Annotated in this window: 52 protein-coding genes (2 of these 52 only partly in view); 36 read left to right on the top strand and 16 right to left on the bottom strand. The window is 60.8% G+C overall.

The features are described from left to right. The 8 genes from aspA to BLU37_RS07715 form a co-directional block, all read left to right on the top strand. On the top strand, positions 1–990 hold the 3' portion of the coding sequence (gene aspA, locus BLU37_RS07750) for an aspartate ammonia-lyase (protein ID WP_010447756.1). It extends 435 nt beyond the left edge of the window; only the last 990 of its 1,425 coding nucleotides appear in the window; its start codon lies beyond the left edge, outside the window; its stop codon occupies positions 988–990. Positions 991–1,418: 428 nt separating this feature from the next. Next, positions 1,419–2,864, top strand: coding sequence for an alanine/glycine:cation symporter family protein (locus BLU37_RS07745; RefSeq protein WP_090203752.1), 1,446 nt, complete (start codon positions 1,419–1,421; stop codon positions 2,862–2,864). Between the two features lie 486 nt (positions 2,865–3,350). After that, complete coding sequence (locus BLU37_RS07740; protein WP_090203749.1) at positions 3,351–3,803, top strand: SgcJ/EcaC family oxidoreductase; 453 nt, start codon at positions 3,351–3,353, stop codon at positions 3,801–3,803. A gap of 490 nt (positions 3,804–4,293) precedes the next feature. Then, positions 4,294–4,695 (top strand): DUF6124 family protein, encoded by a 402-nt coding sequence (locus BLU37_RS07735; RefSeq protein WP_090203746.1) that lies wholly within the window; start codon positions 4,294–4,296, stop codon positions 4,693–4,695. A gap of 282 nt (positions 4,696–4,977) precedes the next feature. Continuing rightward, positions 4,978–5,697 carry a hypothetical protein gene (locus tag BLU37_RS07730; RefSeq protein ID WP_090203743.1) on the top strand — a complete coding sequence of 240 codons (720 nt, stop codon included), beginning with the start codon at positions 4,978–4,980 and terminating at the stop codon, positions 5,695–5,697. A gap of 82 nt (positions 5,698–5,779) precedes the next feature. Continuing rightward, the gene (locus BLU37_RS07725; protein ID WP_090203740.1) at positions 5,780–6,772 is read left to right on the top strand and encodes an AraC family transcriptional regulator; all 993 of its coding nucleotides are present in this window, start codon (positions 5,780–5,782) and stop codon (positions 6,770–6,772) included. Positions 6,773–6,933: 161 nt separating this feature from the next. Then, positions 6,934–7,965: a histone deacetylase family protein gene (locus BLU37_RS07720; RefSeq protein ID WP_090203737.1), complete on the top strand. Its 1,032-nt coding sequence runs from the start codon at positions 6,934–6,936 to the stop codon at positions 7,963–7,965. A 12-nt stretch (positions 7,966–7,977) separates the two neighbouring features. After that, positions 7,978–9,078, top strand: coding sequence for a polyamine ABC transporter substrate-binding protein (locus BLU37_RS07715; RefSeq protein ID WP_090203735.1), 1,101 nt, complete (start codon positions 7,978–7,980; stop codon positions 9,076–9,078). A 35-nt stretch (positions 9,079–9,113) separates the two neighbouring features. Here the strand turns inward: BLU37_RS07715 and BLU37_RS07710 are convergent, their stop codons facing one another. Continuing rightward, on the bottom strand, positions 9,114–12,578 hold the full coding sequence (locus BLU37_RS07710; RefSeq protein ID WP_232000477.1) for a dermonecrotic toxin domain-containing protein: 3,465 nt from the start codon (positions 12,576–12,578) through the stop codon (positions 9,114–9,116). 165 nt (positions 12,579–12,743) lie between these two features. Beyond that, positions 12,744–14,294: a MocR-like pyridoxine biosynthesis transcription factor PdxR gene (pdxR, locus tag BLU37_RS07705; protein ID WP_090203728.1), complete on the bottom strand. Its 1,551-nt coding sequence runs from the start codon at positions 14,292–14,294 to the stop codon at positions 12,744–12,746. 90 nt (positions 14,295–14,384) lie between these two features. Between pdxR and BLU37_RS07700 the strand changes: the two genes are divergently transcribed. The 6 genes from BLU37_RS07700 to BLU37_RS07675 all read left to right on the top strand — a co-directional run bounded on the left by BLU37_RS07700 (position 14,385) and on the right by BLU37_RS07675 (position 18,446). Further along, the gene (locus BLU37_RS07700) at positions 14,385–15,008 is read left to right on the top strand and encodes an FMN-binding negative transcriptional regulator (RefSeq protein WP_090203724.1); all 624 of its coding nucleotides are present in this window, start codon (positions 14,385–14,387) and stop codon (positions 15,006–15,008) included. 9 nt (positions 15,009–15,017) lie between these two features. Next, positions 15,018–15,464, top strand: a complete 447-nt coding sequence (locus BLU37_RS07695; protein WP_010447713.1) for a GNAT family N-acetyltransferase — start codon at positions 15,018–15,020, stop codon at positions 15,462–15,464. A gap of 17 nt (positions 15,465–15,481) precedes the next feature. After that, the gene (locus tag BLU37_RS07690) at positions 15,482–16,153 is read left to right on the top strand and encodes a GNAT family N-acetyltransferase (protein WP_090203721.1); all 672 of its coding nucleotides are present in this window, start codon (positions 15,482–15,484) and stop codon (positions 16,151–16,153) included. A 203-nt stretch (positions 16,154–16,356) separates the two neighbouring features. Further along, positions 16,357–17,598, top strand: a complete 1,242-nt coding sequence (locus tag BLU37_RS07685) for an autotransporter outer membrane beta-barrel domain-containing protein (protein ID WP_090203718.1) — start codon at positions 16,357–16,359, stop codon at positions 17,596–17,598. Between the two features lie 152 nt (positions 17,599–17,750). Beyond that, positions 17,751–18,050 carry a hypothetical protein gene (locus tag BLU37_RS07680; RefSeq protein WP_090203715.1) on the top strand — a complete coding sequence of 100 codons (300 nt, stop codon included), beginning with the start codon at positions 17,751–17,753 and terminating at the stop codon, positions 18,048–18,050. A gap of 90 nt (positions 18,051–18,140) precedes the next feature. Beyond that, positions 18,141–18,446 (top strand): hypothetical protein, encoded by a 306-nt coding sequence (locus BLU37_RS07675; protein WP_090203710.1) that lies wholly within the window; start codon positions 18,141–18,143, stop codon positions 18,444–18,446. Positions 18,447–18,549: 103 nt separating this feature from the next. Here the strand turns inward: BLU37_RS07675 and oadA are convergent, their stop codons facing one another. Further along, on the bottom strand, positions 18,550–20,358 hold the full coding sequence (gene oadA / locus BLU37_RS07670) for a sodium-extruding oxaloacetate decarboxylase subunit alpha (RefSeq protein ID WP_090203707.1): 1,809 nt from the start codon (positions 20,356–20,358) through the stop codon (positions 18,550–18,552). 11 nt (positions 20,359–20,369) lie between these two features. Beyond that, entirely contained in the window at positions 20,370–21,785 is a 1,416-nt protein-coding gene (locus tag BLU37_RS07665) for an acetyl-CoA carboxylase biotin carboxylase subunit (protein ID WP_090203703.1), read from the bottom strand. 335 nt (positions 21,786–22,120) lie between these two features. Between BLU37_RS07665 and BLU37_RS07660 the strand changes: the two genes are divergently transcribed. Continuing rightward, the gene (locus BLU37_RS07660) at positions 22,121–23,083 is read left to right on the top strand and encodes a LysR family transcriptional regulator (RefSeq protein ID WP_090203700.1); all 963 of its coding nucleotides are present in this window, start codon (positions 22,121–22,123) and stop codon (positions 23,081–23,083) included. Here the strand turns inward: BLU37_RS07660 and BLU37_RS29420 are convergent. The 3 genes from BLU37_RS29420 to BLU37_RS07640 all read right to left on the bottom strand — a co-directional run bounded on the left by BLU37_RS29420 (position 23,025) and on the right by BLU37_RS07640 (position 27,245). Beyond that, positions 23,025–23,216 carry a PA3496 family putative envelope integrity protein gene (locus BLU37_RS29420; protein ID WP_080579401.1) on the bottom strand — a complete coding sequence of 64 codons (192 nt, stop codon included), beginning with the start codon at positions 23,214–23,216 and terminating at the stop codon, positions 23,025–23,027. The genes BLU37_RS07660 and BLU37_RS29420 overlap by 59 nt on opposite strands. Positions 23,217–23,302: 86 nt before the next feature. Next, positions 23,303–24,169, bottom strand: a complete 867-nt coding sequence (gene hexR, locus BLU37_RS07645; protein ID WP_010447698.1) for a transcriptional regulator HexR — start codon at positions 24,167–24,169, stop codon at positions 23,303–23,305. 202 nt (positions 24,170–24,371) lie between these two features. Beyond that, positions 24,372–27,245, bottom strand: a complete 2,874-nt coding sequence (locus tag BLU37_RS07640) for a putative bifunctional diguanylate cyclase/phosphodiesterase (RefSeq protein WP_090210912.1) — start codon at positions 27,243–27,245, stop codon at positions 24,372–24,374. Between the two features lie 262 nt (positions 27,246–27,507). On the opposite strand from BLU37_RS07640, the gene uvrD reads away from it, so the two are divergent. The 9 genes from uvrD (at position 27,508) to BLU37_RS07595 (ending at position 37,573) form a co-directional block, all read left to right on the top strand. Continuing rightward, entirely contained in the window at positions 27,508–29,691 is a 2,184-nt protein-coding gene (gene uvrD / locus BLU37_RS07635) for a DNA helicase II (RefSeq protein ID WP_090203697.1), read from the top strand. A gap of 157 nt (positions 29,692–29,848) precedes the next feature. After that, the gene (locus BLU37_RS07630) at positions 29,849–30,289 is read left to right on the top strand and encodes an EamA family transporter (RefSeq protein ID WP_090203696.1); all 441 of its coding nucleotides are present in this window, start codon (positions 29,849–29,851) and stop codon (positions 30,287–30,289) included. Positions 30,290–30,658: 369 nt separating this feature from the next. Continuing rightward, complete coding sequence (locus BLU37_RS07625; protein ID WP_090203693.1) at positions 30,659–31,534, top strand: Tim44 domain-containing protein; 876 nt, start codon at positions 30,659–30,661, stop codon at positions 31,532–31,534. Positions 31,535–31,666: 132 nt separating this feature from the next. Continuing rightward, the gene (locus BLU37_RS07620; protein WP_010447686.1) at positions 31,667–32,074 is read left to right on the top strand and encodes an SMI1/KNR4 family protein; all 408 of its coding nucleotides are present in this window, start codon (positions 31,667–31,669) and stop codon (positions 32,072–32,074) included. Between the two features lie 690 nt (positions 32,075–32,764). Continuing rightward, entirely contained in the window at positions 32,765–33,736 is a 972-nt protein-coding gene (locus BLU37_RS07615; protein ID WP_090203690.1) for a reverse transcriptase domain-containing protein, read from the top strand. Between the two features lie 2 nt (positions 33,737–33,738). Further along, entirely contained in the window at positions 33,739–35,106 is a 1,368-nt protein-coding gene (locus BLU37_RS07610; protein WP_157696368.1) for an AAA family ATPase, read from the top strand. 249 nt (positions 35,107–35,355) lie between these two features. Then, the gene (gene tnpB / locus BLU37_RS07605) at positions 35,356–35,715 is read left to right on the top strand and encodes an IS66 family insertion sequence element accessory protein TnpB (protein ID WP_004883347.1); all 360 of its coding nucleotides are present in this window, start codon (positions 35,356–35,358) and stop codon (positions 35,713–35,715) included. A gap of 18 nt (positions 35,716–35,733) precedes the next feature. Continuing rightward, a complete protein-coding gene (gene tnpC / locus BLU37_RS07600) occupies positions 35,734–37,245 on the top strand; it encodes an IS66 family transposase (protein WP_090202057.1) in 1,512 nt (503 codons plus the stop codon). A gap of 46 nt (positions 37,246–37,291) precedes the next feature. Then, positions 37,292–37,573 (top strand): hypothetical protein, encoded by a 282-nt coding sequence (locus BLU37_RS07595; RefSeq protein WP_090203685.1) that lies wholly within the window; start codon positions 37,292–37,294, stop codon positions 37,571–37,573. Between the two features lie 302 nt (positions 37,574–37,875). On the opposite strand, the gene BLU37_RS07590 is transcribed toward BLU37_RS07595, so the two are convergent. Continuing rightward, positions 37,876–39,639, bottom strand: coding sequence for a cation:proton antiporter (locus tag BLU37_RS07590; RefSeq protein WP_010447678.1), 1,764 nt, complete (start codon positions 39,637–39,639; stop codon positions 37,876–37,878). A 275-nt stretch (positions 39,640–39,914) separates the two neighbouring features. Between BLU37_RS07590 and BLU37_RS07585 the strand changes: the two genes are divergently transcribed. Continuing rightward, positions 39,915–40,400: an acyl-CoA thioesterase gene (locus tag BLU37_RS07585; protein ID WP_010447676.1), complete on the top strand. Its 486-nt coding sequence runs from the start codon at positions 39,915–39,917 to the stop codon at positions 40,398–40,400. Between the two features lie 2 nt (positions 40,401–40,402). On the opposite strand, the gene pdxY is transcribed toward BLU37_RS07585, so the two are convergent. Next, a complete protein-coding gene (pdxY, locus tag BLU37_RS07580; protein WP_010447674.1) occupies positions 40,403–41,275 on the bottom strand; it encodes a pyridoxal kinase PdxY in 873 nt (290 codons plus the stop codon). Positions 41,276–41,389: 114 nt separating this feature from the next. On the opposite strand from pdxY, the gene BLU37_RS07575 reads away from it, so the two are divergent. After that, a complete protein-coding gene (locus BLU37_RS07575; RefSeq protein ID WP_010447672.1) occupies positions 41,390–41,794 on the top strand; it encodes a DUF3301 domain-containing protein in 405 nt (134 codons plus the stop codon). Here BLU37_RS07575 and BLU37_RS07570 read toward each other — a convergent pair. Further along, positions 41,791–42,765: a CobW family GTP-binding protein gene (locus BLU37_RS07570; RefSeq protein ID WP_090203682.1), complete on the bottom strand. Its 975-nt coding sequence runs from the start codon at positions 42,763–42,765 to the stop codon at positions 41,791–41,793. The genes BLU37_RS07575 and BLU37_RS07570 overlap by 4 nt on opposite strands. Positions 42,766–42,800: 35 nt before the next feature. Here BLU37_RS07570 and BLU37_RS07565 point away from each other — a divergent pair, with 35 nt between their 5' ends. Next, entirely contained in the window at positions 42,801–43,157 is a 357-nt protein-coding gene (locus tag BLU37_RS07565) for a hypothetical protein (protein ID WP_026007669.1), read from the top strand. A gap of 18 nt (positions 43,158–43,175) precedes the next feature. Here the strand turns inward: BLU37_RS07565 and BLU37_RS07560 are convergent, their stop codons facing one another. From BLU37_RS07560 to dksA, 3 genes are read right to left on the bottom strand one after another with little or no spacing between them, the layout of a single operon-like run. Then, the gene (locus BLU37_RS07560; RefSeq protein ID WP_090203680.1) at positions 43,176–43,826 is read right to left on the bottom strand and encodes a DUF1826 domain-containing protein; all 651 of its coding nucleotides are present in this window, start codon (positions 43,824–43,826) and stop codon (positions 43,176–43,178) included. After that, on the bottom strand, positions 43,826–45,037 hold the full coding sequence (gene zigA / locus BLU37_RS07555; RefSeq protein ID WP_090203677.1) for a zinc metallochaperone GTPase ZigA: 1,212 nt from the start codon (positions 45,035–45,037) through the stop codon (positions 43,826–43,828). The genes BLU37_RS07560 and zigA overlap by 1 nt, the downstream gene beginning before the upstream one ends. A 27-nt stretch (positions 45,038–45,064) precedes the next feature. After that, positions 45,065–45,469 carry an RNA polymerase-binding protein DksA gene (dksA, locus tag BLU37_RS07550; RefSeq protein ID WP_010447661.1) on the bottom strand — a complete coding sequence of 135 codons (405 nt, stop codon included), beginning with the start codon at positions 45,467–45,469 and terminating at the stop codon, positions 45,065–45,067. Positions 45,470–45,591: 122 nt separating this feature from the next. Between dksA and BLU37_RS07545 the strand changes: the two genes are divergently transcribed. Beyond that, positions 45,592–45,969: a hypothetical protein gene (locus BLU37_RS07545; RefSeq protein ID WP_010447659.1), complete on the top strand. Its 378-nt coding sequence runs from the start codon at positions 45,592–45,594 to the stop codon at positions 45,967–45,969. Positions 45,970–46,064: 95 nt separating this feature from the next. Here the strand turns inward: BLU37_RS07545 and BLU37_RS07540 are convergent, their stop codons facing one another. After that, positions 46,065–47,294 carry an N-acetylmuramoyl-L-alanine amidase gene (locus BLU37_RS07540; RefSeq protein WP_090210911.1) on the bottom strand — a complete coding sequence of 410 codons (1,230 nt, stop codon included), beginning with the start codon at positions 47,292–47,294 and terminating at the stop codon, positions 46,065–46,067. Positions 47,295–47,423: 129 nt separating this feature from the next. Between BLU37_RS07540 and folE2 the strand changes: the two genes are divergently transcribed. Genes folE2 through thrS form a run of 7 tightly spaced genes read left to right on the top strand, consistent with a single transcriptional unit; the run spans position 47,424 to position 54,608 of the window. After that, on the top strand, positions 47,424–48,320 hold the full coding sequence (gene folE2 / locus BLU37_RS07535) for a GTP cyclohydrolase FolE2 (protein ID WP_090203675.1): 897 nt from the start codon (positions 47,424–47,426) through the stop codon (positions 48,318–48,320). Beyond that, positions 48,317–48,985, top strand: a complete 669-nt coding sequence (locus BLU37_RS07530; RefSeq protein ID WP_010447654.1) for a metal ABC transporter ATP-binding protein — start codon at positions 48,317–48,319, stop codon at positions 48,983–48,985. Before folE2 ends, BLU37_RS07530 begins: the two co-directional genes overlap by 4 nt. Beyond that, entirely contained in the window at positions 48,985–49,851 is an 867-nt protein-coding gene (locus BLU37_RS07525) for a metal ABC transporter permease (RefSeq protein ID WP_019362296.1), read from the top strand. The genes BLU37_RS07530 and BLU37_RS07525 overlap by 1 nt, the downstream gene beginning before the upstream one ends. Before the next feature lie 11 nt (positions 49,852–49,862). Then, the gene (locus tag BLU37_RS07520) at positions 49,863–50,750 is read left to right on the top strand and encodes a metal ABC transporter substrate-binding protein (protein WP_010447651.1); all 888 of its coding nucleotides are present in this window, start codon (positions 49,863–49,865) and stop codon (positions 50,748–50,750) included. Between the two features lie 34 nt (positions 50,751–50,784). Beyond that, positions 50,785–51,345 (top strand): gamma carbonic anhydrase family protein, encoded by a 561-nt coding sequence (locus BLU37_RS07515; RefSeq protein WP_090203672.1) that lies wholly within the window; start codon positions 50,785–50,787, stop codon positions 51,343–51,345. A gap of 2 nt (positions 51,346–51,347) precedes the next feature. After that, the gene (locus BLU37_RS07510) at positions 51,348–52,685 is read left to right on the top strand and encodes a dihydroorotase (protein ID WP_090203667.1); all 1,338 of its coding nucleotides are present in this window, start codon (positions 51,348–51,350) and stop codon (positions 52,683–52,685) included. 30 nt (positions 52,686–52,715) lie between these two features. Next, positions 52,716–54,608 carry a threonine--tRNA ligase gene (thrS, locus tag BLU37_RS07505; protein WP_090203664.1) on the top strand — a complete coding sequence of 631 codons (1,893 nt, stop codon included), beginning with the start codon at positions 52,716–52,718 and terminating at the stop codon, positions 54,606–54,608. Between the two features lie 137 nt (positions 54,609–54,745). On the opposite strand, the gene BLU37_RS07500 is transcribed toward thrS, so the two are convergent. Further along, on the bottom strand, positions 54,746–55,261 hold the full coding sequence (locus BLU37_RS07500; RefSeq protein ID WP_010447644.1) for a DUF3617 domain-containing protein: 516 nt from the start codon (positions 55,259–55,261) through the stop codon (positions 54,746–54,748). 129 nt (positions 55,262–55,390) lie between these two features. Between BLU37_RS07500 and cls the strand changes: the two genes are divergently transcribed. Further along, complete coding sequence (gene cls, locus BLU37_RS07495; RefSeq protein WP_090203661.1) at positions 55,391–56,830, top strand: cardiolipin synthase; 1,440 nt, start codon at positions 55,391–55,393, stop codon at positions 56,828–56,830. 2 nt (positions 56,831–56,832) lie between these two features. On the opposite strand, the gene cfaB is transcribed toward cls, so the two are convergent. Beyond that, positions 56,833–57,338, bottom strand: partial view of a C17 cyclopropane fatty acid synthase CfaB gene (cfaB, locus tag BLU37_RS07490; RefSeq protein ID WP_010447640.1) — the 3' portion only. It continues 679 nt past the right edge of the window; the window shows 506 of its 1,185 coding nt (coding positions 680–1,185); the start codon falls outside the window, past its right edge — the gene reads right to left on this strand; it ends in the stop codon at positions 56,833–56,835.

Below are 57,338 nucleotides of genomic sequence, written 5' to 3'. Positions count from 1 at the left end.
AACGACGCCTACCCAACGGCCATCCGCCTGGGTCTGCTGTTGGGTCACGACGCCCTGCTCGCCAGCCTCGACAGCCTCATCCAGGCTTTCGGCGCCAAGGGCGAAGAGTTTGCCCACGTCCTGAAAATGGGCCGTACCCAGCTGCAGGACGCCGTACCGATGACCCTCGGCCAGGAGTTCCACGCTTTCGCCACCACCCTGAGCGAAGACCTGGCCCGCCTGAAGACCCTGGCGCCGGAAGTACTGACCGAAGTCAACCTCGGCGGCACCGCCATCGGTACCGGCATCAACGCCGACCCACGTTACCAGAAGCTGGCGGTCGATCGCCTGGCAACCATCAGCGGCCAGCCCCTGGTCCCGGCGGCCGACCTGATCGAAGCCACCTCCGACATGGGCGCCTTCGTGCTGTTCTCCGGCATGCTCAAGCGTACCGCAGTCAAGCTGTCGAAAATCTGTAACGACCTGCGCCTGCTGTCCAGCGGCCCACGCACCGGCATCAACGAGATCAACCTGCCAGCGCGTCAGCCAGGCAGCTCGATCATGCCCGGCAAGGTCAACCCGGTTATCCCGGAAGCGGTCAACCAGGTGGCATTCCAGATCATCGGCAACGACCTGGCCCTGACCATCGCGGCCGAAGGCGGCCAACTGCAACTGAACGTGATGGAACCGTTGATCGCCTTCAAGATCTTCGACTCGATCCGCCTGCTGCAACGCGCCATGGACATGCTGCGCGAACACTGCATCGTCGGCATCACCGCCAACGAAGCCCGCTGCCGCGAACTGGTGGAACACTCCATCGGCCTGGTCACCGCGCTGAACCCGTACATCGGCTATGAAAACGCCACCCGTATCGCCCGTGTCGCCCTCGAAAGCGGCCGTGGCGTACTGGAACTGGTCCGCGAGGAAGGCCTGCTCGACGAAGCGATGCTCGCCGACATCCTGAGCCCGGAAAACATGATTGCTCCGCGCCTGGCGCCCCTGAAGGCCTGACCTTCGGTTCCTGTGCGCAACACGCTCACCAGGTCGAGGGACTAGACACCTCTCACCTTTTGAGGGCTTGAAGGCCAACCCTTCAAGCCCTTTTTTTTAACTGGATTTTTCATCGCAACACCACCAACCCATCGTTTATCAGACAGCGGCACTCGTCATCCGAGTGGCGAGGTGTCTGGGACAACGGGTACAGAGTGAATCATGAAAAATGACAGGCTGTGCAGACGCTGGCGGTCCTGATCGGTATAGTGCCGCCCCTCTACGCGTTAGCGATCCGCGGCACAGCGGCACTGAAACACGCGAAAAAACACTAAAAACAACCCGCGCAAGCTCGGGAAACCTGTCGCCAGCCCACACTGCCCGCAACACCGGGTGTTAACGCGACCGGCCGATCGAGCCGCCTTTGCAAAAGAAGCGAGGAACCATCCATGCTTGAAGTCATCAACGACTTCCTCTCGGGGAAACTGCTCATCGTGCTCATCGTCGGGCTCGGCAGTTACTTCACGATCCGTTCGCGGTTCGTCCAGTTCCGCCATTTCGGCCACATGTTCGGTGTGTTCAAGGAATCCCTGCGCGGCCAGGCAGGCCAACTCAGCTCGTTCCAGGCCCTGATGCTCAGCCTCGCCGGCCGCGTCGGTGCCGGTAACATTGCCGGTGTCGGTATCGCCGTGACCCTGGGTGGCCCGGGCGCCGTGTTCTGGATGTGGGTAACCGCTCTGGTCGGCATGTCCAGCAGCTTCTTCGAATGTACCCTGGCCCAGGTCTACAAGCGCGCCGATGGCGATGGCCTGTACCGTGGCGGTCCGGCCTACTACATCCAGCATGGCCTGAAGCTCAAGGGCATGGCGGTGGTGTTCTCGATCCTGCTGCTGGTCACCTACGGCTTCGCCTTCAACGGCCTGCAGTCGTACACCGTGACCCACTCGCTGCAAAACGCCTTCGGTTTCGATCCAAGCCACACCGGTATCGCCCTCGCCGTCTTGCTGGCCATCGTGTTCCTCGGCGGCATCAAGCGGATCGCCTCGGTGTCCGACCTGCTGGTTCCGGTGAAAACCCTGGCCTACATCGGCGTGACCCTGTACGTGATCGGCACCCAGATCGAACACGTCCCGGCCATGCTCGAAACCATCTTCAAGAGCGCCTTCGGCCTTGACCCGGCCTTCGGCGGCCTGCTCGGCAGCGCCATCGTCATGGGCGTCAAGCGCGGCGTGTTCGCCAACGAAGCCGGTCTGGGCAGTGCCCCGAACGTCGCTGCGGTCGCCGCCGTGAAACACCCGGGCGCCCAAGGCGTGGTCCAGGCGTTCAGCGTGTTCCTCGACACCTTCGTCATCTGCACCTGCACCGCGCTGCTGATCCTGCTGTCGGGTTTCTACACTCCGGGCTTCGAAGGTGACGGCATCGTCCTGACCCAGAACTCCCTGGCGGCGGTCGTCGGTGACTGGGGTCGTCTGTTCGTCAGCGTTGCCCTGTCGCTGTTCGTCTTCACCTGCATCCTCTACAACTACTACCTGGGCGAAACCAGCCTGCAGTTCCTCAGCCGCAACCGCGCTGTGCTGATGACCTACCGCGCACTGGTGCTGGCACTGATCGTCTGGGGTTCGACCCAGAACCTGTCGACCGTGTTCGCCTTCGCCGACATCACCATGACCTGCCTGGCGTTCGTCAACCTGATCGCCCTGACCCTGCTGTTCAAGATCGGCCTGCGGGTAATGCGCGACTACGACGAACAACGTCGTGCCGGCGTCAAGCAACCCGTGTTCGACTCCAGCAAGTTCGCCGACCTGGATCTGGACCGTGCGGCCTGGCCGAGCAATCCTCAGGCTGAAATCGCCGACAAAGCCGCCGCCCAAGGCGCACCGGCCACGCAACGCTGATTGCAGCCACCGGGCGGCGCCCTGCCGCCCGCTGAACCCCAGTCAGCCTGTGCTCGCTGGGGTTGCAGCACCTTTCCTACAGCTCCCAGCAATATCTCCCCGATATATCTGTAGGGTAATTCCTATAGGCCCTCCAGGTACTACACCCCTCCACAACGCGTCGGGTAGGCTTGCTCCAAGTTGCCGTGCACCGACAGGAAAGTTCTCGCCCGTTGTTTGAACGCCCTGTCTTCCAACAACAAGAAACATGTCAGGCCAATCGCACAAATAGAGCAACTTGCTACGTTCCAGTAGCAACTTCGGGTCAGACGCCAACGCCTTGTCACGCCTGCACAGAGGCGCCGACAGCCTTATGCGTGGCGTCTGCCCATTACCTCGAGAGCCAGTTGGGAGGGGCGGCCTGCCCCGAACGGATGAAGTGTGCCGGTCACGGAAGTATTGGCTCTTTCTGATTCGAACAGCTGCCAGAGCAGCCATAGGAAACCCATGAAAAAGCAAATCGTACTGGCTGCGCTGTGCAGTCTTGTTTCCCTGCCGGCTCTTGCCGACAAAGCCTTGGTCTGCACGCCTGTGAAACCTGCGCAGATAGCAGACCTATTCGATGAGTGGAACGCCGCATTGCAGACCGGTGATGCAAAAAAGGTGGCGGATAAGTATCTGCAAGATGCCGTACTGCTACCCACCGTATCGAACAAGCCGCGTCTGAGCGATGCCGAGCGGATCGACTACTTCGAGCATTTCCTGGCGAACAAGCCGATGGGCACCATCGACAGCCGCACGATCCGACTCGGCTGCAACGAGGCGATCGACACCGGCACCTACACCTTTGCCTTCAAGGACATGTCGAGCGTGTCCGCCCGCTACACCTTCACCTACGCCTGGAACGGCCAGGACTGGAAGATTTCGACGCATCACTCTTCGGCGATGCCGGAGAAGTAAACAACGCCCGCCCCCCCTGTAGGAGCCGGGCTTGTCGGGACGCCGCACCGCCGCGAATGGGCCCTCTAGACCGCTAAAAGCTTCGCGGGCAAGCCCGGCTCCTACAGGTTATGTGTTCAACCTTGATTACCCTGCCTCCCCCTAATCGCCAAAACCTGAATAACTCAAGATCAAGACAAATCCCTTTTACTTGAAGGACATTTCCGAGAAGATCCCAACGTATTGCGTCTTTTCAACCACGTGCCTATCTTCCTTGCGTCACCGCCAAATTTGCGGTGATCGGGTTTAGCAGCCCACGCTCAATAGGCGCACAGCGCCACCATGACTCATGGCTGGCGCTTTTCATGCCCCCGCTTCATGGCGGCTGTGCGTGGGGCACCCTCGGGTGCGCCGGTTTCCTATTGGCCGGTCTGCTAACCCGCGTACAGCTGCCACCCACTCGTTTAGCAGCGACAGGTGCCAGCTCCCATGCAGCAATAGGAGTTACACCATGAACAAGATCGTCCCCGATCCACCCAGTCAAAACACCCGCCGCCGCATTACGGCAATTCTGCAACAAGCCAACGCCGACCTTTTACAAGTCCTCCACAACCAGCGCGACGAACCGTCACTGCTCGAAACCCTGAAGGAAACCGCCGCCCGCCCCGGCAACCTCCGCGACGGCCGCCATCGCTCGCTGTTCGACGTCAAAGCCGGCATCAACGCCGAAACCACCCTCAACCATGTTTCGCTGCTACTCAGATGCGCCGAAGAAGTCTCTGATGAAATCACCGAACAGGGCAGCGGCATCGAACGCGGACTGATCTGGTCGATGGTGCATTCGGTGGAAATGGCCCGGGCACTGGTGGATGCGTTGCTGGAAGGTTCACAACTGACGTGTGTAAGTGACTGATCAAAAGGCGGCCATTGGTCGGAGGATCACTCATGACCCCGACCATGCCAGATGCAAGCGATACCTCCTACTCGCCACCACAGGACGCTGAAAATACTGACAAGATTTTTCAGAGCCATGCAGTAACCAGTATCCACGTCATCCGATACCCTAAGATCAGCCGCGCAATATCACTATGATATCATCCGTCGTCGACAAACCCGCTCCGTGGCAATAGACATCAGCTTTTCTCTGGATTCGAATTGCTAGTAGCGCAAACAAGTACCAAACAGGAAGTTTCGTATGACTGATGAAGTAAAAAGCGAAAATGAGTCAAGGCTGCTCAAGGCTGTCGAATCAATCGCCATCAGCCCAAAGGATGCCAAGGCGCTGGTTTCGCAATACCAAAGCCAGGTGAAGTCCTCCAAGCCTAAAGCCTCGGAAAATGAAGTGCAGGCACTCGTTGCCAAAAAAATCATCAGCAGGTACGCAACAATGTCCGCAACGAGCGGAGGGGTTACGGCTTTGGCTGGTGTAATTCCAGGGCTGGGTACAGCAGTGGCCATGGTTGGCGGTGGCCTGACAGATGCTACTGTCGGCATGAAATTTCAGGTTGATATGTGCATGTGCCTGGCCGAGGCCTTTGGCTGGGACCTGACCAGTGAGGACGCTCGGCAACTGGCATTCATGATTGCCGCAGGTGGATCGCTCGAGAAATTTGGCGTGGAAGTCAGCACCAAGTTCGCTTCAAAAGCTGGCGTGAACATGGTTCGTCAGTACTTGAAGGGCGCCGCCCTACAAACGATCAAGGAAATGTTCAAGCGCATCGGCATTACCTTCACCCGAAAAGCAGTTGAAAAAGCGATCCCATTTGGTGTGGGTGTCGTAATTGGCTCCTCTGCCAACTATGCCCTCACAAAATACGTCGGGAACACTGCCTTGGGTTGGTTCACAACTGATCGCGACATGGGCAACCAGCCAAATGTCGTAGAAGATACTCCAGAAGCTATTCAGCCTGCCTGACCTAAGGACCATCAAACTAGGTCACCCTTTCAGCGGCACGCAACTTGCTCGATTCCAGCACCTCCCAAGGCCGGAATCGAGCATGCTCCACTCCCACCTGACCACCCTCAACGCCGTCTCCCTGGTGCTCAACACCTTCCGCGAACAGGGCCTGCCCGCCGACACGCTGCTGGCCGGCAGCGGCATCAGTGCCGCCGACCTGAGCCGCGCAGACACCCGCATCACCACCAACCAGGAAATGCGGGTATGCGCCAATGCCGTGGCCCTGCGCCGGGAAATCGGCCTGGAACTGGGCCGGCGCATGCACGTGTCGTCCTATGGCATGCTCGGTTACGCGCTGCTCACCAGTGCCACCTTCGGTGACGCCTTGCGCCTGGCCCTGCGCTACCCGGCGCTATTGGGAACACTCTTCGAGCTGAGCCTGGAGGAAGACGGCGAGCGCATCTGGTTCACCGCCGCGGACTACCGGGAGAACCCGCTGCTGGCGACCTTCAACGTCGAATTCTGCCTGGTCTCGCTGAAAGTCATCTGCGACGACCTGCTCGGTCGCCCCCTACCGCTGCTCGCCGCGCGTTTCGAGCACGATGCGCCGGACTATCAGGCCAACTACGCCGACAGCTTCGACTGCCCGCTGCGCTTTTGTGCCACCCGCAACGCCTTCGCCTTCGACCGCGCCTGGCTCGACCAATCGCTACCCCTGGCCGACCCGATTACCCACCAGGCCATGGCCGAGCGTTGCCGCAAACAGAATCTGGAGTTCACCGGGCGCCAGGCCTGGCTCGGGCGCATCCGCCAGTTGCTCACCGCTCAGTTGCATACCGCGCCCGGCCTGGAGGGCCTGGCCGAACAGATGAACTGCTCGGCAAGAACCCTGCGCCGACACCTGCGCGACCTGGGTTGCAGCTACCAGGAACTGCTCGACGAACTACGCTTCGAACGAGCCAAGCAACTGCTGGCCGACGACCAGTGGCCGATCCACCGGATCGCCGACGAACTGGGCTTCAGCGAAACCGCCAGCTTCCGCCATGCCTTCGTGCGCTGGAGCGGTGTCAGTCCTAGCCAGTTCCGCCCCTGACCGCTCTGTGCCACGCCAAGGTGCGGCGCTGCCTCATTGAGGGGCGAAATCAGGACAGATGTTTTGGCCACATCGATCCCCTTTTGGCCGCTCCTGCCGTTCTCCGAACCGTGCCGGGCATCAAGAATGATGTCCAGGTCCACGCCAATGGAGAACAAGAAATGCTGACGGTCTACTCAGACGATCACCACCTGCACCACGGCCGCTGCGAACTGATCGACGGGCAACTGATGCCCTGCTTCGAGATGCCTTCACGTGCCGACCACGTGCTCGCCCGCGTCCACCACCAGGCCCTGGGGCCGGTGAGTGAACCCGAGGACTTCGGCCTCGAACCGATTCGCCGCATCCACGACAATGCCTACCTGGAATTCTTCAAGGGCGCCTGGGAGCGCTGGGCCGAACTGGGCCAGGACGGCGACCTGCTGCCCTTCACCTGGCCGGCACGCACACTGCGCCAAGTGCTGCCCAAGAGCCTCCACGGCCAGCTCGGCTACTACAGTTTCGACGGCGGCGCGCCGATCACCGCCGGCACCTGGCAAGCCGCGTACAGCGCAGCCCAGGTCGCCCTTACCGCCCAGGCCGCGATCCAGCAAGGCGCCCACAGCGCCTTCGCCCTCTGCCGACCGCCAGGACACCACGCCGCCAGCGACCTGATGGGCGGCTACTGCTACTTGAACAACGCCGCCATCGCCACCCAGGCCTTCCTCGACCAGGGCTGCGGCAAGGTGGCGATCCTCGACGTCGACTACCACCACGGCAACGGCACCCAGTCGATTTTCTATGAGCGCAGCGACGTGCTCTTCGCCTCCATCCACGGTGATCCGCAAGCGGAATTCCCGTTCTTCCTTGGCTATGCCGACGAACGAGGTGAAGGCGTCGGTGAAGGTTTCAACTTCAACTACCCGCTGGCCGCCGGCAGTGGCTGGGAGCGCTGGAGCGCGGCCCTGGAACAGGCCTGCGCCGAGATCGAGCGCTACGACGCCGAGGTGCTGGTGGTGTCCCTCGGCGTGGACACCTTCAAGGACGATCCGATTTCCCAGTTCAAGCTCGACAGCCCCGACTACCTGCGCATGGGCGAACGCATCGCCCGCCTGGGCAAGCCGACGCTGTTCGTGATGGAAGGCGGTTATGCGGTGGAAGAAATCGGCATCAATGCCGTGAACGTACTCGAAGGTTTCCAGAACGCCCAATGAGGAACTAGAAGAATGAACAGACTCAAGCGTTTCATCGCCCCGGCCCTGTGCGCCGCCGTGCTCAGCGCCACAGCGCAGGCCGAAGACCGCACCCTGCGGGTCTATAACTGGTTCGACTACATCACGCCCAAGGCACTGGACGACTTCAAGGCGCAGAACAGCCAGGTCAAGCTGGTCTACGACATCTTCGACACCAACGAGGCGCTGGAGGCCAAGCTGCTCACCGGCAACTCCGGCTATGACGTGGTGGTGCCGTCCAACGTGTTCCTCGCCAAGCAGATCGAGGCCGGGGTGTTCCAGCCGCTGGACCGCAGCAAGCTGCCGAACTGGAACCACCTTGATCCCAAACTGATGAAACTGCTGGAGGCCAACGACCCGGGCAACAAATTTGCCGTGCCCTACATGTACGGCACCATCCTGATCGGCTTCAACCCGGCGAAGGTCAAGGCGACCCTGGGCGACAACGCGCCGGTGGACAGCTGGGACCTGATCTTCAAGGAAGAGAACATCAGCAAGCTCAAGCAGTGCGGCGTCGCCCTGCTCGACTCGCCTTCGGAGATCCTGCCACTGGCCTTGCAGCACCTGGGCCTGGACCCCAACAGCAAGAACCCCAAGGACTATGAAAAGGCCGAGGCGTTGATGCTCAAGATCCGCCCCTACATCACCTATTTCCACTCGTCCAAGTACATGGCCGATATCGCCAACGGCGACATCTGCGTCGCCGTCGGCTACTCCGGCAGCTTCTCCCAGGCCGCCAACCGCGCCAAGGACGCCAAAAACGGCGTGGTAGTCGACATGCGCCTGCCCAAAGAAGGCGCACCGATCTGGTTCGACATGCTGGCGATCCCCAAGGGCGCCAAAGACCCGGAAGACGCCTACACCTTCATCAACTACCTGCTGCAACCGCAGGTGATCGCGCCGATCAGCGATTTCGTCGGCTATCCGAACCCGAACAAGGACGCGATCGAGTTGGTTGACCCGGCCATTCGCAACAACATCAACCTGTACCCAACCGAAGCGGCGATGAAGACGCTCTATACCCTGCAACCGATGGATCAGAAAGCCGAACGTATCCGTACACGGGTCTGGACACGGATCAAGTCGGGGACCTGAGGAACAGCCCTGTCGCCGACTGGCCGGCGGCAGGGCTACCAGGACGTGGGGGACAGGAACAGTTCGCTGGCCGATGTCGCGTCGATCCTGGCCCGCAAGATAGCGTCGACACCCTGATTCGATTGTTCCTGAGCCCTCTGGTAGTTGATGCCCTGAAAACGCTGCCGAGGAGTCTTCAGGTGAGCCGCCGTATAGTTCTTGTCTACCGCATCCAGACTCGAATAGTGAAAGTGTGCGTACCACAGGGGGGTCCGCTGCAAGTCCGAAATCTCATACTCCTGTAGAAAGTCCCGGCCCTTGCCGCCAGAAATATCCTTGCGCGGCCCCAGGGACCGAATGCGGATCTGCTGCTTACTCCTGAGATACGAGACGCCGATGATTGTGGGCGGATCGATCTTCACTCTTTCGATACGCAGGCGTGTGCCTTGAGCTCGCAGGAGTTTCGCGCCAGCGTCGAGCTTGTCCACCAGTTCCTTGGGATACTCGTCCAAACCGTGAGCCAACTCCTGCAGTTTGGCCGACAGGTCGCTGAACAACTTGGCATCGTTGATGAGCCGGTCCTCGACATCAGCGGGGCCATGAGCAATACGCAGAAGTTTCTCACTTCGGCCCAGCCGGCCAGGCAGTGAGTCAAGCAGTTGGCGGGCCTGGTATTTCAGCGTGTTGAGCCTCTTTCTGCTTCGTAAACTCAATTCACCGGCGCCACCCAGCAGCCGGGGGCCCCGATCCAGCTGCCAGCTTCCCGAGGTATCGCGGATCAACCAGGGGCCCAGACTGGCCGGATGCCGGATATCGACGATCCTTACACCTTCGATAGTGCGCGAAACATGAAACCAGTCGCCATGGATATGGGCATAGAACAATCCACCATATTGGTAAAGACCCCGCCATTCTCCCTCGGCCGGCAACATATCGGCAGGAGCCGTGGTCGCCAGTTTGAATCGGTCAAGCCGCTCCAGTTCGGACGCTGAAAAATCGCGCCCACCGCGAGTCCAGATGAACGCCCGCAATCCACCGTCCCCGTCTACCGATGGTTTGACGATCGCTGCGCCGGCACCGGCGGTTGCCAATGGTTCAGGCGACAGTCGGCGGTGATAGACCAACACGGCCGCCAAGTTGAGCAACACATCGGCGAATGCCGCCCAGGGCCGTTGTGTATTCGGATCCGTCAGCGCCTTGAGACTGGGCAACAGTTGCACGATCAACCCCACTCCCGCCAGAGCACCCGGCGCCCAGGGAATCAGTAGGCTGAACAGCGCCCAGCCAAGATCGGTGAGGAGCTTGCGGCGCGCTTCGGCATTCGACACCGAGATCGCCTCGGCATGCCTGATCAGTGTCTCGACGCTGGCGGCGAACAGCGCCTCAACGACCGTGCCGGACAAGACCGTGGTATCCAGCGTAGGCGGCTCAGGAATCTCTGGCAGGTCCCAGGTGCTGAGGATGATCCGCGTCAGATGCGGCTCCAGAAAACCACCCTGGTCATAAATCTTGCGACTGTAGTCGTCCAGGCCCGCCAACACCGACTGCTGCAACTCCCCTTCAACCTGGATAGCCGCCAACAGGTGCGCGAGCGAGGCGAACTCGAGCAAGGGTTCTGTCGCCCCCGGTCGTAGCAGCACCTGCGGCCCTCGATCGACCATCCGCGGGCCAATGACAAAATGATTTAGCACAGGGTCCGCCGCAGCTCCAGGGTGTGCCAGCAACGCCAGGGGGCGGACCACGATGGACAGCCCCGACAGCACGAGCACATGGGTGTCCATGCTCATCACCGCCGTGACGTATAGACGCGCACACTCCGTCAGCCTCTGCGTCAGGCGCAGTTCCAACGCCAGCATCGGCAGCAGGACCTGCAAATAGTGGGTGAACAACGAGTGCTGCCGATATCGCTCAGTCGTGTTGCGCTGCAGTTTCTGTTTGAGCAGAGCAGGATAGGTCGCGCCGACATTGGCATCACTGACGGCGGCTCGCAGTCGTTCATAGGTCATCCAGCTCGGTGGCGTCTGCTCCTCACCTGCCGCCGGCTGATCGTAATGAACCTGCGCGGTGGCCGAGAGCGGAAAGGCATCGACGTTCAGCAGTGCCATTTCCACATAGCTCCGGGTAGAGGACTGGGTACGCAGATCTTGAGCGGCGAACCCCGGACCCGCCATTTCCCACGGGCTGCTGTCGCTCTGGGTGAGCGTCACGCGGATACGATCAACCACTACGTCCTTGGCCTTGGGATCAAGCTTGAGCAGGCTCTTGGCCAACTCCTGCTGCGCAAACTCGAAAATGCTGGGAATGCTTGCGAGAAACGCCTCGCCGAAATGGAACCGGTGCACCTCTGATAGCCGGCAGACGTAGCGGCCATAGGTGGCCCGGTCCACTGCCGAAGCCTGCTGTAACCAGTCGGGAAGTAAATCATGCAACTGCCGCAGCGTCTCTTCGTGCGCGGAACTGAAGGCCCCGACCAGCACCTGTGGGCCGGTCAGCTCGTACAAGTGTCGGTCGAGAGCGGCACGGTCGTAGTAGTCGCCCGCGTTGAGGGTGCGGATGTTTTCCAGCTGCCGGGTCAGCAAGGTAGCCGTCAGGGCATCAAAGACATGATCATCCGCAGAGTAATTTTCCGGATCCGGATCACTGTCACTCAAGGTCTGTCCCAAGTCGGCTTCCAGCACCTTGATGGAGTCGAACGACTTGATTCCACCCAATAACGTGTACAGCAATACGATCTGCCGCTGACCGACCTGGCGTGTCAGGACCAGGGCCTGCTGGTACAACGGGGCGTTGCCCGGGACACGAACGAGGGTGATGCGCGCCTTCGTGCAGTCGTTTCCCAGCGCCTGGGAACGCGCCTTGAAATCGGGAAAATCGAGTACACCGTGGACGGTGTCCAGTTCGTCACCCGTGAGCGCGGTGCTGGCTTTGCGTAACTGGGTCGCGATGAAATCCGATAGCTGTTGCCAGGGCGAAACACCCTGCGCCAAGGGCGACCGCCAGACATCCGATAACTTCTGGCCGGACAAGGCTGGCGAACTCCAGAAGTCGACCAGGCTCTGCATGTAGCTCTGCAGCAAGGCTGGAGCCCACTCACTCACCAATTCTTCGGCTTTGGCGACCTGCAGGCGCAACATCTGCGGAGCCTCGGCTCCCGGGTAGAGCGTCAGGTAGCTGCCAAGAGGATGATCTGGCATTGCTTTGCCCAGCCAGCAGTCAATCAGCCGATGGGTCAGAGGAATGATCTGGTAGCTCGCCGGGGCCGCGCTGGTTGTACCCACCGTAAGGTTGATAAAGGCGGCAGTCCGCAATGCTTCTCCCTGAGCCGGGAAATAGTCTTCCAGCATCGCCTGTACCAAGTGGGCCGTAGCGCTCTCCAGGCTGGGCCGGGCGGCCAGGCAATCACCCAGACCAAGGACCTGCAAGGCCTGATCGCTCTCGCTCAGCGGAGCCGAAACAGCAGAGTCCGTCATGCTCTGCTCCCTGCACAGGAAGACACAGGACAAACAGGCAAGCAGGAGCATGTTGAACTTGAAACGTTGAGCATGAAAAAACCTCTGAGCGAAAGAATCTCGCTCACGACCTTAGCCATGCACCGAGCACGACGAGCGGTAACTAAGTAGTCCGTTGCGCACCGCCGTTCTCAGCTCAAGGGCCGGCCGTCCCCCCGAACTGCGCCGACCCCGCACTCACGCCAGCCAAACCTCGCGCAAACGCTTCAGGGCCGCCACGATATCCACCTCCGGCACGGCCGCGAACCCCAGGACCAGGCCCGCATGCCGCTCTGCAGGCGGTTCCGGCAGAGTCAGCCAGAAGCTGCTCAGGGGGCTGATCTCGACCCCGACACTCGCGGCCTGGGCGATCAGTTCCTGCTCACGCGCCAGGCTCTGCACCGGCACCATCAGGTGCAGGCCGGCGACGGCTTCCGGCAGGCTGCCGCAGCCGCGGATATTCGTCGGCCAATGGGCCAACAGAGTGTTACGCCGGCTCAGGGCGGCACGGCGCATCCGCCGGATGTGCCTCTGGAAATGTCCGGCGGCCATGAATTCGGCCATCACCACCTGGGTACTGACCTCCGAATGCCGCATATCCAGCGCACGGCGCTGGGCAAAAGCCGCCACCAGCGTCGGCGGCAGTACCAGGTAACCCAGGCGCAACGCCGGAAAGGCGATCTTGCCGAACGTGCCGACATACAACACCCGCCCCTGCCGATCCAACGCCGCCAGAGGAGCCAGCGGCGCGCCGCTGTAGCGGTATTCGCCGTCATAATCGTCCTCGACGATCCAGCCGCCGGTACGCTCGGCCCAGGCCAGCAGTTCCAGACGCCTCGCCAGGCTCATGACCACCCCGGTGGGATACTGGTGGGACGGCGTCACATAGACCAATCGGCAATCCGGCAATTGCCCGAGGGCCGCGCAGTCCAGCCCGTCCTGATCCACCGCAACACCCTGCACCCGGGCACCCGCCACCGCGAACGCCAGGCGTGCCGCGCGGTAACCGGGATTTTCCACCGCAACGCCCTCGCCCGGGTCCACCAGCAACTGTGCACAAAGACTGATGCCCTGCTGTGCGCCGCAGGTGATCACAATTTGTTCAGCACTGCAGGACAATCCGCGCGAACTGCGCAAGTACGCTGCAATCAGGCCCCGCAGGCGCGCGTCGCCCGACGAAGCGCCGTAACACAGTTGCCCAGGGTCGGGAGCGCGCCAGAAAGCCGCCTGCAGCTTGGCCCAGACGCCGAAAGGAAACAGATCGAAGGCCGGCACACCCACACGAAAAGCCCGCGGCGGACCACTCGGCGGCGGGTTGATCGGGTTGTCGCCGATACGTTGCAACGCCTGATTGTGGATAACTTTACTGGATGTAACCCCAGCGGTTTCGGCCGATTTTGTGGATAAACCTGTGGGTAAGCCTGTTGAAAACCCTGTGGATACTTTTGTGGACAACTTCTTGATGGGCAACGCCTTGCCCGGCAGTTGCGCAACGTAGGTGCCATCGCCGATCCGCCCCTCGATGAAGCCTTCGGCATACAGCTGGTCATAGGCCCGAACCACGCTGTTACGGGAAATGCCCAGAGCGTTGGCCAGATCGCGGCTGGCCGGCAAACGGCTGCCGCTGCCCAGGCGCCCATCCAGCACACGTTGACGCAGGGCCTGATAGAGCTGGCGGCTGAGCCCCTTGGCCGGGTCCAGCTGAATACCGGCCGGATCGAACGACAGGGGTAACGATGGACTGGGCATGGTATTGGACCTATGAAAATCACTGGCAATGGCTCTTACAAGCAACCAATAGCCTGCCTAGGATGGCCGTATTCGCCAAGGAAAACTTCCATGTACACACCCAGCGCCTTCGCCGAACCCGACCTGACCTTCCTGCACCGGCATATCCAGGACACACGCCTGGCCATCCTGGTCACCCATGGCAAACAAGGGCTGCAAGCCAGCCACCTGCCGCTGCTGCTCGATCCGCACCAGGGCGCCCATGGCACCCTCTTCGGGCATCTGGCGCGCGCCAACCCGCAGTGGCAGGAACTGGCCGAAGGAGCCGAGGCGCTGGTGATATTTCCTGGGGCCGACGCCTATGTCAGCCCGTCCTTCTATGCCAGCAAGGCCGAACACGGCAAGGTCGTGCCGACCTGGAACTACGTGGCCGTGCACGCCTACGGCCAGGCCGAGGTCTTCGACGACACCGAGCGCCTGCGCGCGCTGGTCAGTGCCCTCACCGACCGCCATGAAGCCGGCCGGGCCAACCCCTGGAAAGTCGACGACGCCCCCGAGACCTACATCGCCTCTATGCTCAAGGCCATTGTCGGCATCGCCCTGCCGATCCAGCGTCTGGAGGGCAAGCGCAAGCTCAGTCAGAACCGCAGCGCCGTCGATATCGCCGGTGTGCAACAAGGGCTGGCGGCCAGTGCCGACAGCCAGGACCAGGCCCTCGCCCAATTGATGCGTTAAGGAGTCAGCATGAGTGCTATTGAAATCCGCCCGGTGACCGCCGCCGACCAGGCCGTCTGGCACCCGCTGTGGCAGGCCTACCTGAAGTTCTACGAGACTGAACTGCCCGAAGCGATCTACCAGTCGACCTGGCAGCGCCTGCTCGACCCGGCCGAAACCACCCACGCCGCACTCGCCTGGCAGGACGGCAAGGCTGTCGGCCTGGTGCATTTCATCTACCATCGCTCGAACTGGAGCATCCAGGACTCCTGCTACCTGCAGGACCTGTTCGTCGCCCCCGAAGTCCGCGGCAGCGGCCTCGGCCGACGGCTGATCGAACACGTCTATAGGACTGCAGCGCAGGACGGTTGCAGCAAGGTGCACTGGCTGACCCACGAAACCAACGCCACCGCCATCCAGCTGTATGAGCGGATAGCCGAGCGCCCAGGCTTCATCCAATTTCGCCACGCCTTGTAGGCCTTGAGGAAAGCGTCATGTCGACACCCGTAGCAAACTGGCAAGGGGCTCCGGCGCCCGCCACCCGACGCCTCGAAGGGCGTTTCATCGTCCTGGAAAAACTCGACGCCGCCCGTCATGGCGACGACCTGTACCGGGCCCTGGAAGGTCCAGGTGCCGACCCCAAGCTGTGGGACTACCTGCCTTACGGACCATTCCCGCAGCGCAGTGCCTTCAATGACTGGCTGGACGGCCATGCGGCGAGCGCCGATCCGTATTTATTCGCCGTGGTCGACAAGGCCAGCGGCGAAGTCCAGGGCCTGCTCAGCCTGATGTCGATCGTGCCGGCCCAGGGCCGTATCGAGATCGGCCACGTGACCTTCGGCGCGCCGATGCAACGCTCACCCAAGAGCACCGAGGCGGTCTACCTGCTCGCCAGGGAGGCCTTTGCCCTGGGCTACCGGCGGCTGGAGTGGAAGTGCAACAACGACAACGCCCGTTCCCGCACGGCTGCCGAACGCCTGGGCTTTCGTTTCGAGGGTGTGTTCCGCCAGCACATGGTGGTCAAGGGCCGCAACCGTGACAGCGCCTGGTACAGCATCATCGACACGGAATGGCCAACGGTGAGTGCCGGATTCGAGCGCTGGTTATCAGCCGACAACCTGACCCCAGCCGGACAACTCCGTAGCCTGATCGAATGCCGGGGATAATCGATAACCGCTGGGCACAGTGCCCGGCAAACAGGCCATGCGGTGGCTGATGCCTCAGTCACCACGTCTGACACCACCCCGACAACCCGATAAACATCGGCCATTTGCTGACATATCCCGCAAAGTCTGGGTAAAACCGCCGACATTTACCCGCTGACGGGATCGATACATTTCCTCCTCGACTTATCCGAGGAGGAAATGGAATGTTCCCCAACAAGACCCCGCTTGCCGTAGCCCTGGGGCTGGCACTGAACGGCCTGCTGGCTCAACAGGCCCAGGCCCAGCCCCCCTTGACTCTCACTCACCCGGAACGGCCGACCACACTCGCGGTCACTCAACCGCCACAGGTGTGGGGTGGCCAGGGTGGCAACTACAAACCACCGATTCCGCGACCAATCGAATCGCCCTTGCGCGATGCCCTGTCCCGGCTCGACCCGGCGGCCAAGGAAGCGGCCTTGGCCCAACTGGCCGGCGCGGACCAGGCCAGCCTGGCCCAAGCCACCCTCAGCGGCGCCAGCCAGGTCGGCAACAGTGCGCTTTCGACCATGCGCCAATTGGGCCACGCCGCAAACAGCAGCACGCAACAGATCCCGCTTTCCGGACACGACCAGGCACGCCCTGGCGAAAGCCGCGTATGGCTACAGGCCCTGGGCAACACCGGGCGATTCGAACAGGCGCAAGGCCGCAAGGATTTCCAACAGACCACGCAAGGTATCGTGCTGGGCGCCGACTGGTCCCTGGGCAACGAATGGCGTCTGGGCCTGTTGGGCGGCAAATCGCACTCCACCCACGAAGGCAGTCGTTTCAAGGGCAAACTGGACAGCTGGCATGCGGGGGCCTATGCCTTGCGTCAAAGCGGCCCCGCCGCCTTGCGCCTCGGCGCGATCCACAGCGACCACGACGGCACGACCCAACGCCACGTGGCCTTCAGCGGTTACCAGGATCGCCTCAGCGCAAACTACGCCGCCACCAGCCAACAGGCCTTCGCCGAGTTCGGCTACACCCTGGGTAATGCCCGACTGAGTGCCGAGCCCTTCGCCAGCCTGGGCTACGAACGCTACTCACGCAAAGCCCACCAGGAAAAAGGCGGCGAAGCGGCGCTGAAAAACAGCGCCCAAACCCAGGACAACGTCAGCAGCACCCTGGGCCTGCGCGCCGCCAGCCTCACTCGACTGGACAACCGGATGAGCCTGACCCCGCACCTGAGTGCCGGCTGGAAACATCGGTACGGCTCCCTCGACAGCAGCACCACCCAGGTCAACCCGGCGACCGCCAGGACCTTCACCAACAAGGGCTCCGGCCTGGCCCGCGACAGCCTGGTGGCCGAAGCCGGGCTGGACTTCAACCTGTCCGCGGGGCATTCGATCGGCGTGGCCTACAACGCTGAACTGGGTGGAAACAGCAGCAGCCAAGGGGTCATGGGCCAATGGCAGATGGCGTTCTGACAGGATCCAGCCGAGCTTTCACCGCCTGACCGCTGGTCAGGACTGTCATTTCTGACAGTAGATGCGCCTTTCCCAACCCTCGTAGCCTGAAGACGTAGCCCGCTCGCCACCCCGGGAGCGGGCGTGGATCAACTTCAGCAATGAGGTGCGACATGTTTGAGAACACACTGCAAGACAGCCCACGGGTCGATCTACCGGAGGAGGCGGTCGTGGGGAAAAGAGTCGACCTCGCGGGACCGGCCGTCAACACATTCAGCGGCATCTATAAGCTCGAATTTCGCGGCCCCGGCGAACCCTACTTCGTCACCCTCTATCGCACGTACTGGGACAGCATCTCTTTCATCGTTCCCGACAAGGTCGGCGAGCACGTGGTCGAGGGCTACTATTCCTCCGGTACCTCCGTACCGGAGGACGCGCACATCTTCGGGACAATCAACATAGTGCCGGCGTGAACACATCCGAACCTGATCGTCAATGAATGATCGATGCAGTCATCCAGGCCCGACCGTTGATCGGGACTGTCATTTCGCAGGAGATGCAAAATGATTAACCAAAAAGTGCACGCCAATCCAAAATTGGATCTGCCCGAACAAGCGAAGGTGGGAGATGTCCTCACACTCACGGGACCGATCGTGAACGTATTCAGCGGGCTCTATCAGCTCCACTTCCACAAGGGTGGTTCAGACGCTGCAGTAGTTACCGGTTTCAATATCCTCAGCTGGGACACCCTCGCTTTCACCGTTCCCAACAAGGTCGGCAAGGTCACCGTCTCAGGCATCTATGCCACCCTCACTTCCTTGCCAGAGGAAGTACAGTTCTCCGCGCCGCTCACGATAGAGCCGGCCTGAAGCCGCAGGGGCGCTACGATGCTGTTGCACCGGGTAAATCCACATAAAAAAAAGGGGGGCACATGCCCCCCCGAGGATTAAGCGTTACAGATGAGGGCCTTGCTCAGCCCTCGATCTCGATCAGGATTTCGCCCGGATTGACCCGGTCGCCCTTGGCCACATGGATGGCCGTGACCTTGCCGGCGACTGCGGCCTGCACTTCGGTCTCCATCTTCATGGCTTCGGTGATCAGCACGGCCTGGCCGGCTTTCACCACGTCGCCTTCCTTGACCAGCACATCGACGATATTGCCCGGCATGGTGGTGCTGACGTGGCCCGGTGCGCTGGCCTGCTTGCGCTTGCTGCTGCCACCGCCGACAAATTCGTTGAGCGGTTCGAACACCACTTCTTCCGGCATGCCATCGATAGACAGGTAGAAGTGGCGCTTGCCCTCAGCCTTGACGCCGACACCGGTGATGTCGACGCGGTAGGTTTCGCCATGCACATCGATGACGAACTCGGTCGGTACGCCCTCGCCGCCCGGCGCACGCACACCGCCCGCCTCGGGGATGGGCAGCAGCACTTCCGGTACCAGGGTGCCGGCTTCGCGCTCTTCAAGGAACTTGCGCCCGATATCCGGGAACATGGCGAAGGTCAGCACGTCTTCTTCCGACTTGGCCAGGGTACCGATGTCGTTACGCAGCTTGACCATTTCCGGCTTGAGCAGGTCGGCCGGGCGCACGTCGATCACCTCTTCGCTGCCGATGGCCTGGCGGCGCAACTGCTCGTTGACGGTACCCGGCGCCTTGCCGTAGCCACCCTGCAGGTAGAGCTTCACCTCGTTGGTGATGGTCTTGTAGCGCTCGCCGGCCAACACGTTGAAGAACGCCTGGGTGCCGACGATCTGCGACGTCGGGGTCACCAGCGGCGGGAAGCCGAGGTCTTCGCGCACCCGTGGAATCTCCGCCAGCACTTCGCTCATGCGGTTGAGGGCGCCCTGCTCCTTGAGCTGGTTGGCCAGGTTGGAAATCATCCCACCCGGCACCTGGTTGACCTGCACCCGGGTGTCGACGGCGGTGAATTCACTTTCGAACTGGTGGTACTTCTTGCGCACGGCGTAGAAGTACAAGCCGATTTCCTGCAGCAGCTCCAGATCCAGGCCGGTGTCGAACTCACTGCCCTTGAGGGCCGCGACCATCGACTCGGTCCCCGGATGGCTGGTGCCCCAGGCAAAGCTGGAGATGGCGGTGTCGATATGCTCGGCGCCATTTTCCACCGCCTTGAGCTGGCACATCGCGGCCAGGCCGGCGGTGTCGTGGGAGTGGATGAACACCGGCAGCGACTGCTCGGCCTTCAGCGCCTTGACCAACTCGCCGGTGGCGAACGGGGTCAGCAGGCCAGCCATGTCCTTGATCGCCACCGAGTCGCAACCCATGGCTTCCATCTGCTTGGCCTGGGCCACGAACGCCTCGATGGTGTGCACTGGGCTGGTGGTGTAGGCGATGGTGCCCTGGGCATGTTTGCCCGCCGCCTTCACCGCCTCGATGGCCACGCGCAGGTTACGCACGTCGTTCATGGCGTCGAAGATACGGAATACGTCGATGCCGTTGACGGCCGCCTTGGCGACGAAAGCCTTCACCACGTCATCGCTGTAGTGGCGGTAGCCCAGCAGGTTCTGGCCACGCAGGAGCATCTGCAGGCGCGTGTTGGGCAGCGCCGCGCGCAGCTTGCGCAGGCGCTCCCACGGGTCTTCCTTGAGGAAGCGCACGCAGGCGTCGAAGGTCGCACCGCCCCAGACTTCAAGCGACCAGTAGCCAACCTTGTCGAGCTTGTCGCAGATCGGCAGCATGTCTTCGGTACGCATGCGGGTGGCGAGCAGCGATTGGTGGGCGTCGCGCAGGATCGTGTCGGTTACATGAATTTTCTTGGACATTGTTCTATTCCTCACAGGCCTGCGTGGGCGGCGATGGCGGCAGCGATGGCCAGGGCCAGCTCTTCGGGTTTGCGCTTGATCGAGTAGTTGGTCAGTTCCGGATGGCTTTCCACGAAGCTGGTATTGAACTGACCACTACGGAATTCCGGGTTACGCAGGATTTCCTGGTAGTACGCGGCAGTGGTCTTCACGCCTTGCAGGCGCATGTCGTCCAGGGCGCGCAGGCCACGGTCCATCGCCTCTTCCCAGGTCAGCGCCCAGACCACCAGTTTCAGGCACATGGAGTCGTAGAACGGCGGAATGGTGTAGCCGGTGTAGATCGCCGTGTCGGTCCGCACGCCAGGGCCGCCGGGCGCGTAGTAACGGGTGATCTTGCCGAAGCTGGGCAGGAAGTTGTTCTTCGGGTCCTCGGCGTTGATCCGAAACTGCAGGGCAAAACCCCGATGGATGATGTCTTCCTGCTTGACCGACAGCGGCAGCCCGGACGCGATACGGATCTGCTCGCGAACGATGTCGATACCGGTGATTTCTTCGGTGATGGTGTGTTCCACCTGCACCCGGGTGTTCATTTCCATGAAGTACACCTCGCCATCGGCGAGCAGGAACTCCACGGTGCCGGCATTCTCGTAGCCCACCGCCTTGGCCGCGCGCACCGACAGGTCGCCGATGTAGGCGCGCTGTTCAGGGGTCAGCTGGGGGCTGGGGGCGATTTCGATCAGCTTCTGGTTGCGACGCTGGATCGAGCAGTCACGCTCGAACAGGTGCACCACGTTGCCGAAGCTGTCGCCGAGAATCTGCGCCTCGATATGCTTGGGATTGACGATGCATTTTTCCAGGAAGACTTCCGCCGAGCCGAAGGCCTTGGTCGCTTCGGAAATCACCCGTGGGAATGCCTGTTCCAGTTCTTCGCGGCTGTTGCAGCGACGGATACCCCGCCCGCCACCACCGGAAGTGGCCTTGAGCATCACCGGATAACCGATCCGATCACCTTCACTCAGGGCTTCCTCGATGCCGGAGACGTTGCCTTCGGTACCTGGCGTGACCGGCACGCCGGCCTTGATCATGCTGCGCCGGGCTTCGGTCTTGTCGCCCATGCGCCGGATCACTTCAGCAGAGGGACCAATGAATCTCACCCCACGCTCGGCGCAGATTTCCGCCAATTCGGCGTTTTCCGAAAGAAAGCCATAACCGGGATGCAAGGCATCGCAGCCGGTTTCCACCGCCAGGTTCACCAGCTTGCGGGGGTTGAGGTAGCCGGCCAGGGGCTCGGCACCAATGCTGTAGGCCTCGTCCGCACGTTTGACATGCAGGGCGTGCCGATCAGCGTCGGAGAAGATCGCGACCGAACGAATGCCCATTTCGGCACAGGCTCGCACGATACGTACGGCAATCTCACCACGGTTGGCGATCAGGATCTTTTTTATCACTTGTAAATTCCTAAGCCGCTGAAACAAAACCACCTGTCGGAACCGCTGGCGGTCCGATGTCCTGCTTGCCATCACCCAAGTGCAGGGCAAGCGAAAGGACCTGGGCCAGCCCGCGATGATGTCCGTCAAAACACCAGAAGCCTCGCGGGCCAGCCCTCTGTCCACGACCCGAAATCTGTCCCACAGCACGGGTCGACGAGTGACTAAATGTTTCAAGCCAGTCGCGTCACCACACTAGCCCCGGCCAGCGATAAACTAAAATCAATAATTATTGGGTTGCTCATAAGCAATAATTTATAGTTGACCGACCCACCGCGTGAGAGTGTTCGCCGAAAATGCGTAAGTCTTTGATGCGTATGACATTACGCCAACTGAAAATCTTCAACGAAGTCTGCGATCTGCGCTCCTACAGCCGTGCGGCCGAAGAAATGTCGCTCACGCAACCCGCCGTCAGCCTGCAGATTCGTCAGTTGGAGGAACTGGTGGGGCAGCCTTTATTCGATTACGTCGGCAAAAAGCTCTACATGACCGAAGCGGCGGAAGCGTTACAGCGGGCAAGCCGGGACATTTTCGGCCGACTGGAAAACCTCGACATGCAGCTCTCGGACATGCAGGGATCGCTGCAGGGGCAACTGAAACTGGCAGTGGAGTCCAGCGCCAAGTATTTCGTGCCGCACCTGTTCGCCGCGTTCAAGCGCCAGTACCCCGAGGTCAGCCTGCACCTGACGGTGGTCAACCGCGCCCAGGCCCTGCGACGGCTGTCGGACAACCGCGACGACCTGCTGATCATGTCCATGGTGCCCCAGGACATGGGCCTGGAATTCCTGCCGTTCCTGAACAATCCGATCGTCGCGGTGGCGCCGCCCGATCATCCGCTGTGTCAGAAGGGCCCGCTGCGCCTGCAGGACCTGGAACCCTATACGTTGTTGATCCGCGAACCGGGATCGGGAACCCGCATGGCCTGTGACGAATACTTCAAGGAGAAGCGCGTGCACTTCTCGCAGACACTGGAGGTGACTTCCGGCGAGGCGCAGCGTGAATGTGTGGTGGCGGGGCTGGGCGTGGCACTGTTGACGCGCCACGCCCTGAGCCTGGAACTGGCGACCGGTATGCTCCGGGAACTGCCGGTGGAAGAGCTGCCGCTCTATCGCAGTTGGTGCGTGGTTCAGGCCAGAGATAAACGCCTGTCACCGGTCGCGCATGCGTTCCTGGGGTTCATCCGAAATGAACGGCTGCAGATCAGCGGGCTGGTTGAGCGCTTCGATGGTCGGCTACCGAATCCATCTGCCAGTAATTGAGAGCCGCCACGTCTTCTTGCAACTGACGCAGTTCGTTGCGGTCTTCAATTGCACGACGGAACTCCATGCGGCGCTGGTCTTCCTGCTGCCGACGGGTCTTTACGCTGCTTTGCTCTTCGTGGTGCCGGGCCATTTCGAGTCTCCCAGGTTGGGTTGGAGACTCCAAGATGACTACAAGTCGTTACGATTTGGCGGCAGCCGGGTGACAGGCAGATGAATTCAGTCTTCGAGGTTCTTCAGCGACTTGGGCGATAGCCGCAAGCTGCGCAGGCTGCGCTTGACGCTCTTGAGGTGGTTGACGAGGCTCGGACCACGGGCCATCGCCACGCCCATCGCCAGCACGTCGATCACCACCAGGTGGGCGATACGCGAGGTCAGTGGCGTGTAGATTTCGGTGTCCTCGTGCACGTCGATCGCCAGGTTGATCGTCGACAACTCGGCCAACGGCGTCTGGCTCGGGCACAGGGTGATCAGCGTGGCGCCGCTTTCACGGACCATGTTGGCGGTGATCAGCAGGTCCTTGGAGCGCCCCGACTGGGAAATGCAGATTGCCACATCGCTGGGCTTGAGGGTCACCGCCGACATCGCCTGCATGTGCGGGTCGGAATAGGCCGCGGCGGTCAGCAGCAGGCGAAAGAACTTGTGCTGGGCATCCGCCGCCACCGCACCCGACGCACCGAAGCCGTAGAACTCCACGCGCTGGGCCGCCGACATGGCCGTCACGGCCCGCTGCAGAGCCGCCGGATCGAGCTTCTCGCGCACTTCCATCAGGGTATGCAGGGTCGTGTCGAAGATCTTCAGGCTGTAGTCGGAGACGGAGTCGTCTTCATGGATCGCGAACTGGCCAAAACTCGCGCCCGCCGCCAGGCTCTGCGCCAGCTTGAGTTTCAGATCCTGGAAACCCGAACAGCCGATGGCCCGGCAGAAACGCACGATGGTCGGCTCGCTGATCCCCACGCTGTGGGCCAGGTCGGCCATGGAGCTGTGCATTACCGCCGCTGGGTCGAGCAGCACGTGATCGGCAACCTTGAGCTCCGATTTGCGAAGCAGGGTGCGGGACTGGGCGATGTGTTGCAACAGATTCACGGGCTGGACTCGATTGTTATGGGCGAATGCCTGGGATGTAGCATTCTTGTAGTTATACTACATGAATTCGTCGATTGCCTGCTCCATTGCGTGGGGGAATACGTTTTCAGCAGCCGATTTCGCCCGGAAATGGCCGCCTTCGGCGGTTCGCCGGACCGCCGACGCCTACCGAGCGCGGCGATCCGGGACAGGCGGTCCGTGATCAGTGGGCGCGCTGATCGTCGCGCAGCAGCCGTACCAGTTCGGCGGCCTCCACCGGCCGGCTGATCAGATAGCCCTGCACCTCGTCGCAACCGTGCACCTTGAGAAACTCCAGTTGCTGCGGATTCTCCACGCCTTCGGCCACCACTTTCAGGCCCAGGCTGTGGGCCATGGCGATGATTGCCCGGGTAATCGCGGCGTCTTCACTGCCTTCGTCCAGGCCGCGGATGAAGGCCTGGTCGATCTTCACGTAGTCCACCGGGAAACGCTTGAGGTAACTCAGCGACGAATACCCCGTGCCGAAATCGTCGATCGCCAGTTTCACCCCCAGGTCGCGTAGCTGCTGAAAGGTCGTGATGATGTGTTCGACGCTGTCGAGCAACTGACTTTCCGTCAATTCCAACTCCAGCAGATGTGGCGCCAGCCCGCTTTCCTCAAGCACCTGGCGAACCAGGCTGACCAGCTTGCCCTGGCGCAACTGGTGCACCGACAGGTTGACCGACACCCGCATCGCCGGCAACCCCTGGCGCTGCCACTCACAGGCTTGCCAGCAGGCACGGCGCAGCACGAATTCACCGATGGGACCGATCAGCCCGGTTTCTTCGGCCAGCCCGATGAAGTCCCCGGGCGGCACCCGGCCCATGCTCGGATGCTCCCAGCGCACCAGCGCTTCGGCGGCATTCAGGCGCCCCGTGGCGAGGCACAGCTTGGGTTGGTAGAACACGCTCAGTTGCTGTTCTTCGATGGCCTTGCGCAACTGGTTTTCCAGTTGCAGACGCTCCAGGGTGCTGGCTTGCAGGCTGTCGGTGTAGAACTGGAAATTGTTGCCGCCCAGATATTTGGCATGTTGCATGGCGATATTCGACTGACTGACCAGCGCCGGAATCTCCCGGGCGCTGTCCGGCAGCAGGCTGATGCCCATGGAAGCACTGACCACCAGTTCGTGCCCGTCCACCGTCAACGGCAGGCGCAGCTTGCCGAGCAGGCGCGTCGCCACCCTGGCCAGGCTGGACAGGCTGCCGTAGGCGTCGAACAACACCGCGAACTCATCGCCGGACAAACGCGCAATGGTGTTCGCCTCCGGGAGCGCGTTCACCAGGCGTCGGGCCATTTTCTGCAACAACTGATCGGCGATTTCATGGCCCAGGCTGTCATTGAGCAACTTGAAGCGATCCAGGTTGATATGCAGCAGCGCCAGGCTGCGCCCTTCCTGGCGGGCGCGCTGATTGGCCTCGCGCAGGCGCTCCTTGAACAGCGAGCGGTTGGCCAGGCCCGTCAGCTCATCGTAGTGCGTGAGAAAGCGCATGCGCTCTTCGGATTCACGCCGCGCCGAAAGATCGGCGAAGAAGCCCACGATATGACTGACTTTTCCCCGAGCATCGCGCACCGCATTCAATTGCAGCCATTGCGGGTACAGCTCGCCGTTCTTGCGCGCCTCCACCAGTTCACCCTGCCAACTGCCGTGCTGCTCCAGGGACTGGTGGATCATCGAATAATGCCGGCGGGCATCACGGCTGCACGGCAGTTCGACGACACTGCGCCCCAGCATGTCCTCGATCAGGTAACCGGTGACACGGCTGAACGCCTGGTTGACCGCCAGCAGCGAGTAGTTCGGATCGAAGATCACAATGCCTTCACTGGCCGCCTCGAACACCGTCGCCGCCAGTTGCCGCTGCCCCTCCAGCTCCTTGTGGGAGCTGATATCGCGCCGTGTACCGACCATTCGTAGTACGCGTCCGCTGGCACTACGCTCCACTGCCCGGCCACGGTCCTCGATCCAGACCCAGTGGCCATCACCATGGCGCACGCGGTACTCGATGACGTAGTCCTCGCTGCGGCCCTTCAAGTGCTCCACCAGGGCCCGCTTGAGTGCTGGCAGATCCTCGGGATGCAGGCGCGGCTTGAGGTGGCTGAGCATGGCCGTGACATATTCGGGGTCGAGGCCGAACAGCTCCTTGATCTGGGTGTGATGAACCTCGTCGGTCTGCAGGTTCCAGTCCCACAGCCCCAGCTCACTGGCCTGCAGGGCCAGCGCCAGGCGTGTTTCACTCTTGCTCAGGGCCTGGTTCGCCAGGTCCAGTTCCAGGCTGCGCTGGGCGACGCGGTTTTCCAGCTCGGTCTGGGCCTCGCGCAACTCCAGTTCAGCCCGGCGTCGTTGCTCGACCTCGCGCGCCAGATCCTGGTTGAGTTGTTCGCTGCGCGCCTGGGCTTGCTGCAGGTTGTCGATCAGTGCCTGGTTCTGGAAACGCCGCAACAGGTCGCGCTGGATAAACCGGTTGACCTGCAACGCCACCACACTCAGCGAGACCAGCAGGATCAGCCCCAGCCAGCCCCAGCCCTGGCGCGCATCGTCGCCGTCCCATAACAGATAGCCGATGGCCGGCAGCAGGCAGGGCAAGGTGAAGGTCAGGAACGCCGGGAAGCTCACGGCATAGGCGATACTGGCGGACAAGGTTGCCGCACCGATCAGGCCGAACACCCAGGCCTGCTGGAGAAAACTGTCGGTGGGCACCAAGGCGATCCCGGCACACGCCAGGGTCAGGCCGCTGACGGCCGAGCCGAGCAGGAACATCCGCCGCCAGACCGGCTGGGCCTGGCGACTGGGAATGGCCGAATCGAACGCAGCCACCTGGATCACCCGCAAGGCCACCAGTGCCATCAGCCAGACCACCCAGACGCTGACCAGCAGATAACGTTGCGGACTCCAGAGCAACCAGGCGCAGACCAGGCCATTGATCAGCATGAACAGGGTGGGCAACAGGGAGCCCTGGTACAACAGCCGGGTGCGCTCGACCGCCAGCTCGGTGGCGAACTGCTTGCGAATAACCCGTCCCGCCTCCACAGAAGGGTTGAGCGCGTCAGAGCTGTGAGTCATATGGGCATTGTTCTTATAATGGTTGAGCCATAAATGTCGCAGGAGCATACACAAGCCTCCGGCCGGACCAAACTGCTCCAAGTCATAAAATGTAATGGAATTGCCCGCGATAGCCCCTTCGAAACAGGGCCAGGTCAGAGCCCGTGCCGCTTGCAAGCGCTGACCGGCCAGTCGTCATCATGCGACTTTTTTCTCTGACCCTGATCGCGACCACCCGGCATTAAGGTTTGCCCGCCCGTAGCCAGCACCCTAGAATGCGCCGATGCGCGATGACGATCTCTCCCTTCTGCTGAACTCCCTCAACGATGCCCAACGCCAGGCCGTAGCCGCCCCCGTTGGCCGTCAGTTGGTCCTGGCTGGCGCCGGCTCCGGTAAGACCCGGGTGCTGGTGCACCGTATCGCCTGGTTGATCCAGGTCGAAAACGCCTCGCCCTACTCCGTCCTGTCGGTGACCTTCACCAACAAGGCCGCTGCCGAGATGCGCCATCGCATCGAGCAGCTGATGGGCATCAGCCCGGCCGGCATGTGGGTCGGCACCTTCCACGGCCTGGCGCACCGCCTGTTGCGGGCGCACTGGCAGGAAGCCGGGCTGAGCCAGACCTTCCAGATCCTCGACAGCGACGACCAGCAGCGGCTGGTCAAGCGGGTGATCCGCGACCTGGGCCTGGACGAGCAGCGCTGGCCGGCGCGCCAGGCGCAGTGGTTCATCAACGGGCAAAAGGACGAGGGCCTGCGGCCACAGAATATCCAGGCCAGCGGCGACCTGTTCCTGGCGACCATGCGCAGCATCTACGAAGCCTACGAGGCCGCCTGCGCGCGCGCCAACGTGATCGACTTCTCCGAGCTGCTGCTGCGCGCCCTCGACCTGTGGCGCAACAACGATGGGTTGCTCAAGCACTACCAGAAGCGTTTCCGGCACATTCTGGTGGACGAGTTCCAGGACACCAACGCCGTGCAGTACGCCTGGCTACGCATGCTGGCCAAGGGTGGCGACAGCCTGATGGTGGTCGGCGACGACGACCAGTCGATCTACGGCTGGCGCGGGGCAAAAATCGAGAACATCTACCAGTATTCCGAAGATTTCCCGGATGCCGAGACCATCCGCCTGGAGCAGAACTACCGCTCCACTGCCGGCATCCTCAAGGCGGCCAACGCCCTGATCGCCAACAACACAGGGCGTCTGGGCAAGGAACTGTGGACCGACGGCGGCGACGGCGAGGCGATCAACCTCTATGCCGCCTTCAACGAACACGACGAAGCGCGCTACGTGGTCGAAACCATCGAAAGCGCGCTGAAGACCGGTCTGGCGCGCAGCGACATCGCCATTCTCTATCGCTCCAACGCCCAGTCGCGAGTGCTGGAAGAAGCCCTGCTGCGCGAGCGCATTCCCTACCGGATCTACGGTGGTCAGCGCTTCTTCGAACGGGCCGAGATCAAGAACGCCATGGCCTACCTGCGCCTGCTCGAAGGTCGCGGCAACGATGCGGCGCTGGAGCGGGTGATCAACGTTCCGGCCCGAGGCATTGGTGAGAAGACCGTCGAAGCCATCCGCGAACACGCCCGTCACAGCAATGTGTCGATGTGGGACGCCATGGCCCAACTGATCGCCAATAAAGGCGTCACCGGCCGTGCCGCCAGCGCGCTCGGCGCCTTCATCGAGCTGATCGAGAACCTGGCAGCGAAGACCCAGGATACGCCGCTGCACCTGATGACCCAGATCGTCATCGAGCAGTCCGGGCTGATCGCCTATCACGAAGCGGAAAAAGGCGAGAAAGGCCAGGCCCGGGTGGAAAACCTTGAGGAACTGGTCAGCGCGGCGGGCAACTTCGAAGCCGCCGAGGGCGAGGAAGACTTGTCGCCGCTGGCCGCGTTCCTCGGTCATGCCTCGCTGGAAGCCGGCGATAGCCAGGCCGACGAGCATGAAGACAGCATCCAGCTGATGACCCTGCACAGTGCCAAGGGCCTGGAATTCCCCTACGTGTTCCTGGTGGGCATGGAAGAAGGCCTGTTCCCGCACAAGATGAGCCTGGAAGAACCGGGCCGCCTTGAGGAGGAACGTCGGCTGGCGTACGTGGGCATCACCCGGGCGATGCAGAACCTGGTCATGACCTACGCGGAAACCCGTCGCCTGTATGGCAGCGAGACCTACAACAAAGTCTCGCGCTTCGTACGCGAGGTACCGAAGGGCCTGGTGCAGGAAGTGCGGTTGTCCAACAGCGTCAGTCGCCCGTTCGGCGGCGGCCAGCAACAGAGCAGCAGCCTGTTCAGCGGCAGCGCCATCCCGCAGACCGATTTCAGCCTGGGCCAGACGGTCCGCCACAGCATCTTCGGCGACGGCGTGATCCTCAACTTCGAAGGCTCGGGTGCTCAGGCCCGGGTGCAGGTGAACTTCAGCGAAGGCAGCAAGTGGCTGATGCTCGGCTACGCCAAGCTGGAAGTCATCTGAGGCAACACCCTCGATGCCGGGATCGTTCCCACGCTCCGCGTGGGAACGCCGCCCAGGAGGCACAGCGTCCGTTCCTTGGGACGCAGAGCGTCACGGGATGCAGGCCCACGCTGAGTGTGGAAACGATCGAACCGTCAGTCACCGGAGTAAACGGCACATGGGCCCAGGCTTTCTTTCCTCGTGGACATTCTGGGCGCTTTTGTCGGCAATTTTTGCCGCGTTGACCGCGATTTTCGCGAAGATCGGTATCGATAACGTCAACTCTGACTTCGCCACCCTGCTGCGCACCGTGGTGGTACTGATCAGCCTGGCCTTGATTTTGTACGCCACCGGCCAATATCAGCCCCTGGGTTCGATCTCCGGCAAGAGCTACCTGTTCCTGCTGCTGTCGGGTCTGGCTACCGGCGCTTCCTGGCTGTGCTACTTCCGCGCACTGAAAGTCGGCCCGGCTTCGCTGGTGGCGCCGGTGGACAAGCTCAGCGTGGTGCTGGTGGCGATCATCGGCGTCCTGCTGCTGGGCGAAAAGCTCGACCTGCGCCAGTGGGCCGGCATCGGCATGATCACTGGCGGCGTGGTCCTGCTGGCCCTGCGGCGCTGACACTTGCCGGGCACACCGGCCCTGTGGTGTTGAAACGCCCCGGACACCACGACCCTGCGGCGCTGAAACAACCCTGGGCACCATCCGCTCTCCTGTAGGAGCCGGGCTTGCCCGCGAAGCTTTTAGCGATCTCAAGGACCCCTTCGCGGGCAAGCCCGGCTCCTACAGGGGGTGGCGAACTGGAAATTTCATACAAAGTTTAAAGAGACGGCCACAACCCAATGAACATTGGTCCTACTGGCTTTCATGAAATGTTCAACCTTGAAGTGAGAGTATTCAGGCAAAAGCCAGAAACACTCTCTTACTAGCCAGTCACACTTGAGCTGTGCAGTATGACACGCGTGCACTCCACAAACGGGAATACCCTTTATGCAACGTTTTCTTAGCATCGCCCTGGCGCTCTGCATCGGCCTGACGATGAGCCTCGACGCCAACGCCAAGCGCTTTGGCGGCGGTAAAAGCGCGGGCGCGGCCCCGACCCACCAAACCAGCCAAATGGCCCCTGCCGCAGGCGCGGCCGGCGGTGCAGCGGCCACGGCTGGCGCAGCCGGTGCCGCAGGCGCGGCAGCCAAGGCCGGCGGCGCTTCGCGCTGGCTGGGCCCATTGGCCGGCATCGCCGCTGGCGGCCTGTTGGCGTCCATGTTCATGGGCGGCGGCTTCCAGGGCATGCAGTTCTTCGACATCCTGATCATGGCGGTCATCGCTTTCGTGATCTTCCGCTTCATTGCCGCCCGTCGTCGCAAGCAGCAGGAGCAGATGGCTCCAGCCGGCATGCCGTACCAACGTGAAGTCTTCGAGCAACCGGCTCCGGCCCAGAACTCGATCTTCGGCGGTTCCGCAGCCCCTGCCGCGCCACGTCGCGTGATCAACGCCCCGGCCTGGTTCAACGAGCAGAACTTCCTGGAAGCCGCTCGTAACCACTTCCAGTCGCTGCAGCAGCACTGGGACGCCAACGAAATGGACAAGATCGCCGAGTTCGTGACCCCGCAAATGCTGCAGTTCCTCAAGCAGGAACGTGCCAGCCTGGGCGACGGCTTCCAGTCCACCTACATCGAAAACCTGCAGGTGCAACTGGACGGCGTGGACGATCGTGCCGACAAGACCATCGCCACCCTGACCTTCAGCGGCGTGTCGAAATCCTCGCGTTTCGACCAGGGCGAAGTCTTCAGCGAAAGCTGGAACATGGAGCGCCCGCAAGGCGACAACCAGCCTTGGCTGGTCGCCGGTATCCGCCAGAACGGCTGATCCAGGCGCGTTGGCCGCTACACCAAAACCCCGGACTTGTCCGGGGTTTTGCATTTCACGATTGCACTTGTAACAAGCTACTGTATAAAACGCGTCATACCCAACCGCGCCATGTAGCAAGAGGATGAGGCCGTGGAAGAAGTCATCGAACAATTGCGTGAAGCCAACGAACCCGTACCGGTGCCCCTGGAGTTGCCTGACGAGGATCAACTGGTCGAGATCGAAGAGGAGCTGTTCATCAACATCCCCTTCGTCTTCAAGGAATTCCTGCTGACCGTCAGCGACGTGGTTTATGGCAGCCTGGAGCCGGTGACCGTCACCGACCCACAATCGCATACCTACCTGCCCGACGTGGCGGCCAATGCCTGGGACAGTGGCGTACCCCGCGACCTGATCCCGATCTGCCAGGATGGTGATGACTACTACTGCGTCGAAGAAGACGGCACCGTGGTGCTGTGGTCCGGTGAAGAAGAACTGATCACCGAAGAGTCCTGGGAGTCGGTCTGGCACTGGGCACGGGACGTCTGGCTGGAAAGCTGATACCCCGCCAACCCACCCCATTTGTAGCTGCCATCGTTACCCTCAAAGGGCACATGGCTGATCTCGGAGCTACACTCCCTCCAGCTTGAGCGCGCAGGGATTGGAGTACATCCAACACGATGCAAGGCACCCTCGTCGATGGTGTCCAAGCATCTGCTAACAACCGCCAGAAAGCGTTGAGAACGAGCGATCAACACAGGACGTTGACGCTCAGTGCGGATTGCTCAAGGCTACAGAGGCCAGATGCATAGGTAGCGTCAACCTACCGAGAACGCGAGACGCCTACCCCTTGTTTTTTTGGAGAATGCGGCTTACGATCTTTGTATGTCAGTGACTAGGAGTATCTCCAGTCGCAAGCTGACCTCTAGAGGCCTGTATCCGTGTTACTTTTGTGTGACTTCCCCATTTTCTTGACTGGGGAAGCCGCACGAATAGTAAAGCAGCCCTTATTTTTTCTCCCCCCGCCTCAGTACCGCCCCGCCTATCATCTATTTTGATTTTTATTCGCTATGTGCTTACAGTGCATTCTGCCTAATTATCTGGTCACGATTTTTTTTGTTACAGTGGGAAATTTCGAATAAATTGCCATAGAAAATACATTAGACTTATGGCATCCACAAAATAGTATAAAATAGATCGTTACGAAATTTTGCCTAACGCGTAACGCTCTAATAGGTTTAGGGGCTGATTATGGTAAAAAAAGAGTTAGGCTCAATATTTGAAGCCATGTATCATGGAAAACATAACTTTCAAGATTTTTTGACTGGAAATATAGAGCCTCACTATAAAATCACCACCCTAAAGGGCATGAAAATATATAGGCCGGATGAAAAACTGAAGGCTTACCATAAGTTTTTGAATCTATTTGTTTTTGACTTTCTAAAAATAAATAAAGACGTTGTTTACTCCTATAGAAAAGGCGTAAACGTCGTAAGCGCAGTAAAAAAACATGCCAATAATAAGCATTTCTTTCAAACCGATCTAAAAAATTTCTTCAACAGCATCGATAAAGAACTAGTCCGCAACACTATACATAGCAACTTAGAACATATACCAATTTCCAATTTAGATAAACACCTAGACAGAATCTTAGAACTATCTACGGTGGAAGATAAATTACCTATTGGTTTTTCAACATCACCTATAATCAGTAACGCTTGCCTTCAAAAATTTGATAGCGTACTAGAAGACTACTGCGCTTCAGAAGACCTAATCTACACTAGGTACTCAGATGACATAATTCTATCTAGCGGTGGTAACACTAGGCTTTATGGAATTGAAGCGAAAGTTTCGGAAATACTGAGAGAATGCTTTGGCGGAAAACTCAATCTAAACCCCAGCAAAACAAAATTCTCGTCCGTCGGCAATAAAATAAAAATCTTAGGAATGGTTATTTTACCTAATGGCACGGTAACTATCGACTCCAAACTAAAAAACACAATTGAAGTTTTACTTCATTTCTACGCCAGTGATAAAGAAAAGTTTAAAGATCGACTCGCCTCAGAAAGCTCAAAATTAAAAGGCGAAAACAGTATCGGTCTACTACAAATATCCGGATATCTAAATTATGTAAATACAACCGACCCTAATTATTTAAATAAACTCAGAAAAAAATATGGCTCCGTAGTCGTTGATGCATTCATTCGCGGCACGGTGAAATAGCCATGAAATTAACTATACAAATTTCGAACATCCAACATGTGCGAAGTATGGTTGTAGATTTTGATCTCAGTTTGTGTAAGCTAACCTGTGTGGTAGGAAGGAACGGTGTAGGTAAAACTACATTAGTTAAGGCGATGCAAAATTTGCGATTTGCAGACACTTTTGCGCAAACCTCACCCACTAGTATTTTCGGTGAAAATAGCAAGCTAACTTATATCACAGATGAGAATAAATACAGCTTCCATTATGACCCTGACCTTAGGACGCTTAATTCTAAGGATATAATCCCAGAAAAAATAAAAACTAGCGTTGACGCTGAGCTGCCAATGCCTTACGGGCAAAGATTTAACTTTTTCCAAAGCATCGTTTCCGCCGATTTAGAAATTCGACGTTCAATTGTTCTAGAAATTTATGAGCACCCTGAAGAGCTCATAAATATGCTAAACGGCATATACTCAACATCAAGATTCGATAAATTAGTTGAAATAAAAATAAAGAAAACCTATTACTACTGCGTTTTACTTGAGGATAGCAAATATATCCGAGAAGACCATCTAAGCTCAGGTGAATTTTTCCTAATTAGCTTATATCGAAAAATCAAAGGCGGATCCAAGTTAATAATTATTGACGAAATAGATATATCTCTGGATGCCGCCGCCCAAACAAAGCTAGCCGAAAAATTAAGAGTATTTTGCCAAAAATATAGTGTTAACATATTTTTCACTACCCACTCTCTTCCGCTTATGAAAACCTTAGAATACGGAGAGCTGTTTCACTTAGAAGAAACAGATGGTATTCTGAGCCCGGCCACTGTTTCCTATAACTTCATAAAAAGCTTGCTGTTTGGGTTTGAAGGGTGGGACAAGTACATCCTGACTGAGGATGAAGTACTACAACGTTTTCTAGAGTTTATTATCAACAAATTTTGCTCAAAAATTTTCTATCGCTTCAAAATAATTTACATAGGTGGCGCACACAACGTTGTAAATCTAATGAAGCGGAACGCTGCCGAACGATTCCTAACAACCGAAGACAACGTAATATCTATATTGGATGGAGATCAGGCTGACCAAAAACATGTCATCAACTACAAAAACGTCCACTGCATTCCCTTTAATAGCGTGGAAAAGAAAATTTATGAGGATTACCTGGCAGGCTCGGAAGATTTGGTAAAAATTTCAAATGGAATAAAGTTTCGAGATAACAAAGATATGTTTAGTAAGTTAACTGGCAAAAAACTCATGTCAGAAAGTCAAATATTTGAGTATCTATGTAACGCTTACGTTAATGAAATAACCGAATTCTCTGAAAAACTTAAATCTTTTTTATACGACCCTATAGACTCGGAAATCCAGTTTCGCATCAAATAAAAACCTCAAAAAACTGGGTTCCCGCGCTATCGTTACATCCCTCGCAAGATATTAAAGGCCGAGCGCCGATTCTTGAAGCTCCCTATCGTACACCTGCCCTCACACGCAGTGAAACTATAGAAACAAGCCTCCCTGTAAACGATAACGCGGTCAGATTATTGAATCGTAAGCGCTCCATAAACCCCACATTCAAAGCACTAAGCTAACGCGGGATGCTGGGCTCCCGATACTCTCAGGAGCCCGTGCGCCATGATGCGACCCGACGCCAAAGTCGAAAAAGTGTACCTCTACCCCAAACCTGTAGACTTTCGAAAATCCATCGACGGACTGGCTGCGCTGGTCGAACTGGATATCAAGGTTGCCGTGTTCGACCCGGTACTTTTCGTTTTCCTCAACAAGCCGCGCAACCGAGTGAAAATCTTGTACTGGGAGCGCAACGGCTTCTGCCTTTGGCTCAAACGCCTGGAATCAGAGCGATTCAAAACATCGCCCGATGCCACCGACGAGGCGATTGTCCTCACCGTCCAGGAACTGAACTGGCTGCTCGACGGTTTTGACCTCTGGCGTAACCGTCCCCATCAGGTTTTGACGCCGCGATTCGTGGCCTGATTCGGTATAATCCAGGGCATGAAATCCATGCCCGACAACCTTCCCGACGATCTCCAACTGCTCAAGCAAATGCTTGCGAAGATGCAGTCGCGGGTCGGTTTTCTAGAAGAAGAGAACGCATTGCTGCGCCAGCGCTTGTTCGGACGCAAGTCCGAGCAAACAGCCGATCCGGCCACACCGCAGTTGGCGCTCTTCAACGAAGCCGAAAGCGTCGTCGAAGCTATCGACGAAAACGCTGAAGAAGAGGTTGTCGCCCCCGCCAAGCGCCGTGGCAAGCGCAAGCCGCTGCCTGCCGATCTGCCGCGCATCGAAGTCATCCACGAACTGCCCGAGCACGAACTGACCTGCGCCTGCGGTTGCCGTAAACACAGCATTGGTGAGGAAATCAGCGAGCAGCTTGAGATCGTGCCAATGCAGATCCGCGTGATCAAGCATGTGCGCAAGATCTACGGTTGCCGTGAATGCGAAGCCGCCCCAGTCACTGCGGACAAGCCTGCTCAACTGATTGAAAAAAGCATGGCCAGCCCCAGCGTTTTGGCGATGTTGCTGACTACCAAATACGTTGACGGTTTACCGCTTCATCGATTTGAAAAAGTGTTGGGTCGCTACGGTATTGATATCCCGCGCCAGACTTTGGCTCGCTGGGTGATCCAGTGCGGCGAACACTTTCAGCCGCTGCTGAATTTGATGCGCGACCGGCTACTGGAAAGCCGCGTCATCCACTGCGACGAAACGCGCGTGCAAGTGCTGAAAGAACCAGATCGAGAACCGAGCAGCCAATCCTGGATGTGGGTGCAAACCGGCGGCCCACCGGATAGGCCGGTCATCCTTTTTGACTACTCCACCAGCCGTGCGCAGGAGGTGCCAACGCGCCTGCTCGAAGGTTATCGCGGTTACGTGATGACCGATGACTACGCCGGTTACAATGCCTTGGGCGCGCAGGACGGAGTTGAGCGTCTAGGCTGCTGGGCGCATGCGCGACGCAAGTTTGTTGAAGCACAGAAAGTGCAGCCCAAAGGTAAAACGGGACGTGCGGATATCGCGCTGAATCTGATCAACAAGCTGTATGGGATCGAACGCGACTTGAAGGCCAGTAGCGACGCTGATCGTAAAATCGGCCGTCACGAACATAGCCTGCCGATACTGGCTCAGTTGAAAAGCTGGATCGAAAAGACGCAGCCCCAGGTCACCGCTCAGAATGCCTTGGGCAAAGCCATCAGTTACCTCGCAAGTAACTGGAGCAAGCTGGAGCGATACGTCGAGGAAGGGTATTTGCCGATGGACAACAACGCGGCAGAACGCGCGATCCGCCCCTTCGTGATCGGAAGAAAGAACTGGCTGTTTAGCGACACGCCCAAGGGCGCGACGGCCAGTGCTCAACTTTACAGCTTGGTCGAGACTGCCAAAGCCAACGGCCAAGAGCCTTATGCGTGGCTGCGCCACGCACTGGAACGCCTGCCAACGGCGACTTCGGTTGAGGATTACGAAGCCTTGCTGCCGTGGAACTGCGAACCTCGACTTCACAGCTAAGCGCTTTACCTATCTTTAGCCAAGTGGGGTTTATGGAGCGCTTACATTGAATCTGCCCCACCTCTCTCATCACACGTTGCTCGACAACACTCAATACATCGCAACCATCATCGAGCAACGCGTAGATCACCTCCAGCACATGCCGGAAGTCCTGTTCATCCAGATTGTTGATCGTGGCACAGGTCAGGGTTTGCGAAAGATCGCGGGCGCCGCGCAGCCGGCGGCTAGCGAATGCACACAAGTCCTGCAAAGCGGCATCGGGATTGAAGAACAGGACCGGGGTTTCGGTGGTGTTAGACTGAAATGCAATGAAGTTCGTCATGAATAGCTCCGTTTCATAAGGAACTACCACCGTCAGCCGCGATGCTGGTGGGGTGGCAGCTGTGCAAGGGTTCGCGGACCGGAAACGGAACAACCGGCACACCCGAGGGTGTCCCTCACACAGCCGCCATAACGCAGGTGCTAGGCAGCAAATCACCATCAATACGATGGCGATTGTGAGGTTCCGTAAATGGACCGCGACGTCCAGTCATTGAATTGGCAATGACAGGATGGACTATAGAGACGTTACACAACCCTGCGCAAGCCAGTGCGCGGTCGGGATGTTTGAGCAAATACGTCAACCCTACATCAGTGCCCCGCCGAGTCCTTGTTGTTTTCCAGCGTCTCCAGCAAGGCCACCTGCATCCGCGTATGCACCCGGATGAACCAGCGCCAGAGCAGCGCCGCTACCGCCGCCGCGACCACCGCGATCAGCACCAGCAACTCGTTGGTAGGCAGAATGCTCGCCGACAGCGCCGACAGCAGCAGGAAGATCACCAGCAGCGACAGGATCGGAATGACCTCGGCGATCACCCGCCGCACGCGCTGGGTATGCCGCCCGGCCATATCCGCCTTCACCCCCATCTCCGCCAGCAGCATCGACAGCGCCTTGAGCTTGCGATAAGCGGCAATCAGGAAAGGCAGCGACAGCAGCAGCGCACCACCCCAGATCAACGCCTTGTGCCAACTCGGCTCGCTGACCCAGCCTTCCAGGTAGGCGGCGATCGGCAGGGCAAAAAAGCCGCCGGCAAAGAAGATCGCCACCACCAGCGCCAGGTTCACCCCGACCTGCAGCAGAATCTTGCGGATCAGCGAGGCCAGCAAGGCACCCTCACCTTGCGGCTGGATACTGCGCAGCCATTCGCCATACAGACCGAGCACCCGCCCGATGCGCCGTGGCACCACAGCGGCGAGCTTCAGCGACAGCGGGTCGGCCGCGCGGATCAGGTACGGCGTGAGCAAGGTGGTGATCACCGACACCGCCACGGCGACCGGATAGAGGAAGTGGCTGGTGACCTGCAGGGTCATACCCAGCGCGGCGATAATGAAGGAAAACTCGCCAATCTGTGACAGCCCCATCCCAACACGCAGTGAGGTCCGTCCATCGTTACCGGCGATAAACGCGCCCAGGCCGCAGGACAGCATCTTGCCCAGCACCACCGCGACGGTGATCACGGCGATGGGCCAGGCATAGTCCAACAGCACCGCCGGATCGAGCATCAGCCCGATCGCCACGAAGAAAATCGCACTGAACAGGTCACGAACCGGCTCGATCAGCCGCTCGATCTTCAGCAACTGCCGCGACTCGGCCATGATCGCGCCAATCAGGAACGCGCCCAGCACCATGCTGTATTCGAGTTTCACCACCAGCAGGCAGAAACCGAAGCACAGCCCCAGCACGGTGATCAGCAGCATCTCGTTGCTTTCGAAGCGCGCGACATAGGCCAGCAGGCGCGGCACCAGCAAGATGCCGATGACCAGAGCGACGATCATGAACAGCGACAGCTTGCCGACGGTGGAGAACACTTCGCCGGAGCTCACCGTGCCGCTGACGGCGATACTCGACAGCAAGGCGATGATGCCGATGCCGAGGATGTCCTCGACGATCAGCACGCCGAAAATCAGCTGCGCGAAGCGCTGGTTCTTCATCTTCAGGTCATTGAGCGCCTTGACGATGATGGTGGTCGAGGAAATCGCCAGGATCGCGCCGAGGAACAGCGAGTCCATGGTGTTCCAGTCAAACCAGCGGCCGATCTCGTAGCCGATCCAGATCATCAGCACGATTTCCAGGAACGCGGCGATGAACGCCGTCGCCCCGACCTTGAACAACTTGCCCAGGCTGAACTCCAACCCAAGGCAGAACATCAGGAAGATCACCCCGAGTTCGGCCAGGGTCTTGATGGTGCCTTCGTCGTGGATCAGGCCGAACGGCGGGGTGTGCGGGCCAATGATGAACCCGGCAATGATGTAGCCGAGGACCACCGGCTGCTTGAAGCGGTGGAACAGGATGGTGACTACGCCCGCCACCAGCATGATCACGGCCAGGTCCTGAATAAAACTGATGGCATGCATGGCGGGACGCTCCTTGTGTCGTGCGGACGCGCCCACGACTCCAATGAGCCGTCAGCGATCACCGCTCCAGATGTAAGAATTTTCTATGGCATGGTTTTTTGCAGATTAACACCGGGACTTCCGACAAAAAGCCGATGCAATATGTAGAAACAGATCGCTGGTTGCGTGACGATGCATCCGTCCCTGGCGTCCCGTTATCGCGTGTTTGAGAAAATACGCAAAGCGCCCGCAGAGGTGCGTGAACCTGTCCCTGCCTACCCTACCGTGAGCGTGCTATGGAACCCGGAAATGCCCAGCTGTCGATGACCGTTTTGATGACCCCGGATATGGCCAACTTTTCTGGCAATGTCCACGGCGGCACCCTGCTCAAGTACCTCGATGAAGTGGCCTATGCCTGCGCCGCCCGTTATGCCGGGCGCTACGTGGTGACCCTGTCGGTGGACCAGGTGATTTTTCGCGAACCGGTGCATGTCGGCGAGTTGGTGACCTTTCTCGCTTCGGTCAACTACACCGGCAATACTTCGATGGAAGTCGGTATCAAGGTGGTGACGGAGAACATCCGCGAGCGCTCGGTGCGCCACACCAACAGCTGCTTCTTCACCATGGTCGCGATCGACGACCAGCGCAAGCCGGCGTCGGTACCGCCACTGCAGCCGGAAACCAGCGAGGGCAAGCGCCGCTACGCCCAGGCGCAGCAGCGCCGGCAGCTCCGTCAGGAGCTGGAAAAACGCTATCAGGACATCAAGGCCGACGCGCCGTAAGCCTACAGCGTGATCGGCAACGCCTCGAAGCGTACCCGCGGATGGGCGATGCGATCCTGGGCCCGCACCAGTTCCAACTCGTAGCTGGCGCAGGCCTGGGTTTCCAGCAGCACTTCATGCACCGCCGCCGCCGTGAACTCGAATGCCGCCACCAGGCTGTCGCCCAGCAGCATGCGGGCCAGGAACAACCCGGAAGTCAGATCGCCCACCCCGACCGGCTGACGCGGAAACGCCAGCAACGGGCGGCGCAGGTGCCAACTGCCGTCGGCAGTCACCAGGAGCATTTCGAAACTGTCAGCGGCCTTGCCCGGGTAGGACAGGTGCTTGACCAGCACCACCTTCGGTCCACGCGTCAGCAGGCTGCGGGCCATCGCCAGGCAATCGAACAGCGATTGCGGCGAACGGCCACAGAAACTGTCCAGTTCCAACTGGTTGGGACAGAGAATATCGGCCTGTGCCACGGCCTCCTGCAGCAGGAAATCGCTGACCTCCACCGGCACGCTGCAGCCCTTCTCCGGATGCCCCATCACCGGGTCGCACAGGTACAGGGCCTTGGGATTGGCCGCCTTGATCCGCGCCACGCCACTGAGGATCGCCCGGCCCTGGGCCGCGCTGCCCAGATAGCCGGACAGCACCGCGTCACAGTTGCCCAGTTCGCCGATGGCGGCAATGCCTTCCACCAGTTCCGGGATCCGATGAGGGGACAGCACTTCTCCCGCCCACTGGCCATATTGGGTGTGGTTGGAGAACTGAACGGTGTTCAACGGCCAGACATTCACCCCGACCCGTTGCATGGGAAAAACCGCCGCGCCGTTGCCGGCATGGCCAAAAACCACATGGGATTGGATGGCAAGCAGATGGGGAGTACGTTTCATTCCGAATTCCAGCAAGGCAGAAAGATTCAAGCCACGCAGTATGCGACTAAACGGAGCCTGTACGACAGACCGGCGAGACAGTTAAGCTGCTCTCAACTTGTTGGAGTGGCGCTCATGCTGACCCTGGGAAATATGTTCGTGCTGATGTTGCTGGCAACCGGCGCTGCCTGGCTCTGGCACAACCATGGCCTGCGCGAACGGGCCCTGGAGCGGGTCAAGCAGCATTGCGCCAGGCTCGACCTGGAGTTGCTCGATGGCGCCGTGGCCCTCAAGCGCATCGGTTTCGTGCGCGATGCCAACGGCCGGCGGCGCCTGGCGCGGATCTACCACTTCGAATTCACCGTCACCGGCGAGCAGCGGCACGTCGGCACCATCACCCAGTTCGGCGCCCACAGCGCACAGATCGAACTGCCGCCCTATCCGTTCGAAGCCAAGGCCGAGCTGCCGAGTGCCGAGGTCATCGAACTGAGCCGGTGGCGCCAGGATCACCCCAAGGACCACAGCCAGTCGCGTCACTAGCCCAACCGGCAGGCCTGCATGCCGGCCTGTAGTCGCTCGGCATTGCCGGGCTGGCTGAAGATCAGTTCCAGCCGCGAATCCCGTCGCCATGCGCTGGGCTGCCAGTCCAGCGGCGAGTTATCCACAGCGTTGCTCGAAAGCCAGCCCCCTGGGCTGCGGATAACCAGCTTGGCCCGCAGCCAGTCCAGGCTGGACAGCCATTGAGCGATGCGTTGCGGGTCCAGTTGCTGACTCGGATGCCAGCGCCAGCCGATGCTCCAGTTGCCGTCCTCGGCGTGTGTCTGACAGATCGGCTGGGTCGGATCGGTCCAGATCGCCGGCAGCACCGCTGGCGCCGAAGCCGCAGGCAGTACGCCCGGCGTGGCAGGCTCAACCGGCGCAGGCACGGCCAGCGCCAGCAATTGCTCCAGGGCCAACCCACCCTGTTCGGTCCAGCGCAACGGGCAAGCCGGCATCCGCGCCAGCACCTGCGTGCGCTCGGCCTCGCTCAGCCCCTGCGACTTGTTCAACAACAGCAGCCCGGCTTGCGCCAATGCTTCCTGCTGCGACGCCGGCAGCGGTTTGCCGGCGGCCAGCGCCGCAGCATCGAGCACCACGACGCAGGGCTGCAACGCCAACACACCGAGCCAGGGCGCCGCGCCCAGTTGTCGGAGAATCTGCACCGGATGCCCAAGACCGGAAGGCTCGATGAACAGCCGATCGGGCCGGGCCTTGCGCAGCAGCCGAGCCAATCCGATCTGGAACGGCGCGCCGTTGACGCAACAGACACAGCCGCCAGCCACCTCGCCCAGTGCGATACCATCCTCCGCTTGGGTCAGCAGCGCGGCATCCAGGCCGATCTGGCCGAACTCGTTGATCAACACGGCCCAGCGCTCGCCTGACGGTTTTTGCGCCAGCAGGTGACGGATCAGGCTGGTCTTGCCGGCGCCAAGGGGACCGGCGATGACATGCGTGGGAATGTTCTGCAACATAAGCGGGCCGATAGGTCTGAAGAGGTGGGTGAATGATGCGGTCGATTGGCCTGGCGCTGCTGACGGCGCTGGGTTCGAACCAGGTCCTGGCGCAAGCCTGTGTGGTCCACAGCCATGGCGAGCGGCTCGACGTGAAGGTTTGCCAGGAGAACGTCAATATCCCGGACAAGCTGTTCAACGACGGTTTCTGCCAACCGAGCCTGGCGGGCCAGAAGGTCGAGGTCGAATACGTCGAACAGTGCCCGGGCGGTTCGTTCGGGGTCTGCCGGAACGCCCAGGTTGCCAATATGCCCTACCGGCAGAATATTCACTATTACGGCGTGGCGACGGATGCGGCGTATCTCAAGCCGTTTTGCGAGGGCCAGAGTGCCGGCCAGTGGCAGACACCTTGAGCAGGTCTGCCTCTCAACTCAAGCCAACCAGTCCAATGTCAGGATCAACCGCCGTTCGCCCGCTGCCACCTGCGGCGAACGATGCACCAGGCCAGCCCCTTCATTACCATGCCAGCGCTCGCCCTTGAGCAGGGCCACCGCGCCACTGTCGATCTGCCGGATTGCTTGCGCATCCATCGGCTCCGCTGTTGGGCTGCCCAGTTGTCGCCGATCCATCGCGCCTTCCGCCAACCACTCGCTGCCTACACCGGCATAGGTGGTGATCAGCCTGACCGGCACATGGTCGACGTGAAATCTGGGGCACATCGCCTTGTCCAGCACCCGCAGGCGCAAGCCGACCCGGCGCGCGCCCAGCAGGCAAGTGTAGGCGCTGACCAGCCAGGACACGTCGCTGATAAAACCCTCGTAACCTTCCAGGTCACTGAACCCTGAAGCCAACCCCTGCAGGTTCGGGATGGCCTCATCGTCGGCCATCTCCAGGCTCAGCGATTCCGCCAGCGGCTCGCCCAGCGACAGCAGCAAGTGGGCAAAGTCGGCGATATGGCTGGGCAACCGGCGTTGCCAGACCGCCAGGTTCACCCCGTCCTCGAGAATCTCCCCGAGCACGGTCGGCATCTCGCCCTGAACCTGACGAATCGGTGGTCGCATCTGCAAACGTGGCGCCAGCATCAGGCGGCCGCCTCTTCGTCGTGCCACACGCCGAACGGATCGTGCAGCAATTGCCAGCCTTCGACCCCCAGCGCCATCTCGTCATCCGTCAGCAGGCATTCGTCCAGACCGGCCGTCAGTTGCGCGAAGTCGATACCCTGGCCGATGAACACCAGTTCCTGGCGGCAATCGCCCGTGGCCGCCGTCCAGTTCTGCATGATCGCCGCGATGCTTTCCTCATCCTGCGGCCAGTGCTGTTTCGGCACGAAGCGCCACCAGCGCCCGGCGAAACCATGGCGCATCAGGCCACCGGCCTGGGACCAGCTGCCGGCCTCCTGATACTTGCTCGCCAGCCAGAAGAAGCCCTTGGAGCGCAGCAGCTTGCCGTTCACCCACGGCCGGTCGATGAAGTTGAAAAACCGCTCGGGGTGGAACGGCCGCCGCGCCCGGTAGGCGGTCGAAGCAATGCCATATTCCTCGGTTTCCGGCACATGCTCGCCCCGCAATTCCTGCAGCCAGCCCGGGGCCTGGGCTGCGCGCTCGAAGTCGAAGCGGCCGGTATTGAGGATCTTCGCCAGGGGCACTTCACCCATCACCATCGGGATGATCTCGGCCTGGGAATTGAGGCGCGCGAGGATCGCCATCAGCTCTTCGCGCTCCTGGCTGGAGATCAGGTCGATCTTGCTGATCAGGATCACGTCGGCGAACTCGACCTGTTCGATCAGCAGATCGGTGATCGAGCGCTCGTCTTCCTCGCCGAGGGTTTCGCCGCGGGAAGCCAGGCTTTCCGCCGCCTGGTAATCGAGCAGGAAGTTCATGCCATCGACCACCGTGACCATGGTGTCGAGGCGGGCGACATCGGCCAGGCTCTGATCGGTCTCGTCGCGAAAGGTGAACGTCTCGGCCACCGGCAGCGGCTCGGAGATGCCGGTGGATTCGATCAGCAGGTAATCGAAGCGACCGTCGCGGGCCAGCCGGCCGACTTCCTCCAGCAGGTCCTCGCGCAAGGTGCAGCAGATGCAGCCGTTGCTCATCTCGACCAGTTTTTCCTCGGCGCGATTGAGGCTGACGTCACGCTGGACCTCGCTGCCGTCGATGTTGATTTCGCTCATGTCGTTGACGATCACTGCCACCCGCAGATTTTCGCGGTTGCGCAGGACATGGTTGAGCAAGGTGCTCTTGCCGGCGCCGAGAAAGCCCGACAGCACGGTTACGGGAAGACGTTGGGTCATGATGGGTTCCTCATCAGGTCGGCCGAGTCAAAGCGCCCGTTTGTGGCGCTCGCGCAGCTCTTCACGTTCTTTGGCTTCGATGCACAGGCTCGCGGTAGGCCGCAGCAGCAGGCGTTTGAGGCCGATGGGTTCACCGGTCTCGCGGCACCAGCCGTATTCACCACGGGCCAGGCAATCGAGGGTCTGGTCGATCTTGTCCAGCAGCTTCTTTTCCCGCTCCAGCAGCCGCAGTTGCCACTGGCGCTGTTCTTCGGCGCTGCCGATATCCGCCGGATCGCTGCTGGGTTCCTGTTCGCGCAGCACCACGAACTCACCGCTGATGCGCTCCTGCAACTCACGACGCTGCTGCAGCAGACGCTCACGGAAGAACGCCAGCTGTGCATCATTCATGTAGTCCGTCTCAGGCTGAGCGAGCAGTTCTTCTTCGGTCATGGTGAGTCAGCTGCCGGGGATTTATTTAATGTTATATTATAACAGTGCATTTTAGCCAATCCCCCCTTGCTCCCAGCGACGAAGGGGGTGATGCTGAACCCGACCCTGCCTTGAGAATGCCGATGCGCCCTGCCCTGAAATACTCGTTGCTGAGCCTGTTGCTGTGTGCCGCCGGCGCCTCGGCGCAGGTTCCCGGCCCACTGGCCAATTGCACCCGCAGCGCCACTCTGCTGGCGTGCAAGGACGCCGCCGGCAACGCCTATGGCGTCGCCACGGTGGGCAAGACGATTTACCTGCAGGGATTCGAAGTGATCGGCAAACGCTACTGGGCGCAGGCCAGCAGCCGTTATGGGCAACTGACCTTCTTTACCGGCATCGCCTCGGATGGCGAGGCCTGGGTGGGCTATAGCCGACGGGTCGGCTGGACCACGGTGAACCGCTTCTCCAGCTCCGGCGGGCTGAGCAAGAAGTTCACCTGTGATCGGTTGGTGGGCTGCTGAGCAAAGGCCTGAGGCTGCCCGATGAAGTGAGGAGACACTTTGTTGTGGCGAGCCTATTCACCACAAAGAGAGTCTGCACTCACCCCAAAGAGGCGCTAGACCAGCACCTCACTCGCCTGCTGCTGCCGCCAGGCAATGTAGCTGTCCTGCGGCGGGTTCTTCTCGAAGTAGGTCTTCAGGCCCCGGAACAACCCATCGGCAATCGCCTGTTGATGCCGGGCCGTCACCAGCCGCTCGCTGTCGCGGACGTTGGAAATGAAGCCGGTCTCGACCAGAATCGACGGCACGTCCGGTGACTTGAGCACCGCGAACCCAGCCTGTTCCACGCGCTTCTGGTGCAGGGTGGTGATGCCTTCCAGGCTGCCCAGCACGGTATGCCCCAGTTGCAGGCTGGCAGCGATGGTGGCGTTCATCGACATGTCGAGAATCACCCCGGCCAGCATCGGGTCCTTGTCCTTGAGATTGAGCAGGCTCTGCGCGCCGATCAGGTCGGCACCGTTCTCGCGCTGGGCCATGAAACGCGCAGTGGTCGAGGTTGCGCCGCCTTCGGACAGGCAGTACACCGAAGCCCCCGAGGCAGTGATCCGCGGCGCCGCGTCGGCATGCACCGAGATGAACATGTCGGCGTTGTGCTTGCGTGAGAACTCCACACGCTTGCGCAGCGGCACGAAGAAATCGTCGTTGCGCACCAGGCGCACATCGAAGCCTTTTTCGCGCTTGAGCCGTTTGGCCAGCAGTTGGGCGATCGACAGCACCACATCTTTCTCGCGCTGCCCCTTGGAGCCCAGCGCACCGGGATCCTTGCCGCCGTGCCCGGGGTCGACCACCACCATGATGTCGCGCTTGGGATGGGCCTTGCCCGACGCCGGCTCATGACTGACCTGCGGCGCTGCTGCCGCGGCCAGGGCCTGAGGCGCCACGGCAGCGCTGCCGTTGCTGGCCAGGTCGAGCACCAGCCGATGCCCCTGACCGTCGCCGGGCGGTAGCAGGAAGCTGGTCAACTGCACCGGGTTGCTCAGGTCGAGAACGATCCGCGTGTCGCCCTGACCGAAATGCCCCGAGCGAATCGAGCGGATCACCGTGTTCTTCAGGGCCAACTGACTGAAATCCCCGGTCAGCTTGGCCCCACTCAGATCGATGATCAGGCGCTCGGGCGCGGTCAGGGAAAACGTCTTGTACTGCACCGGGCCACTGAGATCGAGCACCAGCCGCAGCTTGTCAGCGGAACGCCATAGTCGGGCGTTCTGGATCTGTGCTGCCGACACACCCAGTGGAATAAAGGCCGCGCTGGCCAACAGAAAATTAAGCAATTGACGTCTATGCATGAACCGATAACCACGAATCAAGGGAGCGTCCATGCTCGATATGGCGGTGTAGAGCCCTGAAAAAAAGGCTTCGTCTAGCTAATCGTTATAATATAACATGTCATTTTATTTCAAACGATGGGCCTGTTCATGAATGCGTTGACGCTGCCGGATATCGCCGCGCAGTCATCCCGCCAAGCCTTGTCCCTTGAGTGGGTTGGCATGTGCGGCATTGCTCTGCCCGTGACCATCGAAGGCCAGCGCCTCAGCGCCAAAGCCGACGCAGGGGTCAGTCTCAACGATGGCGAAGCACGGGGCATTCACATGTCACGGCTGTACCTGGCCCTGGAGCGACTGGAGCAACAGGACCTGACGCCGACGCTGCTGCGCGACGTGCTGCAACAGTTCCTCGACAGTCACGACGGTCTCTCCCACAACGCCTACCTGCGTCTGCATACCGAACTGCTACTCAAGCGTCCGGCATTGGTCAGCCCGTTGGCCGGCTGGAAAACCTATCCCGTCAGTGTGTTAGCCGAACTGAAAGGCGGAGTGTTCCACGTGGAACTGAAAATTGACGTGGCCTACTCATCCACCTGCCCCTGCTCGGCGGCACTCGCCCGGCAACTGATCCAGCAACAGTTCAAGAAAGACTTCGCCAACCAACCGCTGGAACATGACCAGGTCTTCAACTGGCTCGGTAGCAGCCAAGGCATCGTCGCTACGCCCCACAGCCAGCGCAGCATGGCACACCTGCACATCCGACTTGATGAAACAACGTACAGGTTTGCCTTCGAGGACCTGATCAATGCTGCCGAGTCGGCCCTCGGCACCGCCGTACAGACCGCCGTGAAACGTGCCGACGAGCAAGCCTTCGCCCTCGCCAACGGCCAGAACCTGATGTTTTGCGAAGACGCGGCACGGCGCCTGAACACGGCGCTCAAGGATTCCGACGCGGTACAGGGTTTCCACCTGCGGGTAGTGCATGCCGAAAGCCTGCACGCCCATGACGCCGTGGCTGAAAGCCGCTGGAACTGGAGTCAGGCATGATCCGCTGCCAAGGCCTGCGCTGGGGCGCACCGGGCCAACCACTGACCCCCGCCGTGGATTTCAACCTGGCAGCCGGCAGCCTGACCGCAGTGATCGGCGCCAACGGCACCGGCAAGAGCAGCCTGCTGAAAGTCCTCGCCGGCTTGCAGAAGCCGCTGGCCGGCAAGGTCCATCTGGACGTTCCACGCCGTGGCGGCCTGTCGTTCCTGCCGCAACAGCAACACCTCGACCGGCAGTTTCCCATCAGCCTGCAGGAGCTGGTGGCGGCCGGCCTGTGGGGGATCAAGCAGACCCCGCAACAACGCAACGAACGCCTGCAGGCGGTGATCGCCGACTGGGATCTCGAAGGCTTGGAGCAGCGCCCACTGATGGCCTTGTCCGGTGGCCAACTGCAACGTGCGCTGCTCGCCCGTCTGAGCCTGGCTGAAGCCCCCGTACTGTTGCTCGACGAGCCCCACGCCGCTCTCGACGAAGAAGGCCAGGCACTGCTGTGGAAACATATCCACGCCTGGCATGCGGCCGGTCGGACCCTGGTGGTGGTCTGCCATGACCTCGCCGCCGTACGCCTGCACATCCCCGATGCCCTGCGGATCAAGGACAGTGGCTGTGTCCTGGCGCCGAGCCACGAGTTGATCGTGCAACAACCGATCACGCAGGTGGCCTGATGCTGATGTTCGTCCAGCACCTGTGGCAGCCGTTCCACGATTTCGTCTTCATGCGCCGGGCCCTGCTCGGTGGCCTGGTCCTGGCCTGCAGCACGGCGCCACTGGGGGTATTCCTGATTCTGCGGCGCATGAGCCTGATCGGTGACGCGGTGGCCCACGGCATCTTGCCCGGTGCCGCCATCGGTTTCTGGATCGCCGGCCTGAGCCTGCCGGCACTGACCCTCGGCGGCCTCGGCGCCGGCATGGGCATGGCCGGCCTCTCGGCCTGGATCACCCGTAAAACCGGCCTGCGTGAGGACGCCAGCCTGGCGGCGATCTATCCGATCTCGCTGGCCAGCGGCGTGATGCTGCTCGGCATCGCCGGCAAGCGCCTGGACCTGCTGCACCTGCTGTTCGGCTCAGCGCTGGCGGTGGATGGGCCGACCCTGACCGGCATGCTCTGGGTCTGCAGCATCAGCCTGGTGCTGCTCGCGGCGATCTACCGGCCACTGCTGCTGGACACCCTCGACCCGCTGTTCCTGCAGACCGTCAGCCGCCTCGGCCCGCTGGCCCATGGTGTGTTCCTGACGCTGGTGGTGCTCAACCTGGTGATCGGTTTCCAGGCCATCGGCGCCCTGATGGTGGTCGGCCTGATGATGCTACCGGCGATCGCTTCACGCTTCTGGAGCCGCCGCCTGCCGGTACTGATGCTGATCGCCGCGCTGCTCGGCTGCGTCTCGGTGGCCGCCGGATTATTGCTGTCGTTCTACTACTCGCAACCCAGCGGCCCGGCCATCGTGCTGGTCGCCGGCTGCCTGTACCTGCTGTCCGTGGTCTTCGGTCCGGTGCACGGTCTGCTGCGCCGCCCGCCCCTGCCATCCCAATGAGGTGTCACCTGATGCGCGCTTTACTCGTGTTGTTCAGCTCCATGCTGGCCTTGTCGTTGCCCCTGTCCAGCGCCCAGGCGGCGGACAAGCTGCCCGTGGTCGCAAGCTTCAGTATTCTCAGGGACATCACCCAACAGATCGGCGGCGACCATATCCAGGTCACCGCGATGGTCGGCCCGGACGCCGACGCCCACACCTACGAACCCACCCCGGATGACGCCCAAGCACTGCTCAAGGCCAAGCTGATCGTCAAGAACGGCCTGGAGTTCGAACCCTGGCTCGACCGCCTGGTCACCAGTACCGAAACCAAGGCCCCGGTGGTCACCGCCAGCAAGGGCGTGATCTCGCACACCATGGAAGAGGACGGCGAAACCGTTCCCGATCCGCACGCCTGGCACAACCTGGCAAACGCCGAGCTGTATGTGAACAACATCACCAAGGCACTGATTCAGGTCGACCCGGCCAACAAGGCCGATTACACCCGCAACAGCCAGGCCTACCTGAAACAGATCTACCGCCTGCTGGCCGAAGCCAAGGTCAAGCTCGGCAACCTGCCGGCCGGCAACCGCCGTATCGTCACCTCCCATGACGCCTTCGGTTATCTGGGCCAGGCCTATGGCATCCAGTTCATGGCGCCCCAGGGCCTGTCCACCGAGCGTGAACCGTCGGCGGCCGAAGTGGCCAGCCTGATCCAGCAGATCCGCAAGGACAAGGTCAAGGCCGTGTTCATGGAGAACATCAAGGACTCGCGCCTGCTGCAACAGATCGCCGACGAAAGCGGCGCGAAGATCGGCGGCACGCTGTACTCCGACGCCCTCGCCGCCGAAGGCCCGGCCAGCACCTTCCTTGGCCTGTTCGAATACAACATGAACACCCTGCACGCCGCCTTGAGCCAGTGATCGCCCACCACAGGGCCCTTCGGGAGACTCCAGCATGATTCGCAAGAACCCTTCCGGTGACCTGCCGGTGATCGCCGAATCCGCCTATGTGGACAAGACCGCGATCATCTGCGGCAAGGTGGTGATCGGTGAAAACGTCTTCGTCGGCCCCTACGCGGTGATCCGTGCCGACGAGGTCAACGAACGCGGCGATATGGACCCGATCATCATCGGCGCCAACTCCAACATCCAGGACGGGGTGGTCATCCACTCCAAGTCCGGTGCGGCGGTGACCATCGGCGAGTTCAGCTCCATCGCCCACCGTTCGATCGTCCATGGCCCCTGCACGGTCGGTAATCGGGTGTTCATCGGCTTCAACAGCGTGCTGTTCAACTGCGCGGTCGGCGACGGCAGCGTAGTGCGGCACAACTCGGTGGTCGACGGTCGCGATCTGCCGCCGGGGTTCTACGTGCCCTCCACCACCCGTATCGGTCCCAACACCGACCTGTCGCAATTCCCACCGGTCAGCGTCAGCGCCTCGGAGTTTTCCGAGGACGTGGCGCGCACCAACGTCGACCTGGTGCGGGGCTACAAAGCCCTGCAAAACGAGTTCTGAGCATGAGCAGCCTGCTGATCCGCAATGCCCGCGTGGTGAACGAGGGCCGTCAGTTCGACGCCGATATCCGGGTGATCAACGGCCGCATCGACACCATCGCCCCAGAGATCAGCAACGCCAGCGCCGACGTGGAAATCGACGCCGCTGGCGACTGGCTGCTGCCGGGAATGATCGACGACCAGGTGCACTTCCGCGATCCGGGGTCGCCGGCCAAGGGCAGTTTCCACAGTGAGTCGCGGGCCGCAGTGGCCGGCGGCATCACCAGCTACATGGACATGCCCAACACCCGTCCGGCAACCCTGACCCTCGATGCTCTGGCCGACAAGAAACGCCGGGCGGCAACCGCCTCGGTGGCCAACTACGCTTTCCACTTCGGGGTCAGCAACGACAACCTCGACACCGTGGCGGCCCTCGATCCGCGCCAGGTGGCCGGAGTCAAAGTGTTCATGGGCGCCTCCACCGGCAACATGCTGGTGGACGACCCACACATCCTCGAGCGGCTGTTCGCCGAAGTGCCGACCATCCTGTTGGCCCACTGCGAACACACGCCGACCATCGACACCCGCCTGAAGAATCTGAAGGACCTGTTGGGTGGCACGGTTCCACCGACCGCCCACCCGCTGATCCGCAATGCCGAAGCCTGCTACCGCTCCTCGTCGCTGGCGGTCGAACTGGCGAAAAAGCATGGCACCCGCCTGCATGTGCTGCACCTGACCACCGAGCGCGAACTGGAACTGTTCGAAAACAAACCGCTCGGCGAAAAGCACATCAGCGCCGAAGTCTGCCTGCATCACCTGCTGTTCGATGAAAACGACTACCCGCGCCTGGGCAACCAGATCAAATGCAACCCGGCGATCAAGCAACGCTCGGACCGCGACGCCCTGCGCCAGGCCTTGTTGAGCGACCGACTGGATGTGATCGGCAGCGATCACGCGCCGCATACCTGGGAAGAAAAGCAGCGGCCCTACGAAGAGGCCCCCTCCGGCCTGCCACTGGTACAACACGCGCTGCCGGCACTGATGGAACTGGTGGCGGACCATGTTCTGCCACTGACCACGCTGGTGGCCAAGACCAGCCACCGGGTCGCCGACCTGTTCGCCATCGCCGAGCGCGGTTATCTGCGTGAGGGTTACTGGGCCGACCTGGTGTTGCTCAATCGCCAGCCCCTGAGAAGGCCGGTCAACAGCGAACGGATTCTCTATGAGTGCGGCTGGACGCCCTTCGCCGAACGCAGTTTCCGTCATCACGTCGGCACCACAGTGGTCTCCGGGCAGATCGCCTGGCATGCCGGCCAGATTCAGGACGGCTGCCAGGGCCTGCCCCTGCAGTTTCTTCGCTGATATGCCCCTATTCGACCAAGGACCTCATCGATGATCCGCATCACTTTGCCCGACGGCTCGCAACGCGAGTATGACCAGCCGCTCTCGGTCTTCGAAGTGGCCGCCAGCATCGGTGCCGGCCTGGCCCGCGCGACAGTGGCAGGTTGGGTCGACGGCGTCCTGGTCGACTGCACAACCCTCATCGAACGGGACGCGACGGTGACTCTCGTCACCCCGCGTGACGACGAAGGGCTGCAGATCCTGCGCCACTCCTGCGCGCACCTGCTGGCCATGGCGGTCAAGCAGCTCTATCCCTCGGCCCAGGTCACTATCGGCCCGGTGATCGAGGATGGCTTCTTCTACGACTTCGCCTACGAGCGACCCTTCACCCCCAAGGATCTGGAGCTGATCGAGAGCCGGATGCAGGCCCTCGCCGCAACCAACCACTCGATGCGCCGCCGCACCCTGCCGCGCAACGAAGCCATCGCCCATTTCGAGGGACTGGGCGAGCACTACAAGGCCGAGCTGATCCACGCCATTCCTGAAGGCGAAACGCTGTCACTGTACCGCCAGGGCGACTTCGAGGACCTGTGTCGCGGCCCTCACGTACCGTCGACCGGCATCCTGAAGGCGTTCAAGCTGACCAAGGTGGCCGGTGCCTACTGGCGCGGCGACGCCAGCCAAGCGCCGCTGCAGCGGATCTATGGCACCTGCTGGGCCAACATCCAAGACCTCGACGCCTACCTCACCCGCCAGGAAGAAGCCGGCAAGCGCGATCACCGCAAGCTCGGCACGCAACTGGACCTGTTCCACTTCGACGACTGCGCACCGGGCTCGGTGTTCTGGCATGCCAAGGGCTGGACGCTGTTCCAGCAGTTGATCAGCTACCTGCGCCAGCGCCAGGAACAGGCCGGCTATGTCGAAGTGAATACCCCGGACGTGATGGACCGCGGTCTGTGGGAAACCTCCGGGCACTGGCAGAACTACTGTGACCACATGTTCACCACCACGACCGAGGACCAGCGGGTTTTCGCCCTCAAACCGATGAACTGCCCGGGCGCGGTGTCGATCTTCGGCCACGGTCTCAAGAGCTACCGCGACCTGCCACTGCGGATCGCCGAGTTCGGCAAGGTGCACCGCTACGAACCGTCCGGCGCCTTGCATGGGCTGCTGCGGGTGCGCCACTTCACCCAGGACGACGCGCATATCTTCTGCACGCCGGCGCAGATGCAGGCCGAATGTGAAACGGCGATGGCGCTGGTGTTCGATATCTATCGCGAATTCGGCTTCAACGAGGTCGTGGTGAAACTCTCGACCCGCCCCCTCAACCGCATCGGCAGCGACGACACCTGGGACCAGCTCGAAGGCGCCTTGATCGGCGCCCTGGGCCGGATGGGCATCGATTACCGGGTCAATCCCGGTGAAGGCGCCTTCTACGGGCCGAAACTGGAATTCGTGCTGCGCGACGCCATCGGCCGCGACTGGCAATGCGGGACCTTGCAGGTCGACCTCAACCTGCCGGAGCGCTTCGATATCGGCTACATCGGCGAAAACGGCGAACGCCAGCGACCGGTGATGCTGCATCGGGCGCTGTTCGGTTCGCTGGAGCGCTTCATCGGTATCCTCATCGAGCACTACAGCGGCGCCCTGCCGCTGTGGCTGTCACCGTGCCAGGCGGTGGTACTGAATATCAGCGAGGGCCAGGCCGACTATGCCCGCAGCATTGCCCAGCAGCTCAAGGCCCAGGGTCTGCGAGCGGTGGCGGACCTGCGTAACGAGAAGGTCGGGTACAAGATTCGCGAGCACAGCCTGCAGAAGGTGCCGTATCTGCTGGTGGTCGGCGAGAAGGAAAAGGCGGCGGGCGTGGTCAGTGTGCGCCGCCGCACGGGGGAGGACCTGGGAACGATGGATATCGAAGACCTGCTGCAAAACCTCTCTTCCTGACGCCACGCATCTTGCAGGAGCAAAACCTGTGGGAGCCGGCTTGCTGGCGATAGCGGTGGATCAGTCAGCGAAGGTTGCTAAAAGATCGTAATCGCCAGCAAGCCGGCTCCCACAAGGTGTCCGTGTTCCTGCGGTCATCAGGAACGCGGCTTCACCGCCCCGCAGTCCTGCCCCAGCCAGACCGCCTTGGTGTCCATGCTGCCATTCTGCTGGACGCCGGTGGCATTGAAAGTACCGCTGACCTTGGTGTTGAACTCGCGGTCACTGACGAAATGCGCCGTGCCCGCCCCTTGGGCTTTCGGACAACTGAAGCGGAATTTCCAGTCCGGGCCGTTGCGCTCGGTGACCTGCTGCTGGCAACCGGATTGCGGATCGGTCAACGGAATCGATTCGGACGCCACCTGTTGTTGCGTCAGGCAAACCCGCACGCCCTGCCCGCCCAGATTGATCCCCTGCTTTTCCAGGGCCGCCCGCTGCTCCGGTGTGGTGTTCTGCTTGAGCACGCCCAACAGCATGCCGACATCCAGCGACTGGTTTTCCACCTGCACATTGCTGGAGGTCAGTTCCCACAGGCCGGGCTGCAACACTTGCGCCTGGGCGACGGGAATCACAAAGGCACAGGCAATGGCCAGACCCGGCAGACGAAGGTTCATCGTATAGCTCCTAAGAAATGGTCCTGCTTAGACGTCAGAATCATGCTTGGGTTGCGTAAGGAATTAAATAGCGACAATCGCGCCGGAACATGGTCTGTTAGACGTCAAGGATTCCAGGATCAGGACCCCATGGATTATTTCGGCCCCCATGTCTTCGGCTATCTGATAGCCCTTATTCACTCACTCGGCACCCTCGCGGCGATTCACGCCGTGTTGACCGTACGCACCGCCCAGGGCTCGATCGCCTGGGCGCTGTCGCTGATTTTCATGCCTTACCTCACGCTGATTCCCTACCTGGTCTTCGGCCGCAGCACCTTCGACGCCTACATCCAGGCACGCCGCCAGGCCAACGTGGAAATGCGCAAGGCCATCACCGACCTGAACTGGCGCCCCTGGGTCGAGGAAGCGCTGGCCGCGCGCAACTCGCAGGCCTATGCCGCGCTGCGGGCAATGCCCAAGCTCGGCCGCATGCCGTGCCTGGCCAATAATCAGGTGCGCCTGCTGGTCAACGGCGAGGCCACCTTCGAGGCGATTTTCCAGGCCATCGAGCAGGCTCGTCATGCCGTGCTGGTGCAATTTTTTATCGTCCACGACGACCGCCTCGGCCGGCGCCTGCAGGCGCTGCTGAAAAAAAAGGCCGCCGAAGGGGTCGAGGTCTACCTGCTGTATGACGGCATCGGCAGCCATGCCCTGCCCCACGGCTACGTCGACAGCCTGCGCGAAAGCGGTGTGCGGGTGAAGGCGTTCGCCACCCGCAGCGGTTGGCTCAACCGTTTCCAGGTCAACTTTCGCAACCATCGCAAGGTGGTGGTGGTCGATGGGCTCACCGGGTTCCTCGGCGGCCACAACGTCGGCGACGAATACCTCGGTGCCAAACCGCCACTGTCGCCCTGGCGTGATACCCACGTGCAAGTCAGTGGTCCGGTGGTGGCCTGCCTGCAGGAGTCGTTCGCCGAAGACTGGTTCTGGGCCGCGCGCCAGCTACCGCCGCTGATCCTGCCAGACACCTACCCCGATGACGGCATACTCTGCCAACTGCTCGCCAGCGGCCCGGCCGACCCGTTCGAAACCTGTTCGCTGTTTTTCGTCGAGGCCATTCACGCCGCCCGCGAACGGATCTGGATCACCAGCCCGTACTTCATCCCCGACGAAGCGGTGTTCGCCGCCCTGCGCCTGGCGGTCCTGCGCGGCGTCGACGTGCGTCTGCTATTGCCGTCACGGCCCGATCACCGGATCGTCTACGCCGCATCCAGTCTCTATGCCTTCGAGGCGGTGCGTGCCGGCGTCCGGGTGTTCCGCTACGGGCCAGGTTTCCTGCACCAGAAAGTGGTGCTGGTGGACAACGAAATCAGCGCAATCGGCAGCGCCAACCTGGACAATCGCTCGTTCCGGCTGAATTTCGAGTTGATGCTGCTGACCGTGGACGAAGCCTTCGCCCGCGAGGTGCAGACGATGCTCGAGAAGGACTTCGACCTGGCCCACGAAGTCACCCGCGAAGACAGCCGGGAAACCCACCGCCTGCAACAACTGGGCATGCGGGTCGCGCGGCTGATCTCGCCGATTCTCTGACCTCAGCGATACAGGTCGGCGCGGGTCCAGGGCAGGTCATGGCTGCCATTGGCGAACGGCTTCACCGCGAGAATCTGATGCAGGTTGATCCAGCCTTTCTCGAACGCGTAGGCACACCCGGCCAGGTACAGCCGCCAGATCCGCAGGGCCTTTTCCGGCACCAGCCGGGCAGCGGCGTCCAGGTTGTTCTCCAGGCGCTGACTCCACTGGTTCAGGGTCTTGGCGTAGTGCAGGCGCAGGCTCTCGACATCGACCACCTCCAGCCCGACCTCGCTGACGGCGGCCGAGATCATCGACAGGTGCGGCAGCTCGCCATTGGGAAAGACGTAGCGGTCGATGAAGTCCCCGGCCCCACGCCCGACCGGACGCCCGTCGGTGTGCTTGGCGGTGATGCCGTGGTTCAGCACCAGCCCACCCTCGCGCACCGCGCCGAACAGGATGTTGCTGTACGACCGCAGATTCGCGTGGCCGACGTGTTCGAACATGCCGACACTGACCACCTTGTCGA

The organism is Pseudomonas asplenii (genome assembly GCF_900105475.1).
Lineage (GTDB): Bacteria > Pseudomonadota > Gammaproteobacteria > Pseudomonadales > Pseudomonadaceae > Aquipseudomonas > Aquipseudomonas asplenii.
Note: the sequence above shows the minus strand (reverse complement) of the source record. Positions and strands in the feature narration are given on the sequence as shown.

Bases quoted from the DNA above. Each gene is read 5' to 3' on its own strand.
- BLU37_RS07515 (WP_090203672.1), top strand. From the start codon at position 50,785: ATGATTCGCAAGAACCCTTCCGGTGACCTGCCGGTGATCGCCGAATCC.
- BLU37_RS07725 (WP_090203740.1), top strand. From the start codon at position 5,780: ATGCTCCACTCCCACCTGACCACCCTCAACGCCGTCTCCCTGGTGCTC.
- BLU37_RS07545 (WP_010447659.1), top strand. From the start codon at position 45,592: ATGCGCCCTGCCCTGAAATACTCGTTGCTGAGCCTGTTGCTGTGTGCC.
- BLU37_RS07695 (WP_010447713.1), top strand. From the start codon at position 15,018: ATGAGTGCTATTGAAATCCGCCCGGTGACCGCCGCCGACCAGGCCGTC.
- BLU37_RS07625 (WP_090203693.1), top strand. From the start codon at position 30,659: ATGCAACGTTTTCTTAGCATCGCCCTGGCGCTCTGCATCGGCCTGACG.
- BLU37_RS07660 (WP_090203700.1), top strand. From the start codon at position 22,121: ATGCGTAAGTCTTTGATGCGTATGACATTACGCCAACTGAAAATCTTC.
- thrS (WP_090203664.1), top strand. From the start codon at position 52,716: ATGATCCGCATCACTTTGCCCGACGGCTCGCAACGCGAGTATGACCAG.
- BLU37_RS07520 (WP_010447651.1), top strand. From the start codon at position 49,863: ATGCGCGCTTTACTCGTGTTGTTCAGCTCCATGCTGGCCTTGTCGTTG.
- pdxR (WP_090203728.1), bottom strand. From the start codon at position 14,294: ATGCCCAGTCCATCGTTACCCCTGTCGTTCGATCCGGCCGGTATTCAG.
- tnpC (WP_090202057.1), top strand. From the start codon at position 35,734: ATGAAATCCATGCCCGACAACCTTCCCGACGATCTCCAACTGCTCAAG.
- BLU37_RS07585 (WP_010447676.1), top strand. From the start codon at position 39,915: ATGGAACCCGGAAATGCCCAGCTGTCGATGACCGTTTTGATGACCCCG.
- BLU37_RS07740 (WP_090203749.1), top strand. From the start codon at position 3,351: ATGAAAAAGCAAATCGTACTGGCTGCGCTGTGCAGTCTTGTTTCCCTG.
- BLU37_RS07570 (WP_090203682.1), bottom strand. From the start codon at position 42,765: ATGTTGCAGAACATTCCCACGCATGTCATCGCCGGTCCCCTTGGCGCC.
- BLU37_RS07720 (WP_090203737.1), top strand. From the start codon at position 6,934: ATGCTGACGGTCTACTCAGACGATCACCACCTGCACCACGGCCGCTGC.
- BLU37_RS07590 (WP_010447678.1), bottom strand. From the start codon at position 39,639: ATGCATGCCATCAGTTTTATTCAGGACCTGGCCGTGATCATGCTGGTG.
- BLU37_RS07710 (WP_232000477.1), bottom strand. From the start codon at position 12,578: ATGCTCCTGCTTGCCTGTTTGTCCTGTGTCTTCCTGTGCAGGGAGCAG.
- BLU37_RS07565 (WP_026007669.1), top strand. From the start codon at position 42,801: ATGCGGTCGATTGGCCTGGCGCTGCTGACGGCGCTGGGTTCGAACCAG.
- BLU37_RS07615 (WP_090203690.1), top strand. From the start codon at position 32,765: ATGGTAAAAAAAGAGTTAGGCTCAATATTTGAAGCCATGTATCATGGA.
- BLU37_RS07560 (WP_090203680.1), bottom strand. From the start codon at position 43,826: ATGCTGGCGCCACGTTTGCAGATGCGACCACCGATTCGTCAGGTTCAG.
- BLU37_RS07500 (WP_010447644.1), bottom strand. From the start codon at position 55,261: ATGAACCTTCGTCTGCCGGGTCTGGCCATTGCCTGTGCCTTTGTGATT.
- BLU37_RS07685 (WP_090203718.1), top strand. From the start codon at position 16,357: ATGTTCCCCAACAAGACCCCGCTTGCCGTAGCCCTGGGGCTGGCACTG.
- BLU37_RS07575 (WP_010447672.1), top strand. From the start codon at position 41,390: ATGCTGACCCTGGGAAATATGTTCGTGCTGATGTTGCTGGCAACCGGC.
- zigA (WP_090203677.1), bottom strand. From the start codon at position 45,037: ATGACCCAACGTCTTCCCGTAACCGTGCTGTCGGGCTTTCTCGGCGCC.
- oadA (WP_090203707.1), bottom strand. From the start codon at position 20,358: ATGTCCAAGAAAATTCATGTAACCGACACGATCCTGCGCGACGCCCAC.
- BLU37_RS07735 (WP_090203746.1), top strand. From the start codon at position 4,294: ATGAACAAGATCGTCCCCGATCCACCCAGTCAAAACACCCGCCGCCGC.
- BLU37_RS07745 (WP_090203752.1), top strand. From the start codon at position 1,419: ATGCTTGAAGTCATCAACGACTTCCTCTCGGGGAAACTGCTCATCGTG.
- BLU37_RS07540 (WP_090210911.1), bottom strand. From the start codon at position 47,294: ATGCATAGACGTCAATTGCTTAATTTTCTGTTGGCCAGCGCGGCCTTT.
- cls (WP_090203661.1), top strand. From the start codon at position 55,391: ATGGATTATTTCGGCCCCCATGTCTTCGGCTATCTGATAGCCCTTATT.
- tnpB (WP_004883347.1), top strand. From the start codon at position 35,356: ATGATGCGACCCGACGCCAAAGTCGAAAAAGTGTACCTCTACCCCAAA.
- BLU37_RS07680 (WP_090203715.1), top strand. From the start codon at position 17,751: ATGTTTGAGAACACACTGCAAGACAGCCCACGGGTCGATCTACCGGAG.
- BLU37_RS07730 (WP_090203743.1), top strand. From the start codon at position 4,978: ATGACTGATGAAGTAAAAAGCGAAAATGAGTCAAGGCTGCTCAAGGCT.
- BLU37_RS07640 (WP_090210912.1), bottom strand. From the start codon at position 27,245: ATGACTCACAGCTCTGACGCGCTCAACCCTTCTGTGGAGGCGGGACGG.
- pdxY (WP_010447674.1), bottom strand. From the start codon at position 41,275: ATGAAACGTACTCCCCATCTGCTTGCCATCCAATCCCATGTGGTTTTT.
- BLU37_RS07630 (WP_090203696.1), top strand. From the start codon at position 29,849: ATGGGCCCAGGCTTTCTTTCCTCGTGGACATTCTGGGCGCTTTTGTCG.
- BLU37_RS07510 (WP_090203667.1), top strand. From the start codon at position 51,348: ATGAGCAGCCTGCTGATCCGCAATGCCCGCGTGGTGAACGAGGGCCGT.
- BLU37_RS07530 (WP_010447654.1), top strand. From the start codon at position 48,317: ATGATCCGCTGCCAAGGCCTGCGCTGGGGCGCACCGGGCCAACCACTG.
- BLU37_RS07700 (WP_090203724.1), top strand. From the start codon at position 14,385: ATGTACACACCCAGCGCCTTCGCCGAACCCGACCTGACCTTCCTGCAC.
- BLU37_RS07675 (WP_090203710.1), top strand. From the start codon at position 18,141: ATGATTAACCAAAAAGTGCACGCCAATCCAAAATTGGATCTGCCCGAA.
- folE2 (WP_090203675.1), top strand. From the start codon at position 47,424: ATGAATGCGTTGACGCTGCCGGATATCGCCGCGCAGTCATCCCGCCAA.
- dksA (WP_010447661.1), bottom strand. From the start codon at position 45,469: ATGACCGAAGAAGAACTGCTCGCTCAGCCTGAGACGGACTACATGAAT.
- BLU37_RS07610 (WP_157696368.1), top strand. From the start codon at position 33,739: ATGAAATTAACTATACAAATTTCGAACATCCAACATGTGCGAAGTATG.
- BLU37_RS07690 (WP_090203721.1), top strand. From the start codon at position 15,482: ATGTCGACACCCGTAGCAAACTGGCAAGGGGCTCCGGCGCCCGCCACC.
- BLU37_RS07525 (WP_019362296.1), top strand. From the start codon at position 48,985: ATGCTGATGTTCGTCCAGCACCTGTGGCAGCCGTTCCACGATTTCGTC.
- BLU37_RS07715 (WP_090203735.1), top strand. From the start codon at position 7,978: ATGAACAGACTCAAGCGTTTCATCGCCCCGGCCCTGTGCGCCGCCGTG.
- BLU37_RS29420 (WP_080579401.1), bottom strand. From the start codon at position 23,216: ATGGCCCGGCACCACGAAGAGCAAAGCAGCGTAAAGACCCGTCGGCAG.
- uvrD (WP_090203697.1), top strand. From the start codon at position 27,508: ATGCGCGATGACGATCTCTCCCTTCTGCTGAACTCCCTCAACGATGCC.